Genomic DNA, 56,021 nt, shown 5'->3' on the forward strand with positions numbered 1-56,021 from the left:
GCGCATGACATGGGGCAGGGCGCCTGGACGGCACTCGCCCAGATCGCAGCCGACGGTCTCGGCCTCGATATCGATCGCGTCACGTTCAAGGCCGGAACGTCCGACCTACCCGACGCCGGCATTGCCGGCGGCTCGGCGCACACGGCGACCGCGGGCGCCGCGATCCACAGCGCCGGCGCGGCCGTGATTGCAAAGCTCGCCGCTCTTGCCACCGGCGACGAGCGCTCGCCGCTGTTCGGAGCAGGCAATGCCGGCGTGGTCGCGCGCGATGGAAAGCTGTTCCGGCGTGACGACGGGAATCGCGGCGAGAGCTACGCCGAGATCCTCGCGCGTGCCGGCGTCGCGGAGGTCGAGGCGCGTGGCACCGGCGCGCCAAATCCTGCGGCGATGGAGGAGTATGCCATGCACGCCCATGGCGCGGTGTTCGCGGAGGTGAAGGTCGATCCCGAACTCGGCCAGGTCCGCGTCACGCGCATGGTCGGCGCCTTCGCCGCGGGGCGCATCGTCAATCCGCATCTGGTGAAGAGCCAGCTGTTCGGCGGCATGATCTGGGGCATGTCCTTCGCGCTGCACGAGGAGGCCATCACCGACCGCCGCAGCGGCCGGATCATGAATGCCAATCTCGGGGAGTACCACATCCCCGTGAATGCCGACGTGCCGCCGCTCGACGTGATCACGGTCGAGGAGCACGACCCGCATGTGAATGCGCTCGGGATCAAGGGCGTCGGCGAGATCGGCATCACCGGCAGTGCGGGCGCGGTCGCCAACGCCGTCTGGCACGCGACCGGGGTGCGCGTGCGCCGCTTTCCGATCCGCATCGAGGAATTGCTGACGCAGCCTTGAGCGCTGCGGCGATGTCAACGAGAGCCGCGCGGAGATCGCCGCACGGCTGGCGCCCCGCGTCGAAGCGTCAGTTCATCTTCCGCCGGAGGGCCTTGATCGCCTCTCTCTGCGTCTCGATGTATGCGGCGATGGCCTCGCGCAGCTCGCGCGAGTGGAGCTTGTCGGCATCGCGCCGAACTTCGTCGAGCGCGGCTTCTGCATTGGCGAGCGTGATCTTCATCGGCGAGCCCTGTTACGAAGCGGCCCCGGAGTGCCTAGGAGTCCGGGGCCATAACCTCAGCACCTCTGCGCCAGGCTGCTCGGCTACGGCTCGTAATATATAGAGGTTCGGCTCGCGGAAATTGAGATGGCTCAAGCTCCGTAGGAAACCGGTGGCTCCGTAATATCCCGGAGGATTTTGATCCGCGTCAAAACGTCGGCGGCGTGCAGGCCGAGATCACTTCGCACGGCTTGCCGCCGACGCAGCGGAAGCGATGCGGGCGGCGGCTCTCGAAATAATAGGCATCGCCGGGATTGAGGATGCGGCGCTCGTCCTCGACGGTGACTTCGAGCTTGCCTGAAATCACGATGCCGCCTTCCTCGCCGTCATGGACGAGATGCACGCGCCCGGTGTCGCTGCCGGGCTCGTAGCGCTCTTTCAGAATCTGCAGGCTGCGGCCGAACAGATTGTCGCCGACTTGCCGATACGAGATCGGCTTCTTGCCGACCTCGGTCAGCTCTTCGGCGCGATAGAAGATCTTGCGCCGGCTCTCCGGCTCCAGTGCGAAGAACTCGGCGAGCCCCATCGGGATGCCGTCGAGGATGCGCTTGAGCGCGCCGACCGACGGGTTCATCTGGTTGGATTCGATCAGCGAAATCGTCGAATTGGTGACGCCGGCGCGCTTGGCAAGCTCGCGCTGCGACAGCTTCTGGCGCGCCCGGATGAATCGCAGCCGTCCACCGATGTCGACGCTCATGCCCCTGGTCCCTGTTGCAGGTGTTGCGGATCGCGCAAATATGGACCAGCGGCCCCAGTGAAATCAATGGCTTGCAGGTCACCAGAAAAGGACTTGTTGCGCCTTGGAAGCCGTGCCTCTGCTATCTCGTCAGCAAAGGAGCGCGGCCGTGACCCTTCATCAGATTCCGAACACTATCAAGACCGACTCGTTCTGGATGCCGTTCACGGCCAACCGTCAGTTCAAGAAGGCGCCGCGCCTGTTCTCCTCGGCCGAGGGCATGCACTACACCACCGTCGACGGCCGCAAGGTGATCGACGGCTCCGCCGGCCTCTGGTGCGTTAATGCCGGCCACGGCCGCAAGCAGATCGCCGCCGCGGTCGAGCGGCAGCTGATGACGCTGGACTTCGCGCCCACGTTCCAGATGGGCCATCCGCTGGCGTTCGATTTCGCCGAGCGGCTCGCCGAGATCGCGCCGAAGGGCCTCGACCGGATCTTCTTCACCAATTCCGGCTCCGAGTCGGTGGACACCGCGCTCAAGATCGCGCTCGCCTATCATCGCGCCACCGGCCAGTCGAGCCGCACCCGCCTGATCGGACGTGAGCGCGGCTATCACGGCGTCGGCTTCGGCGGCACGTCGGTCGGCGGCATGGTCGCCAACCGCCGCGCCTTCGCGACCCTGCTGCCGGGCGTCGACCACATCCGCCACACCCACGATCTCAGCCGCAACGCCTTCGCCAAGGATCAGCCGGAGCATGGTGCCGAGCTCGCCGACGATCTCGAGCGCCTGGTTGGCCTGCACGGCGCCGAGACGATCGCCGCCGTCATCGTCGAGCCGGTGCCGGGTTCGACCGCGGTGCTGCCGCCGCCGAAGGGCTATCTCCAGCGCCTGCGCGAGATCTGCGACAAGCACGGCATCCTCCTGATCTTCGACGAGGTCATCACCGGCTTCGGTCGCCTCGGCACGCCGTTCGCCGCCAACTTCTTCGGCGTCACGCCGGACCTGATGACGACGGCCAAGGGCATCACCAACGGCACCATTCCCTGCGGCGCGGTGTTCGCGAGCCGCAAGGTGCACGACGGGATGATGGTCGGCCCCGAGAACCAGATGGAGCTGTTCCACGGCTACACCTATTCGGCGCATCCGACGGCCTGCGCCGCCGGCATCGCGACGCTCGACATCTACAAGGACGAAGGCCTGCTCACGCGCGGTGCGTCGATCGCCGAATACTGGCGCGATGCGCTGCATTCGCTGAAGGGCCTGCCGAACGTCGTCGACATCCGCAATTGCGGCCTGATGGGCGCGGTCGAGCTGGCGCCGCGCGCCGGTGTGGTCGGTGCGCGCGGTTACGACGTGATGGTCGACTGCTTCAACACCGGCCTCTACCTGCGCATGAGCGGCGATAGCTTCGCGATGTCGCCTCCGCTCATCGTCGAGAAGAGCCACATCGACCAGATGGTCTCGATCCTCGGCGACGCCATCAAGAAGGTGGCCTGATAATTGCTCTCGCCGTTGCGAAAGTTCTTCTTGGCAGCGGCGAGCGTGATGCCGCGGGAGTTTGACGAAGCGTGAAAGTTCTGATCCTCGGCAGTGGTGTCATCGGTGTCACCTCTGCCTACTACCTTGCGCGTGCCGGCCATGACGTGACGGTCGTCGACCGTCAACCTGAGCCGGCACTGGAGACCTCTTTCGCCAATGCCGGCGAGGTGTCGCCCGGCTATTCCTCGCCCTGGGCGGGCCCCGGCGTGCCGGTGAAGGCGGTCAAGTGGCTCTTGATGAAGCACGGCCCGCTGGTGATCCGGCCGAAGCTCGATCCGGTGATGTGGGTCTGGCTGCTCAAGATGCTGCGCAACTGCACCAGCGCGCGCTACGCGGTCAACAAGAGCCGGATGATCCCGATCGCGGAATACAGCCGCGACTGCCTGCGCGACCTGCGCCGCGACATCGGCATTCAATATGACGAGCGCTCGCAGGGCACGCTGCAGCTGTTCCGCCACCAGGCGCAGCTCGACGGCACCGGCGAAGACATCGCCGTGCTCAAGCAATATGGCGTGCCCTTCGAGGTGCTGGGCCGCGAAGGCTGCATCGCGGTCGAGCCGGCGCTCGCCGGCGTGAAGGAGAAGTTCGCCGGCGGACTTCGCCTGCCGCAGGACGAGACCGGCGACTGCCACATGTTTACGCAGGCGCTTGCCAAGCATGCCCAGGCGCTCGGCGTGCGCTTCATGTTCAACACCGGCATCGACCGCATCGTCACCGACGGCGCACGCGTCAGCGGCGTCGCGACCAGCGCCGGCCTGTTGCAGGCCGAGGCCTACGTCCTCGCGCTCGGAAGCTGGTCGTCGCGACTCGTTGCGCCGCTCGGTATTTCGCTGCCGGTCTATCCGGTGAAGGGCTATTCGATCACTGTGCCGATCAAGGACGCTTCCGGCGCGCCGGAATCGACCGTGATGGACGAGAGCTACAAGGTCGCGATCACGCGCCTCGGCAATCGCATCCGTGTCGGCGGCACTGCCGAAATCTCGGGCTTCTCGAGCAAGCTCTATGACGCCCGCCGCGCCACGCTGGATCACTCCTTGACTGATCTGTTCCCGCGCGGCGGCGATCTGTCCAAGGCGACGTTCTGGAGCGGCCTGCGTCCGATGACGCCGGACGGCCCGCCCGTGATCGGCCCGACGCAATACGCCAATCTCCACCTCAACACCGGACACGGCACGCTCGGCTGGACCATGTCCTGCGGTTCGGGACGGGTGCTCGCGGACATGCTGTCAGGCAAGAAGCCGGAGGTCGACGTCAGCGCGATGACGGTGGATCGGTATACGCACCGGTTCGGGTGATTGACGCTGTCATTCCGGGTCGATGCGAAGCATCGAATCCGGAATCTCGAGATTCCGGGTTCGCCTCTTCGAGGCGCCCCGGAATGACGGCAATTGACTACCCCGCCCCCGTCACGCAATTCACCCACAGCACCACGGCTCTGGCATCCTGCGCCGGATTGGAAAACCGGTGCGGCCGGCGGCTGGCGAAGCGAAAGCTGTCGCCCGTCTTCAGCGACCACGTCTCGCTGTCCACCGTCAGCATCATCTCGCCTTCAAGCACGAGGCCGGCTTCCTCGCCGTCGTGGGTGTAGAGCTTGTCGCCCGCGGAGCCGCCGGGATCGATGTGCACCAGGAACAGGTTGAGCCGGTTGTCGCTGCCCGCGGCGCTCAGCAATTGCTTCGAAATTCCGGTGCGCCAGAGTTTCAGTTCCGGCCGCTGAAGCCCGCGCGTCACCACCTGGTCGGAGGCACCGTCGGCACTTGGGTTCGAACCGAACAAAGCCGCCATGCCGACGCCGAGCACGTCGGAGAGCGTTGCCAGCGCGCGCAGCGACGGCGACGACAGGCCGCGCTCGATCTGGCTGAGGAAGCCGATCGACAGGCCGGTGCGCGCGGCGACCGTTTCCAGCGAGAATTGCCTGACGCGCCTGATATCGCGGATGCGACGGCCGACCGCGACGTCCATCGCGGGCTCGGCCGGCTTGGTCATCGCCTTGGCCGGCGCCGTCTTGGCCTTCAGCTTCCTGGCCGGCTTTGCGGCGGCCGGTTTGCGCATTCTTTTGCCACCGCTCACGTCAAACCGCTTCCTTCATGTGCATGAAAACCGCTTGCATCACCTGCGAAAGTGTGACCAAATTTTCATATTGGTGAAAATAGGCCGAAACGGCTTGGCCCGCAATGTCTGCGATCAAGACATCTGCGAGCGCCGCCAGCGGCCGGACCCAAAGGGGGATGCGATGGCGTTGAAGCGTTTTGTCCAGGCCGCAGTCGCGGCGCTCGCGATTGCCGCGGTCGTGCCGGCCTCCGCGCAGCAGGTGCTGAAGGTCGGCTCGACGCCGACGGGCATTCCCTTCACCTTCCTCGACACCAAGACCAATACCATCCAGGGCATCATGGTCGATCTCATCACCGAGATCGGCAAGGACGCCGGCCTCAACGTGCAGATCGAGCCGATGTCGTTCTCCGCGCTGATCCCGTCGCTGACCTCGAGCAAGATCGACATCATTGCGGCCGCGATGTTCATCACGGCGCCGCGCAAGGAGGTCGTCGACTTCTCCGACCCGATCTACACTTATGGCGAAGGTCTGGTGGTGCCGAAGAACGACACCAAGGCCTACGCCACGCAGGACGACCTGAAGGGCGAGACGGTCGGCGCCCAGGTCGGCACCGCCTTCGTCGACGCGTTGAAGAAGTCGGGACTGTTCGCCGACGTCAAGGCCTACGACACCATTCCCGACATCCTGCGCGACGTGAACACCGGCCGCCTCAAGGCCGGCTACGCCGACTATCCGATCCTCGCCTACAATCTGAAGCAGGGCGGCTTCCCCGATGTGCGGCTCGTCGACAGCTACAAGCCGGTCACGGTCGGCTCGGTCGGCATCGGCGTGCGCAAGGGCGACAGCGCGCTGCTCGGCAAGATCAACGCCTCGCTGGCCAAGCTCAAGGCCAACGGCACCATCGACAAGATCCTCGAAAAATGGGGCCAGAAAGCCCAGGGCTGATGGTTAGAGGCTGATCGAAGGCTGCCCGATGAAAGGCTTTTGGCACGACGCTGCCGAGTTCTTCCCGATCCTGATGAGCGGCGTCGCGCTGACGATCGTCGTCACCATCGGCTCGCTGCTGCTCTCGACGGTGCTCGGCCTGATCTGGGCGATGATGCGGGTCTCCGGCATCAAGGTCCTGTCGATGCTCAGCGCCAGCCTGATCAACGTGATCCGCGGCATCCCGATCATCGTGCTCCTGTTCTACCTCTACTTCGTGATGCCCGATCTCGGTGTCACGCTGTCGGCCTTGCAGGCCGCCATCCTCGGGCTCGGCATCGCCTATTCGGCCTACCAGGCGGAAAACTTCCGCGCCGGCATCGAGGCGATCGACAAGGGCCAGATCGAGGCGGCGCAGTCGATCGGCATGGGCTGGTGGCTCACCATGCGCCGCGTGGTGCTGCCGCAGGCGGTGCGCATCGTGCTGCCTCCCTACGGCAACGTCATGATCATGATGCTGAAGGATTCGTCGCAGGCCTCGACCATCACGGTCGCCGAGCTTGCGCTGCAGGGCAAGCTGATCGCGTCCTCGACCTTCAAGAACACCAGCGTGTTCACGCTGGTGGCGCTGATGTACCTCACCATGAGCATTCCGCTGATCCTGCTGGTTCGCCACTTCGAAAAGCGGGCGGGCAAGAAATGATCGAGCTCACCGACGTTCACAAGAGTTTCGGCAAGGTCGAGGTGCTCAAGGGCATCACGGCGAAGGTCGAGAAGGGCGAGGTGGTCTGCATCGTCGGCCCGTCCGGCTCCGGCAAGTCGACCATCCTGCGCTGTATCAATGGGCTGGAAAGCTACGATCGCGGCGAGATCAATGTCGAAGGATTGAAGGTCGACCGCGATGCGCCGTCGATCGTGAACGTCCGCACCCAGGTCTCGATGGTGTTCCAGCGCTTCAACCTGTTTCCGCATCGCACGGTGCTGGAGAACGTGGTCGAGGGCCCGCTCTACGTGAAGAAGGAGGCGCGTGCGCAAGTGCTCGAGCGCGGCCGCGCGCTGCTCGCCCAGGTGGGCCTCGCCGAAAAGGCCGACGCGCACCCGCCGCAGCTTTCCGGCGGCCAGCAGCAGCGCGTCGCGATCGCGCGCGCGCTCGCGATGCAGCCCAAGGCGATCCTGTTCGACGAGCCGACCTCGGCGCTCGATCCCGAACTCGTCGGCGACGTTCTCGGCGTGATGCGCAAGCTCGCCGACGACGGCATGACCATGGTCGTCGTCACCCACGAGATGGGCTTCGCCCGCGACGTCGCCGATCGCGTGCTGTTCATCGACGGCGGCGTCATCGTCGAGCAGGGGCCGGCCAAATCGGTGCTCAACCAACCCCAGCACCCGCGCACGCAGGATTTCCTGCGCCGGGTGCTGCATCCGCTCTGATCGGTCTTCGCCATGACTGCGCGCCTGCCTCTGCCGCCCTCGATTTATGCCGACACCGCTGTGGCGCCGGTCGCCACGCCGCCGCTCGACGTCGACAAGACCGTCTCCGTCGCGATTATCGGCGGCGGCTACACCGGCCTGTCCACCGCGCTGCATCTGGCGGAGCAGGGCGTCGAGGCCCTGGTGCTGGAGGCGCAGGAACCGGGCTGGGGCGCGTCCGGCAACAATGGCGGCCACACCAATCCCGGCCTGAAGCACGATCCCGACCAGATCGAGGCCGATTTCGGCACTGAACTTGGCCTCCGCATGATCGAGTTCTCGTACGGCACGCCGAATTTCACGCACGAGCTGATCCGTCGCTACCAGATCCCGTGCGAGGCGCGGCAAAACGGAACGCTGCGTGCGGCCTATAACGAGGCCAGTGCCGCTGCGATCGAGAAGACGGCGCAGCAATGCATCCGCCGCGGCATGCCGGTGACATATCTGAACCGCGAGCAGCTGCGCGAGATGACCGGCACCGACCGTTATATCGGCGCCATGCTGGACGCGCGTGGCGGCGACCTGCATCCCCTCAGCTATGCCCGCGGTCTCGCGCGCGCCGCGATCTCGGCGGGCGCGAAGGTGCATGGCGAGACGCCGGCGCTGTCGCTGCGCCGCGACGGCGCGCATTGGCGCATCGAGACGCCGCGCGCGGTGGTTCGTGCGGAAAAGGTGCTGCTCGCCACCAATGGCTTCACCGATGATCTCTGGCCGGCGCTTCGCCGCACCATCGTGCCGGTGTTTTCCTCGATCGTCGCCTCCGCGCCGCTCTCCGAGGAGGTCGCCCGCTCGATCATGCCGACGCGTCCCGTGCTCTACGAGAGCGGCCACATCACGGTCTACTACCGCATCGATCAGCACAACCGCCTCTTGATGGGCGGCCGCGGCCCGATGCGCTGGATCAGCTCGCCGTCGGATGTCTCCTATCTCATCCGCTACGCCGAGCGGCTATGGCCGCAGCTGAAGGGCGTCGCCTGGACCCATGGCTGGAATAGCCGGCTCGCGATCACCAAGGACCACTATCCGCATGTGCACGAGCCCGCCGAAAGTATCCTGATCTCGCTCGGCTGTAACGGCCGCGGCGTCGCGCTCTCGACCGCGATGGGCGCGCAGCTCGCCCGCCGCCTGATCGGCGGCGCCAAGGCCGAGATCGACATGCCCGTCACCGGCATCAAGCCGATCCCGATGCATGCGTTCTGGCCGGTGGGGGTGACGACCGCGGTCATCACAGGGCGCGTGCGGGACCGGCTCGGCATATGAAGAAGGCGCCGCCTTGTCAGGGGCGGCGCCTTGCAGGAATTGCAGATCGCGTCAGCAGCGGCCCTGCTTCCACAGTCCGGGCGGGCACCCGTGACCGCGCCAGCCGACCTTGCGTCCATGCGACCATCCGGGCGGCGTGCCATGGTAATGATGGCCCATCGCGTGGCCGTAACCGTGGCCGTAACCGTGGCCGTGACCACCCTTTGCAAACGCAGGGTTGGTCAGTGTGAAACCCGCCGCAATGATCAGCGACGCGGCGAGCGCAAGTTTCTTCATCATGTTCTCCAGTGGGGCGAGCGCACTTGTCCGATCAATGAACGGACTGTGCGCAGCTAAGTTCCCTGCAAATGTGGAGGAGTCGTGACGCTCGCGGAGATGCGCGATCGCGCATCGGCTCAACGCGTGCTGGCACATCCGCGCTTGCGACGTGCCCGCGGTTCACCGCTGGCACGCTCTCTCGTAAACGGACTCAGGCCTCCGCCACCGCATCGGCCCACGGCTGGAAGATCTCGACCGCGCCGGAATTGACCTCGCCCTCGCGCATCACCACGCTCGGGCAGGCGAATTTCTGCGGCAGCGCCTGCACCCGGCTCTCTTCATAGTCGAAGCGTGCGGCCAGCGCCTTGCGTGTGTCTGCCGGCAGTCTGACATCGCCGATCACGACCGCGCCCTCGCTGGCGTCGATGCGCGGCTGGTGGATCGCCGCGTCGAGGTCCATGCCGAAATCCATTGCGAACGATGCGAGTTGCATCACCGCGGGCAGGATGCGGCGGCCGCCGGAGGCGCCGATGGCGAGACGCTTGCCGTCCCTGGTCTCGGCGATGACGGGCGTGTAGTTGGTGAGGCAGCGCTTGCCCGGAGCGAGCGAGTTGGTGGTGCCGGGCGTCGGATCGAACCACATGATGCCGTTGTTCATGGCGATGCCGGTGTGCGGCGTCACGTATTTCGAGCCGAAGGACGAAAGCAGTGTCTGCGTCACCGCGGCGACATTGCCGTGGCGGTCGACGACGGAGAAATGCGTGGTGCAGGCTGGTGCCAGATATTCGGCGCCGAGCGAGCGCTTGCCGTCGGCATCGCCCATGTCCTTGAGCCGTTCGCGATAGGCAGCTTGCAGGGCGAGCGCATATTCGGCGTAGGTGGCGGCATCGGGTGCACCTGCCGGTTTCAGATTCTGCTGCAACAGGCGCAGCGCGTGCGCCAGCGTCGGTCCGGCGGTGAGCTCCGGCGTCGCAAACACCTTGCCGCCGCGATAGGGGATCGCCAGCGGCTCGCGCAGATGGGCGCGGAATGCGGCGAGGTCCTCGACCGACAGCGAGCCGCCGTCGGCCTTGATGTCGGATGCGATGCTTTTGGCGAGATCGCCCTGGTAGAAATCACGCGGTCCGGCTTCGGCGAGGTGCGATAGCGTTGCCTTCAACTTGTCCTGCGGCAGCCGCGTCTCGGACTTGATGCCCCATGGCGCGGTCGGCGGCAGGCCGTCCTTCAGGAACGCCGCCGCGCTCGCGGGATAGCGCCGGAGGTCAGCCGCCGAGCTTGCGATCGTCAGTGTGGTCCACCAATCGGCCAGCAGGCCTTCGCCGGCGAGCGCGGCGGCCGGCGCGACCAGGTCTTTCCACGGCAGTTTGGCGTGGCGGCGATGCGCTTCCTCCATGCCGGCGACGACGCCGGGCACGGCGATCGCGCCGGGGCCGTGGATGTTGCGATCGTCCTTCACCCGCGGCCAGGGAAAGAGATCGGACGCTGCGCCTTCGCCGCTGAGCGGATAGTCCGCGACGCGCAGGCTCTGCGGGGCGCACATGCCGTAGTCGATCACCTCGGTGCGATTTTCCCCGGCACGGTAGAGCACCATCGCGCCGCCGCCGCCGATGCCGCTGTTCCAGGGCTCCAGCACGTTCAGCGCCATGGTGGTCGCGACGATCGCGTCGACGCAATCGCCGCCCGCGGCCAGCACTTGCGCGCCCACTTCGGCGGCCCGGCGCGATTGCGCGGCGACGATACCGCCCTTGGTCTTGACGGCAGGCTTGCGGACGGTTTGGGCGAGGCTGAACTGATGAGGCATGATGCGGTCTTGTGTCTGTCTTCGCTGGTCTTGGCTTGGTGGTGCCGACTTGAAAAGCTCCGCATTTGGCGAAGCGCGCGGACAATGGCACATTGCGGCCAACGAGAACATCCAAAGGGAGAAGCGGCATGGCTGGTGTGAAACAGGCGCGGGATGGCGCGGTCGGGATCCTGACGCTGGACGAGCCGGCGAGCCTGAACGCGATGACGCCGGACCTGCTCGGCGCGCTGGCTGTCGCCATCGGCGACATGACGCAGGACGAGGGCGTTCGCGCGCTGATCCTCACCGGCGCCGGGCGCGGCTTCTGCTCGGGACAGAATTTGAAGGCCTCCGAGGCGCTCGGCGAGGACATCGCCGCCGGCGTGATGGGCTTCTACTGGCCGGCCTTCAAGGCGCTCCGCGAATGCCGCGTGCCCGTCGTCGTCGCCGTCAACGGGGTGGCGGCCGGCGGCGGCTTCAGCCTCGCGATGGCCGGCGACATCATCGTCGCGGCGCGGTCGGCGAGCTTCATCCAGGTGTTCAGCCGCATTGCGCTGGTGCCCGATCTCGGCTCGACCTGGCTGCTGCCGCGCCTGGTCGGCCGGCAGCGGGCGCTCGAGCTGATGCTGCTCAACGAGCCGCTGACGGCGGAACGCGCCCAGGAGATCGGCCTGGTGCGGCAGGTCGTCGACGACGAGAAGCTGATGGGAGAGGCGCTGGTGCTGGCGCGCCGCCTGGCGGAGGGCCCGCCGCGCGCTTTGGTCGCAACCCGCGCGCTGGTCGAGGAGAGCGAGCACGCGACCTATGAGGCCCAGTTCCGCCGCGAGATCGAGCTTCAGGCCACGATCCGGAAAAGCGCCGACGCCATCGAAGGCCGCAATGCCTTCGTCGAGAAGCGTAAGGCGAAGTTCACCGGGCGGTGACGAGCCGAAGACGTCAATGCCCGGGAGCTGCCCGGGCATAGCGAGTTTGGAGAACCGGTTTGCGGCAAGCGGCGAGACGACAGCTTCAGAGCGCGCGGTTCAGACGGCTGGCCTGATACTTGGCGTGCCATTTCGGGCCGGGGCCGCGCATGTAGTGCAGCTCGGGGCGGTAGGGGTCGCCGGCGACCCTGACCAGCGTCAGCCATTTGGTGGCAACGAAGTTCAAGGGCTGGCGGAGCAGGCTCAAGGACGCGATCAGCATGGCATCACCTCAATGCGGCTTGCCGAGCATGGCGGTGAAGGGGAGGTCGAAAATCTCCTCGCCGTCGTCGCCGCTGACATGGATCACCCAGTCGCGCCAGTCTTCCGCACCGGGCGTCAGGATCATCGAACGCATGATCTGGGCGGCACGGTCACGTGCCTCGGTCAGATTGGCTACCGCCGTGCCGTACCGATCGATCAGCGTGCCTTCGGTATTCGAGCAGTGGAAATACATCTGAACCATACACGCCTCCTGTAGAAAGCGATTGGGACGGCAAACCGATACCATCGGAAACGGTCGAAAAATATTCGGGTCGAGCCCGGTAAGGGAATCTACGGAGGTTGGTCGGCACCAAGGTCGTTACAGGTTTAATCACAGGCGGGTGATCGGCAACTGGACGGCGCGCAGGCGGCATGGAACAACCCTGGACGATACGTCCGGGAGGCCGCTGTGAACGACTTCACATTCCGCTGTGAACGCCCGAGCCTGCGCTTGTTTGCGGCGGCCGTCGTCGCAGTGCTGCTCGGCCTGGCCCCGGCCTCGTCCGAGTCGCTCAGGAAAAGCGGCTATGCGATTGGCACGGAAAGCTGCGGCAGCGGCGATCTCGCCTTTCCCAGACTCCAGATCGACATGAAGGCCGGATTTTGCGCCGGCCTCGTCGCCAGCGAGGAGGATCACCTCAAGTTTCCGCGTTCAATCGTCCAGGTGCCCGGCCGCGACCTGTTCGTGGTGGCCGACATGGGCGGCTGGGGCCACACCGATGGACGGCTGCTGCTGCTCGATCCGCATGCGCCCTTGGGCCAGCGGTTCAAGGAACTGCTGACCGGCCTCGAATATCCGTTCGGCCTCGTGATCGGCCCGGACAGGAAGCTCTACGCCTCGACCGCGGAGGCGATCTTCCGGTTCGATCCGCTCGCGGACAATCCGCGCGGTACGGTCGAGACCGTCATCCGTCACATGCCGGGCCGCCGGATCACGCTGCCCGACGGCACCAGGCTCGACGAGAGTGCGCATCCGCTCAAGCAGTTCGTCTTTGACAGGAGCGGCCGGCTGTTCGTCAATGTCGGCTCGCACAGCGACGACTGCATCACGCGTCCGCCGATCACAAAACCCTGTGCGGCGGCCGAGGGTGCCTCCGCGATGGCCGCGATCTGGCTGTTTACGCCGCCGTCAGGCGGCGTCTTCCCGGCATTGAGGCCAAACGACCCTGACCAGCCGCACACCGTCTATGCGCGTGGCCTGCGCAACTCGATGGCGCTGGCGCTGCATCCGAATTTCCCCGATGCCGGCTACGCCTTCCTGCAAGGCGAGAACGGCCGCGACCTGCCCGACATCTTCAAGCCCAACGAGGAGATCAACGCGATCGAGCAGGGCAGGCACTATGGCTGGCCCTATTGCTACGACCTGTCGACGCCGAGCCCCGAGTTCAGGAGCGTGCTGCAATCCGGGACCTACAAGTCGCTCTGCACGGCCAATGCGCTCTACAAGCCGCCGTTCTCGCTGCTGCCGCCGCACGGCGCGCCGCTTGCGATGCTCTATTATCACGGCGCGAAATTCCCGGAGCTCGAGGGCAAGCTGCTGGTCGGCCTGCATGGCTATCGCCCGACCGGCAGCCGCGTGCTCGCCTACGATGTCGACGACCACGGTTTTCCCAGGCCGAGCCCGGCGCCAGTGCGCTACCATGTCAGCTGCGCGGCTGATCCGACCCACAGCTTCCAGACCGACGCCGGCGAGGTCGCTGCCGCGCCGTTCGAGGAGCTGATTGCAGGCTGGCACCGCGTCAACGGCGCGCGGCCGCAAGGCGCGCCGGTCGGCATGACGGTCGCCGAGGACGGCGCGATCTGGCTGGTCGAGGACAAGAACCAGACCGTGATCCGCATCGACCGTGCCGCGGGCGACGCGCCTCAGCCGCTGCCCTGCGACACGCGCAGCCAGGCGATGATCGACCAGCTCGCGGCCTTCATCGCCAGGGACGCGCAGAACAGCGTTCGCCTCACCACGCTGCGCAAGGGCCTCGTCGAGAAGCATTGCCTCGGCTGCCATTCGGATTTCGGCCTGAAGGCAGGACAGTCGGAAGCGGAGAAGGATGCGACGGTGCTCCGCTTCATGCTGTCGCAGGACGGCTGGATCTATCCGGGCGACCCCGATTCCGGCAGGCTGCGGACGCGCCTTCGCGGTCTCGGCGCCGAGAAGCTGATGCCGCCGGGCGGCGAAAGCCTGCCGAAGACCGAGCCCGGTTACGCACGCCTGCTCGATACCGCTGACCTGCTCGTTGCCAGAATGGTTCCGGGAACGCGGATGCGGATCAAGGCCGGTCCGCCGCAACGCAGGTTCTTTGGCAAAACCAACAAGGAATGCGGCGAAATACCGGCTGCCAAGGTCGTTGTCGTGACACAAAGGAGCGCTGTAGACAAAACCGGCTTCAGCCGATTCTTCCGGCCGGCCGATCCCTATCTGAATGGCGAGTGCACCGACGACGATGGCTATTACATCCGGCAGGAATTTCTGGTGCCTGTGCAGTAGCATCTTGCTCATCGCGACGCCGCCGGCCGCTGCCGAAACCAAGCTGTTCGACAGCGTGCAGGTCACGCCCGCGAGCGAATACACTTTCGGCATCGAAGGACCCGCCGCCGATCTCGACGGCAATTTGTTCGTCGTCAATCTCGGCAAGGCCGGCACCATCGGCAGGCTGCCTGCGGGCGCTGCGGCTTCGGAGCTGTTCACGACGCTCCCCGATGGCAGCGTCGGCAACGCGATCCGTTTCGATCGGAGCGGCGCGATGTTCATTGCCGATTACAAGAAGCACAACATCTTCACCATTGCGAAGGGAAGCACCGAACCTGCCATCTGGTTTCACTCCGACGAGATGAACCAGCCCAACGACATCACGGTCGCGCGCGACGGCACGGTCTATGCGACCGATCCGAACTGGAAGGGCCGCGAGGGCCACATCTGGCGCATCGCGAAAGCCGCCGACGGAACGGTGCAGGGGCAGGTGATGCCGGCGCCCCGCGCGATGGGCACCACCAACGGCATCGATCTCAGTCCGGATGGCAAGACGCTCTATGTCGGCGAATCCAGCAGCGGTCAGATCTGGTCCTACACGATCAGCGGCAAAGAGCTCACCGGCGCAAAGCTGGTGAAGTCGTTTCAGCCCGACACCGTCGACGGGCTGCGCACCGACGTTGCTGGTCGCCTCTACGTCGCGCGCATCCTCAAGGGCACGATCGCGCTGATGAAACCCAATGGCGCGGTCGAGCGCGAGATCGTGCTGAAGGGCAAGGAGCCGACCAACCTCGCCTTCGGCGGCAGCGACGGCAAGACCGTCTTCGTCACGCAGCGTCAGGGCGGCTTTGTCGAATCCTTCCGTACCGATCAGCCGGGCCGCGAGCACTGCCTCCAGCGCGGGCGCTGCTGAGCATCACAGGCGATCTGCTTGCGACGCAGAGCGGTGCGACAGAGGCGGCATTCTTCTCGCTTGCATCTGGCCGCCGCAGCGATCAAGAATCTGTGGCACCGTCAAAGCGACCACGGAGTGTTTGAGTGAAAGCCGTCCATACCGAACTGCACCGCAGCCATGATCCGCAATTCTTCCTGGTTCGCGGTGTCGTCAAGCGCACCACCGAGCAGCCCGAGCGCGCCGACCGCCTGCTCAAGGGGTTGAAGGACGGCAAGCATCAACTGGTCGAGCCGACGACATTCGGGCAGGGACCCCGCGCGCGCATCCACAGTCCGGAATATCTGTCGTTTCTGAGCGAGGCCTGGGACGCCTGGACCGCGCTCGGCGATTCCGGCCCCGAGATGATCGGCAACATCCATCCCGTGCGGCATGCCGCGACCTATCCGACCCACATCGTCGGCAAGCTCGGCTGGCACACGGCCGACACCGCAGCGCCGATCGGCCCGGGCACCTGGGCCGCGGCCTGTGCTGCGACGGATGTTGCGGTCACCGCCGCGCAGATGGTGATGGATGGCGAGGACGCGACCTACGCGCTCTGCCGTCCGCCCGGCCATCACGCCTATCGCGACATGGCCGGCGGCTTCTGCTTTCTCAACAACAGCGCGATTGCAGCCGCGCATCTGCGGCTCAAGCACGAGCGCGTCGTGATCCTCGACGTCGACGTCCACCACGGCAACGGCACGCAAGGCATCTTTTATGCGCGGCCGGACGTGTACACGGTGTCGATCCATGCCGATCCTGTCGCATATTATCCTTATGTCTGGGGCTATGCGCACGAGCGCGGCGAAGGCCCGGGCCTCGGCACCAATCTCAACATCCCGCTGGCGATCGGCACCGGCGACGACGGCTACATCCAGGCGATGGATGTCGCGCGCAAGGCGATCGAGTCCTTTGCTCCCGGCGCCCTCGTCATCGCGCTCGGCCTCGATGCCTCCGAGCACGATCCACTGAAGGGCCTTGCCGTTACCACGCCGGGTTTCCGCCGTATCGGCCAGGCCATCGCCAGGATGGGCCTGCCGACCGTGTTCGTGCAGGAGGGCGGCTATCTCTCGGAGATCCTGGGTGCGAACCTGACCTCGGTGCTGGCAGGGTTTGAAGAAGCGCGGTGATATCTTCGCCTCTCCCCGCGTGCGGGGAGAGGCCGGAATTTGCGACAGCAAATTCCGGGTGAGGGGGGACTCTCCCCGCAAGCGGGGAGAGGGGGAAAACTCAGAACATCCCGCTCGCCGCAAGTGCCTTGCAGACGTGCTGCATCTCGGCCTCGTCCGCGACCATGTCGAGCATGATCGTGGTCAGGCCCTTCGCCGCGAAATCCTTCAGCTTCGCGCCGATCTCGGCATAGCTGCCGACGAGATAGGGGCAGTCGGCCTGGAAGGTCAGGAACGGCAACAGCCAATAGCCATTGTCCGCGAGCTCGCCGCTTTGCCCCTCGTACAGCCGCCGCTTCCACACGGAGTCGCTGTTCTCCACGGTGAGCGCGAGCAGCTCGCGATCATCGGGATTGTCGCGAAAGCGCGCCCTGGCCGCCTGCCGCGCCTCGTCGCGGCTCTCGCGCGCGAAAATGCCGAAATTCATGCCTGATACATCGAGCCCGCGATCGAGGTCCGGCGGCAACATCTGCATCTTGATGCAGCCGGTCTCCTTCGCCACGCGCTGTGCCGCCTCGGACTGGCCCGCGATCAGAAATTCCGGCATCAGCTCCGCGGGCAGGCGGGGGCGCAGTTGCAGGTTGCTCGCACGGTAGTACCGGCCCGCGACATTCACCGGCCGCGGGCTTGAGAGCAACTGGCGCATCAGCGCGACGAATTCGCCAAGACGGACGTAGCGGTTCGCATGGGACTGGTCGTCGCCGAGGCCCTGCAAGTCGCTGACCGCGGTGCCCGTGATCATGTTGAGATAGACCTTGCGGCCGTAGAACTGCGCGAAGGAGGAGACGAATTTGGCTGCCGTGAACGGGTGCATGTAGATGGGGTTGACGGCGATCAGCGGCGAAGATCGCGTCGTCCCTGCCATGATGTGCTGGGCCATTGCCCAGGGCTCGACGAACACGTCGTTGCCTTCGAACAGCAGAATGCCTTCGAAGCCGTTGCTGTCGGCGAACTGCGCCACCCGCATCAGCTCGCCGACATATGTCCTGGGGTCGCGGTTGCGCGAGATCGCGGGGAAGACGCGCAGCCGCGAGGTCGTCATTCAGCCGCTTCCTGGAGCGGCCAGGCGTTGCGGCTGATGGGAAGGCCGCCGTCCGCACGGGAGCCGTCGGCAATCGCGAGGCGATGCGAGGGGGAGGGCGAGCACAGCGAGAAGCGCCATCCCGACGGATCGTCGGCGATGTCGGGTTTGAAGCTGATCTCGATGGCCTCGCGCGACACCTGCATCGCGAAGGCGTCGAGCGGCAAATTGAGGCCAAAGCCCCTGGCCTTCAGATAGGCCTCCTTGAGCGTCCAATAGTCGAAGAAGCGCTCGATCGCCGCCGGCTCCGGCAGGCTGCGCAGCGTTTCGACCTCCTCCGGCGCAAAGAAACGATTCGCGGTGGAGAGCGGGGCGACACGCCGCGACACGGTTTCGACGTCGACGCCGACGGCCTCATGCCCGGACACGACGCAGGCGACGCAGCCATCGGCATGCGACAGGCTGAAATGCAGCGCGATCGAGGTCGCGGGCGCAGCGACAAACGGTCGCCCGTAGCGGCCGGCCCCAAAAGACCAGTCGGAGGGAGCGACGTTGGGCGCGACCCGCGACAGTGCCAGGCGCAGCATGGCATGCGCGAAAATATATTGCCGCCGATGCCGCTCGAACACGAAGCGGTCGGCGCGGACTCGTTCGTCGACCGAGAGCAGGCGCCGGCACGCATCGGCCGCGCCCGGCGCGTCAATAGTCTCGATCAGTCCGACAAACAGTTCAATTCTGTCGTCTGCCATCAATCAGGCCCATGGCGTCAGGCGGAGGCCAAATCCCCCGGTCCTGACGGAAGAATCAATTGAGCAAGAACCAACTGAGCGGAGCGTTGTTATCGGTCCACCCGGGCGAATTCTTGTCGATTTGCAGGCCGGTTTACGAGCTCAAGCTTGTGCGAGACCCCAACTCGCAGGCGAGCGGCCCGTTTTCCGAAAGATTCGTGCGGCGTCCCGGCCGACGAGTCTTACTTTTTCTTCTTGGCCTTCTTCGAGCCGCCCAGCATGGAAAGGCTGGCGTCGACGTCCTTCAGCGCGGACTGGAGCTTCTTCTTCTCGTCGGTCAGCAGCTTTTGCAGGGCCTTGCGGTCCTTGTCGCTCAACGAGGTGCCCTTGGTAAATTTGATGAAACCCATAACACTCCCCCGGATCAAAATAATCGTCCAAATCGAAACGCGAGAATAATCTTGCGCGCTGGCGCCAAATAATCAAGATGCAACTTGGTCATTCACAGCTTTGACGAGTGAATCTGTATTCGCCCGTGCTGTACAGGCGGTCAAGCAGCCCTGCGATCGAGCAATCGGTCGAGCGGCGTGTTGGGTTGGGCGGCGGCGGCCCCCAGCAGCGCGACGAAATCCTCCATCCACTCGCCGACCATACGGGCCTCGAGCAGTTCGCCCTTGTAATTGCATGAACCGGTGATTCCGGTCGGGCGCTCCTTGAGCATCAGCGACAGCCAGGTCTGGTCGATCGGCAGCACCGGCTGCCCCTCGCGCGCGATGTTTCCGATCGATTGCACCGCAATCTCCGGCAGATCGAGCGGCTGGCGCAGGGGATTTTGCAGCGTGAAATACACCTGGAGCAGCGCGGCCGGGTCGATCCCCTGCTGCTCCAGATGGTCGGCCAGCATGTTGAACGGCAACTCCTGCCGCGCATGCGCATCGAGCACGCTCTGGCGCACCTGCACCAAGGCTTGTGCGAACGACAGATCCGGCGTGATTTTCGTGCGGACGATCCCGGTATTCTCGAACGGGCCGACGATTCGGTCGGTGTCCGGCTGGGCGCGATTGGCCATCGCGGTGGCGACCGAGATGTCGGTACGGCCGGTCCGTGCCAGCAGCAGGGCCTTCAGGCCGGTGAGCAGGCACATGAACAGCGTGGCGTTATGCTGACCGGCGAACGCCGTGAGCCGCGCGATCAGGTCGGGTTCGAGCCTGAGCGGATGGTGACCGGTGGATGCGCCCGGGCTCGCGTTGCCGTCGAAGATTGGAGCCGCACCGCGCAGATTCTCCGTCCAGTCGGCGGCCTGGCGGCGTGCGGCGTCGGTGCCGCACCACCAGCGCTGCCAGCGTGCGACGTCCGAAAAGGCCGGCGGCAGCTTCGGCAGCGGCGCTGAGGGACGTCCGGCCAGCGCCGCATAGCGGCTCGACAATTCCTCGAACAGCACGCCGATCGACCAGCCGTCGGCAACGGCATGATGCAGCGTCAGCAGCAGCACGTGATCGTCGGCATGGAGCCGCAACAGCCGTGCCCGCAACAGCGGCGGCCGCGCGGCGTCGAACGGGGTGTAGGTCTCCTGCTCGATCATGAGATCGATCTTCCTGAGTTCGAGGGCCTGGCGCCGCTTGTTGTTGTGCGGCCGCCCGTCGCCAATGACCTCGACGGTGAGGACCGGCCCGAGTTCGCTGGGTGTGGCGATGCGGCTGATCGGCTCCCCGCCGCTCCAGCCGAACGCGGTCCGCAGCGATTCGTGGCGACGCACGATGTCGCCGAACGCCTGGGCGAGGGTGGCCGGATCGAGCGGGCCCTGGAGGCGGAAGGCGAAGGGCAGGTTGAACAGCGGCAGCCCCGGCAGGCTCTGCTCGATGCGAATCATCTGGTCCTGCGCGATCGAGAGCGTTGGAGGGCCGTTTTCAGCCAGCCTTGTTTCAGTGAGTCTTGGCAGGCTTGCAGCAGGCTTGTGCGGCTTCGCCGCCACGGCCTCGTCGACCCGCCGGGCAAGTTCCTCGATCGTCGGCGCCTCGAAGATGGTCTTGATCGGCAGCGAGACGCCGAGCGCGCGGGCGACGCGCGCCATCGCCTGGCCCGCCAGCAGCGAATGGCCGCCGAGATCGAAGAAATTGTCGGTGACACTGAGGTTCTCGACCTTCAGCAGATCGATCCAGATATCCGAGAGCACCTTTTCGGTGAAACGCCGCGCCGGCACGGCCGCATCCGGCTCGGATGCCTCTTGCTGTGCGGGTGCCAGCAGCATGGACCGGTCGATCTTACCATGGGCGTTGAGCGGCACCTGATCCATGAATAGGAATGCGGACGGGATGGCATGGCCGGGCAGTCGGCTCTTCAGGAAGTCGCGCAACTCGCTGGCGCTGACCCGGCTGCCGGGCCTTGCGACGATATGGGCGATCAGCCTGACGTCGCCGCTGGCCTCGCGGCGCGGCTCGACGATGCCGGCGCGCACACTCGGATGGTCAGCCAGCGCATTCTCGATCTCCTTGAGCTCGATGCGGTAGCCGCGGACCTTGACCTGATGGTCGGCGCGGCCGAGGCACTCGATCGTCCCGTCGGCGCGGCGGCGGGCGAGGTCGCCGGTCCGGTACAGCCGGCTAGCAGCCTGGCGCAAGAACGGATCGGGCAGGAAACGTTGCTTGTTCTGCGCGGGATCGTTGATATAGCCGCGGCCGACGCCCGCGCCGCCGATGCAGAGCTCGCCGGTCACGCCGACCGGCTGCGGCTCAAGGTTTGCGTCGAGCACGTAGAGCTGGGTGTTCGGCAGCGGCGCGCCGACCGGAACGTTGCTCGTCGCGGTCGCGGGCGGCTTGGTCAGGCGATGCAGGGAGACGTCGTCGGAACATTCCGATGCGCCATAAGCATTGATCAGCGGCACTTTCGGGCAGCGGGCGAACCAGGCGCGGCAGAGGTCGACCGGCAGCGGCTCGCCGGTCGAGATCAGGAGGCGGAGCCTCGCGAAGGCGCGCAGGATCGGCGCTTCGTCCATGCGATCGACGATCACGCGCAGCAGCGACGGGACGATCTCGAGCACGGTGATGCCTTCGCGCTCGATCTCCCGCGCGAGCAGGGTCGGGTCCTGCACGATCGCGTTGCCGCAGACATGCACGCGCGCGCCGACCATCGGCGCGGCGAGGAACTGCCAGACCGAGATGACGAAGCTTTGCGGCGCGGTTTGCGCGATCACGTCCCTGGCCGACAGCTTCAGCTCGGAAATCAGCGACGCCAGATGGTTCGACAGCCCGCGCTGTTCGATCATGACGCCTTTCGGCGCGCCGGAGGAGCCCGATGTATAGATGAGATAGGCGAGGCTGGATGCCGCGCGCCGCGCGGCGCGGGCCGGCTTGGTCGCCCCCGGCGCGATCGCGTCGTCGAGCTCGGCCACCTGGATGCGCTCGACCAGCGGCTCGAGCAGAGCCTCGACCATGGCCGATTGGGCACGCCCGATCAGCAGCACGCGGGCGCAGCTCGATCCAAGGATGGTCGCAAGCCGCGCCGGCGGCTGGTCGGGATCGAGGTTCAGGAAGGCCGCGCCCACGCGTTGCACCGCGATCATTGCGGCGAGCAGATCGGGTCCGCGCTCCGCGAGCAAGGCGACCACGCTCTCGGCACCGACGCCTTCGCGGGCCAGCCAGCGCGCGGCCGCCTGGCTGCGCCGGGCCAGCTCGCGATAGCTCAGCGATGTGTGTCCGTCCGACACCGCAACAGCGTTCGGCGTTGTCCTGGCCTGACGGTCGAAGCGTTCGCTCAAATTGCCGCGCGTGGTGAAATTGGCCGGTACGCCGTGGCCCTTCGCCAGCAGTTGCCGGCGTTCGGCTTCGGTCAGCAGCGGCAGGCGCGAGATGCGCTGTTCCGGATTGGCGATGACGGCCTTGAGCAGGGTCTTGAATTGAGCAGCCATGTCTTCGATCGTGGCCGCATCGAACAGATCGGTGGCGTACTCGAAGAACCCGGTGAATCGGCCGTCGGCCTCGACCAGCTCGAGCGTGATGTCGAAGCGCGCCACTTTTGGATCGACCTCCAGCCGCCGCGTCGACAGACCCGGAAAGCTTGCCGCCTCGATCGAGGCGTTCTGGAGGATGAACATGATCCGGAACAGCGGATTGCCGTCGCTCCGGCGTGCGATCTGTAACGCACGCAGCACCTCCTCGATCGGGAGATCCTGATTGCGGTAGGCATCCAGCGTGACCTGGCGCACCCGCCGCAACATCTCTCCGAAGCTGGGATCGCCGCCGAAATCGTTGCGCAGGATCAGGGTGTTGGCGAACAGCCCGATCAGACGCTCGCTCTCGATCTGGTTGCGGTTGGCGATCAGCGATCCGGTCGCGACATCCTCATGCGAGGTGTGACGGAATAGCAGGCACTGAAACACCGCGAGCAGGATCATGAAGGGCGTGACGCCCTGGTCCTGGCTCAGCGCGCGGACGTCGCCCGAGAGGGCCCTGGAGAATTCGAAATAGTGACGGGCGCCGTGACCGCTCCAGATCTCAGGCCGTGGCCGGTCGGTCCGCAGCGGCAGCGTGGTGACGCCGTCGAGCTGCGTCCGCCAGTAATCGAGCTGTTCTTTTGCCGCCGGCGTTCGCGCCCAGCTCTGCTGCCACAGTGCGAAGTCGCGATACTGGAAAGTGGGCGAGGGCAGCGCTGCCACGCCCTTCTTGCGTGCCGCGGCATAATGGGCGGCGAGCTCCTCCCAGAACAGCCGCTGCGACCAGCCATCGGTGACGAGGTGATGCAAATTGACCACCAGCGCGTGGCTGGATTTGTCGAACGACAGCAGCGTGACCTTCAGTGGCGGCTCGTGCGCCAGGTCGAACGGATATTGCGCGAGCTTGAGCGTCTCGCGCCGGACGACCGCGACCTGGTTGTCCGCAGGGCAGGGCTTGAGCTTGATCCGCTCGAATTTTGGCAGCGATTGCAGCACAAGCTGCGCCGGCTCGCCCTGCCGTTCGACGAAGACCGAACGCAGCGCCTCATGGCGGGCGCAGATCGCGGTGAGGCTCGCAGAAAGCGCGGCGACGTCGACCAGGCCTTTGAGGAGCGCGACTTCGACGACATTATAGTTGTAGCGGGTCGGATCGAGCCGCGAGAGCAGGTACATCCGCTGCTGCTGGTGCGACAGCGGCGCGTCCGCTGTCGCAGCTCCGGCCCGGCGCCAGGCCGGCAGCGCCGCTTCGCGATGGGTTGCGGCGGTCTCCAGCCGGGTCGCAAGCGCGGCGACCGTAGCGCAGTCGAAGATGTCCTCGAACGAGAAGTCGACGTTGAAGCGTTCGCGCAGGCGCGAGCGCATCTGCGTCACCGCGAGCGAGTCCGCGCCGAGCGCGAAGACGTCCTGATCGATGCCGACCTGCGGCAGCTCCAGCAGACCGGCCCAGATCTCCGCGAGCTGCGTCTCCAGCGTGGTGCGCGGCAGGCGCGCCGCATCGGCGTCCTCCGCCGTCGCGATCAGATCAGCCAGTGCGTTGCGCTTGACCTTGCCGCTGGCGCCCTTCGGCAGCGCCGCCACGCTGCGGATCAGGCTCGGCACCTTGTAGGCCGCGAGACGCTTTCGCGCGAACTTGCGCAACTGGTCCGAGGTCGCCTCGGAATTCGCTCGCAACACCACGACGGCGGCGACGTTCTCGCCGAGCTTTGGGTGCGGAACGGCAAAGACGCCGGCCTCCAGCACTGCCGGATGGCTGAGCAGGACCTCTTCCACCTCGAGCGGCGAGATCTTCTGCCCGCCGCGATTGATGACGTCCTTGATGCGGCCGACGATGAAGAGATAGCCGTCGGTATCGAGATAGCCGAGATCGCCGGTCCGGAACCAGCTGTCGCGGAAGGCGGCCTGCGTCGCCGCCTCGTCATTATAATAGCCACGGCTCATGTTCGCGCCGCGCAGCACGATCTCGCCGTGTGCGCCGCTCGCAAGCGCGCGGCCCGTCTCGTCCATGATCGCGATCTCGGGCCCCGCGGCTCGGCCGACCGATCCGAGCTTGCGCAGCTCGAACGGGTTGGCCGCGATCTGCGAGGCCGCCTCCGTCATGCCGTAGGTTTCGAGCACGGGAACGCCGAACGTCGCCTCCAGTCCGCCAAGGATCGCGGGCGCGAGCGAGGCCGAGGCCGAGCGGATCACGCGTAGCGACGAGGCCCGGGCGCGGCCCGGATCGGCTTCCGCCGCCGTCAGCAGCGCGCGATGGATGGTCGGCACCGCCGTGTACCAGGTCGGTTGCAGCTCCCGCATCCAGCCGAAGAAGGACGATGCGTCGAAACCCTCGGTGCAGATCACGCTGGAGCCTGCGGCTAGCGCCGTCAGCAGACCCGAGATCAAACCATGGGCGTGAAACAGCGGCAGAACGTTGAGCAGGCGATCGTGGGACGTGAGCGACAGCACGCGGCCGGCATTGGTGGCGGACAGGCACACGTTGCGATGCGTGAGTGGCACCATTTTCGGCCGCGCCGCCGTGCCCGAGGTCAGGAGGATGAACGCATCGTCGTCGCCGCGCGAGGCGCCGCTCGTGCTCGCCGGACCGACCGCCGGGCCCACGAACGCGCAGCCTCCGAGATCGTCGTTCGGCCCCGGCACGAAATCGATCATCGCGATATCGAGCGCCCTGGCGACGTCGCGACTGGCCGAGTTCATGTCGGCCCGGGTGACGAGCGCCGTCAGCTTCAATTCGCTGAAATTGCGTTGCAGCTCGTCCGCGGTCAGATCGGGATTGACGGGGATGCAGGCGCAGCTTGATGCGACCGCGATCAGTGCCAGCGCGCTGTCCGCGCCGCGCGGCAGCGCAACGGCAATCCGGTCAGCCGGCGCAATGCCGAGCCCGCGTAGCGTGCGGACCAGATCCTGCGTCCGCTCGCCGAGCGCGCCGTAGGTGAGGGCCGGCCTGCCAGGGGCGAGGAGGGCGGGCGCCGCCGGCGTCCTGCGGGCGTAGAAGTCGAGAAGGCCGCCGATATGGGAAAAGATCTTCGTTTCGCCGCTCGCGCCGACCGATCCCGCTCCGGATGCAATGTCCGACAATGCCATTCCTTTTTGATCTGATTGAGCTATTCTTCCTATGAGTTAGGGAACGCGTCCAGTCTGAGGTGAAGTTCGGGCCCCAAAATCTGTGGTTGAGGGGCCTAAAGCCCTTCGACGGAGTGATGGTCGGGCAGAATCACCATGCTGGAGAATGAGCCGAGCACGGGAGCGGAAGGCGGGCTGAAGCGCTGGCTCGAAGGCATCGGCCTTGCGCACTACTCCGATCTCTTCGCGCAGCACCGCCTCGATCTCGATGTCATGGCGGATCTCACCGAATCCGACCTGGTCGAGCTCGGATTGCCGCTTGGTGATCGCAAGCGGCTCCAGCGAGCGATGGCGGCGCTGTTCCAGGCTGAAACCGCGGAGGCGCCGGCCGCCGCGGCGCCCCCGCAGGCCCGGGCGGAGGTCGGGGCCGAACGACGTCAACTCACCACCATGTTCTGCGACATGGTGGATTCCACCTCGCTCTCGGTGCAGTTCGATCCGGAAGACGTGCGTGACTTGATCGCGAGCTTCCGCGAGACCTGCGTCCGCGTGGTCAAGCACTACGAGGGCTTTGCCGCCCGGTTTGTCGGCGACGGAATTTTAGTCTATTTCGGCTATCCGACTGCACATGAGGACGACGCCGAGCGCGCGGTGCGTGCGGGGCTCGAGATCGTGCGGGTGCTGTCGACCGCACGCGCGATCGAGCCGCGTGGCGCGCTCAGCCACTCGCCCGCCGTCCGTATCGGGATCGCGACCGGTCTCGTCGTGGTCGGCGACCTCGTGGGGCAGGGCACCGAAGAGCGCGACTCCGCGGTCGGAGAAACCGTCAATCTCGCCGCGCGCCTGCAAGCGCTGGCGCCGCCCAATGGCGTGGTGATTTCGGCCTCGACGCAGTCGCTGCTGAAGGGGAAGTTCGACTACCGCAATCTCGGCGTCCATGCGCTGAAGGGCATCTCGGAGAAAACGCAGGCCTGGCATGTGGTGCGTGCCTCGCGCGTGGAGACCAGGTTTGCCGCCGCGATGGGCACGCGGCTGACGCCGCTCGTCAACCGCGAGGAGGAGATCGCGCTGCTGATGGGGCGCTGGCAGCAGGTCAAGGATGGCGACGGCCAGGTCGTGGTCAAGTTCGGCGAGCCCGGCATCGGCAAGTCGCGCATCATTCAGGAGATATTCGAGCGGATCGCAGGCGACCGCCACGGACAGGTCTCGTTCCAGTGCTCGCCCTACTACACGTCCACCGCGTTCTATCCGTTCGCCGAGCAGCTCAAATTCTCCCTCGGCCTCGACCGGGAGGATGCGTCCGCGCACTCGCTGGCGAGCCTGGAGACCGCTATCGCCGCCGCCCATGGCGACATCGAGCAGGTCACGCCGCTGTTTGCCGCGCTGTTGTCGATACCGACCGGCGACCGCTATCCGCCGCTCGAGCTGTCGCCGCAGCAGCAGAAGGACGCGACGGTCGTGGCGCTGGTCAATCATTTCCTCGGCCTCGCACGCGAGATGCCGCTCGTGATGGCCTTCGAGGACCTGCACTGGATCGATCCGACCTCCCGCGAGGTCATCGATCTCTTCGTCGACAAGGTGCAGAACGAGCCGATCCTCGTCATCATCACGGCGCGCTCCGAGTTCCAGCCCAGCTGGAATGCGCATTCGCACATCACCACCCTGGTGCTGAACCGCCTCAGCCGGCAGTTGCGCACGACGATGGTCGAGCGCGTCGCCGGGAGAGAGCTTCCCAAGGAGGTCGTCGAGGAGATCATCGTCAAGACCGACGGCGTGCCGTTGTTCCTGGAGGAGCTGACCAAGACCGTTCTCGAATCCAACCTGCTGACCGAGCGGCATGGGCGCTACGTGCTGTCGGGCCCGTGGCGGCAACTCGCGATCCCGGCAACCCTGACGGACTCGCTGATGGCGCGTCTCGACCGGATGGGGCCGTTCAAGCGGATCGCGCAGATCGGTGCCACCATCGGCCGCGAGTTCTCCTATGAGACGCTGCACGCAGTCGCCAATACGCCTTCGGAGCAGATCGAGGCGGCGCTCAATCACCTGGAGGAGGCGGGGCTGATCATGCGCCGCGGCCATCCGCCGGACGCGCTCTACTCCTTCAAGCATGTGATGATCCAGAACGCCGCGCATGCGAGCCTGCTGCACAGCGAGCGGCGCAAGCTGCATGCCCGCATCGTCCAGGTGCTCGCCGAGATGTATCCGGAGAAGACCGAGCGCGAGCCGGAGCTGCTCGCCCATCATCTGACCGAATCCGGCCAGAGCGAGGGTGCGGCGAGCTTCTGGCTCAAGGCCGGCAAGCAGGCGGCCAAGAGCGGCGCCAATCTCGAGGCGATCGGCCATCTGCACCGAGGCCTCAGCGTCGTGCAGGCCAATGCGCGCATGCAGGGCGCCGACGAGATGGAGCTCGAGCTGCGCATCGCGCTCGGCAACGCGCTGATCGCCGCCAAAGGCTATGCGGTGCAGGAGGTCGAGGAGAACTACGTCCGTGCGCTCGAGCTCGGCCGGCAGCTCGACGATGAGGAGAATACCTTTGCTGCCACGCGCGGGCTCTGGGTGTGCCACTTCATCCGGGCGGATCTGACGCGCGCGCACGATCTCAGCGTCGAACTTTTGAAATTCGCCAAGCGCGAGCGGACGCAGCCGGCGCAGCAGACCGGCTATCTGATCGAGGCGCATCGCGCGATCGCGATGACCATGCTCTATCGCGGGCGCTTTGCCGCCTCGCAGCATCATTTGCACCGCTGCATCAATCTCTACAGCCCCGATCTGCATTCCGACCTGATGGTGCGCCACGGCACCGATCCCGGCGTGGTCTCGCTGTCCTATCTCGGCTATCTCCTGTGGTTCCTCGGCCGGCCCGACGCGGCGCGCCAGCACAGCGAACAGGCGATCGCGAACGCCGAAAAGATCCGCCATCCCTTCACGCTCGCTTTCGCGCTGGTGTTCGGCGCCTATCTCTGCCAGCATTTGCGCGACGTCGAAGGCACGCGCGATCACGCCAACCGTGCCATGATCATCGCCACCGAGCACAATTTCCTGCACTGGAAGCAGCAGGCCGCGATCCTGCGCGGCTGGGCGCTGACCCAGCTCGGCGAGGCCGACGAGGGCCTCAGCCAGATGCGCTTCGGCCTCGACGAATATGAGGCGATGGATTCCTGGCTCGCCGGCTGCTGGTTCCGATGCCTGCTCGCGGAAGCCTACGCCAAGGTCGGCCTGCGCGACGCCGCCCTTCGCGCGCTGGACGGAGCGCTGGCGACCGCAAGGCGGACCGGCGATCACTCCTACCTTGCCGAGGTCTATCGGCTGCAAGGCGAGATCACCCTGTCGGACGGCAATCCGGCGTCGGTGCAGGAAGCGGAAGATCTGTTCGTGCTGTCGCTGGAGACCGCGCGCAAGCAGGGCGCGCTGTCCTGGGAGCTCCGAACCGCCGTCAGTCTCGCGCGCCTGTCGCATGATGCCGGCAAGGGCGAGCAAGCGACGCTCCTGCTGACGCCGATCGTCGGCAAGTTCAGCGAGGGCTTCCTCACGCCGGACCTGAAGCAGGCGATGCAGCTCGTCAACGACCTTCGCGCGGACGCGCCCGTTCGGGAACGGATCGATCCCTGACATGAGCGATCTCACCGCCGCGCGTGCGCGCTACGTGGAAAGAATCGCAAAGCGCGAGCGGATTTCCTCAAAGCGCCTGCTCGAAGCGCTCGCCGCCGTGCCGCGCGAGGATTTTCTGGCGAGAGGGCCCTGGCGCATCAAGAGCGAGGCGGCGCGGAGCTATCGACTGACACCCGACGCCGATCCCGTTCATCTCTACGACAATGTGCTGGTCGCGATCGACGCGCGCCGCAAGCTCGACTCCGGCCTGCCGAGTCTGTGGGCGCATTTCATCGATTTGCTCGACGTCGGGGACAAGGACCGCGTGGTCCAGATCGGCTGCGGGCTTGGCTATTTCTCGGCGGTGCTGTCGAAGATCGTCGGTCCGAAGGGCAGCGTGCGTGCGATCGAATGCGACGAGCGGCTTGCAGCCCGTGCCGCGAACTATCTTCGCGCCTATCGCAATGTCGAGGTCGTCCACGGCGACGGGTGTGAGGACATCGGCGCGCCCGCCGACGTCATCATCGTGCATGCCGGCTTCTCGCATCCGCATCCGCTCTGGCTCCAGTCGCTCCGCCCGCGCGGCCGCCTTCTGGTGCCGCTGACCCAGCGGGACCGCGAAGGTGCCGTCATCAGGATCACGCGCAAGGGCAGGGGGTTCGAGGCCGAGCCGGTCCAGCAGATCCGGATCTTTCCCGGCCAGGGTCGCGGCACGACCGCGCTCGACGACCGCGTCGCCGACTGGTGGCAGCGCGCCTCCGCGCTGGCGCCGCTGCGGTTTCGCGGCATCGAGCAGGGACTGCCGTCGGATGGCTGATGCTTCGTTTCATTTTACCTTGATTGCGAATGTGAGTATCCAGCGCCCCCCGGTGCGGTTATGACTGTGGCTTGATGGCCATTCGAGCACGCTCCATGCATTCCGTTGCACTGCTGACTGCCAGCTATGCCAAGGATATCGAACGCTTTTCGCTGCTCAGCGAGAGCATCGACACCTGGCTGACGGGATATACGCGGCATTATGTTCTCGTTAACGATGAGGACGTGCCGCTGTTCGAGCGGTTCGCTTCCGACAAGCGCGTCATCGTTCCGGCCTCGCGGTACCTGCCGAAATGGCTCTGGGCGCTGCCGCCGGCGCTCCAGTTCGTCAGCAAACGACGCGTCTGGCTGTCGCTGCTGTCGTCACCCGTGCACGGCTGGCACATCCAGCAGATGCTGAAGATCGCCGGCGTCCTCAATGCGCCCGAGCAGCGCGTCTGCATTCTGGATTCAGACAATCTGTTCTTCCGCGAATTCGATGTCGGCCAATATGCCGGCGGTGAGAAGACGCCGCTGTTTGTCACGCGCAAAGGGATCGACGCCGACCACCCGTTACATGTGCTGTGGCTCCGCACCGTCGATCAGCTTCTCGGTATCAAGGAGCGCTCGTTTCCAGCGGACGACTATGTCGGCAACGCGCTGGTCTGGGACAAGGATACCGCGCGCGCGATGACCGACGCCATCAAGTCGGCGACTGGCCTCGGCTGGGCTCTCGCACTGTGCCGGAAGAAGAAGTTTTCCGAGTACCTGCTCTACGGCCACTTCGTCGCCAATTCGCCGGAGCATCTGGCAGCACATCGGGTGACGGAAGACAGCATCGCGGTCTCGCATTGGGATGACACGGGTCTCGACCGCCCGGCCATCGAGGCGATGATGCGCGCCGCCTCGCCCGAGCAGGTCGCGCTCTGCATCCAGTCCTATTCGTCGACCTCGATCGACGACATCCGCGACGTGTTCCGTCTCAGCTCGCGCGACCGTCGCGGACCGAGCCTGTCTCCCGATCATATGGGAGACGAAGCCGAGTTCGAGACGCCGAAGACGCGCTAGAACAAGCTGCCCTCAAACCTCCTTCGTGAACCTGCTGATGACGTCCATGAACGGCTTCGGCCTGAATTCGCCGTCGAGCGGCAGGGGACGGTTCGGCTGCTTGTCCGCGCGGGCGAAGGTGCCGTTGATCCAGCTGTAGCGATCCGAGAGGCCCCAGGTCAGGATCGAGCGCACCGGGCCGCTGGTCGAGATCGCGGTCAGGAGATCATCGACACGCTTGGCGACGATGGCGTCGCGCTCGGCCGGGTTGCCCGTCAGCTTCTGATCGTCCACGTCGAGCTCGGTGACGAGAACTTCCAGCCCCCACGAGCGCAGCTCGGTGACGAATTCGGCGAGCCCATGCGTGTCGATCTCGAGCTCGGCATGCAGATGCGATTGCAATCCCACGGCGTGGAGCGGGACACCTTGGTCGAGCAGCTCCATGATCAGGTTGCGGTAGGCAGCGCGCTTGGCGATGAAGGAGTCCTTGGCCGACTCGATGTCGTATTCGTTGATCGCGAGCTTGACGAAGGGATCGGCCGCGGCCGCCGTGCGGAAGGCGAGCGGGATCCAGTTGTTACCGAGATGCTGCGTCCAGAACGTGTCGCGCCGGTCTTTCGGACTGCGGGGATTGTCCGGGATCGGCTCGTTGACGACGTCCCACGACGTCAGCTTGTCCCTGTAGTAGGAGACGACGGCGCCGATGTGGTCGAGATACGCACGCTCGACGCCTTTGGCGTCCTTGATCTGCTTGGTCCAGTCTGGAATGTCGTGATACCAGGCCAGCGCATGCCCGCGCATCGTCAGATCGTTCGCCCGCGCGAAATCCAGGATCGCGTCGGCGCGCTCGAAGGCAAACGTGTGCGCGTCCGGGCGCAGCATGGGCCATTTCAGCTCGAGCACCGGCACGACCTGCGTGCAATAGGTGCTGATGGCTTCGCCAAGCCGCGGATCGGCCTGCAGGTCCCAGAGCGTTGCCGCTGCACCAAATCCCGGACGGCGCTGGGCAAGTTTCGACGCCGGCAAGGCTGACGCGGATCCGCCCGCCGCAAGCGTTGCGGCCGTGCCGAGAAGGAATTCGCGTCTGTCGAGCCTGGCCACGGCATTCCCTCGGGAACCAATGCGCCATCGTACCAAGCTGCGCCGTGCAATGCCGGGGTTTCGTCGTGTTGGGTTAACCTTTGCCGGATGTCAGGTGCGTCAACCCATGGGCCGCTGCATCGCTGTTCCAGCGCGTTCACGCGCTGGAAAGCGTCTTAAGGCGCCTGAATGATGGTCTCTTATCAGTGATCTGTGGCTCCGGTTCGAGGAAAGGGCAAATTTAACGCTAACGCGCGAAATCCGCCGTGCTGCTCCATTCGCGGCCCGATCTGCAGACTTATGTGACACTCTTCGGGGATGCTGCGGCGCAGTCCGATCGTCACCCCAAGGTCCAACTGATCAACGGCCGCAAAACTCGCATGACCGCTTCCGGTCCCGTGCCCGCATGCTGAACCGCCATTTCTCCATCTACCTGGTCGCCTATATCCTGCCTGCGGCGGTGGGCTTCTTCGCGGTCACCGCCTACACGCGGCTGCTGACGCCCGCAGAGTACGGCGTCTATGTCGTCGGCATCAGCCTTGCCGGCATTCTGGGTGCGATCTTCTTCGCCTGGATCAAGCTGTCGGTGTCCCGCTATCAGGCGATGTCGGCGGAGGTGGATTTTCGCGCCACGGCGATGGTCGCCTTTGGGCTCACGGCCGCGGTGCTCTGTGCCACGACCCCGCTGGTCTTCCTGTTCCGCAGCGACGTCAGCGTCGAGCTGCTGCTCGCCAGCATGTTCGTCGCGATCATGGCCAATGCGGTCGATGTCGGCCAGGAGTTCGAGCGCGCCAAATTGCGCCCTTACCGGTTCGCGGCGATCTCGATCGTGCGCAGCGTATCGAGCGTGGGCTTCGGCCTGCTCGGGATCTGGCTCGGCTGGGGCGGCATGGGCCTGCTCGCGGCGTTCGGGCTGGGCTCGCTGACCGGCATCATCCTCAATCTCGTCGGCGACCGCACCAGGATCGCGCCTTTCCAGCGCAGCCAGTTCATGCAGCTGGCGCGCTACGGCCTGCCGCTGACGCTGGCCGGTCTCTCGGTCGCGCTGTACTCGACCTGCGACCGCCTGATCGTCGCTTATCTCCTCGGCAAGGACGCCGCCGGCATCTTTGGCGTCGCCGCCGATCTGCCGCGCCAGTTCATGGTGATGATCGCCTCCAGCGTCGCCGCGGCGACCGTGCCGCTCGTGTTCCGATCGCTGTCGGAGAAGAACAATGAGACCACGCGCGAGCGGTTGACCGAAAGTCTCGAGCTGCTGCTCGTCGTCGTCGCGCCCGTCGCGATCTGGCTGGCGCTCGCGGCGGACCAGGTCGCAGGCACGCTGGTCGGCGTCGACTTCCGCGCCGGCGTGTCGGCGCTGCTGCCGACCCTGGTGCTCGCCCGCTTCTTCGGCATCGCCAATCAGTTCTACGTCCAGATCAGCTTTCAGCTCGCCGAGCGGCCGTTCATGCTGGCGGCGCAGTCCTTCCTCACGCTCGTGGTGAGCGTCGCGCTGATGTTCGCACTGGTCGCAGGCTACGGCCTCAACGGCGCGGCGCTGGCGACGCTTGCGACCGAGGCGATCGGCTTCGTCGTCGCACTCGTCCTGATGCACCGTGCCCATCCCGTGCCGTTCGACGTCAATCGTCTCGCCGGCGTTGCCGCCTCCGCCGCAGCCATGGCGGCTGCGATCCTCGTCGCGCGGTCGCAGGTCGACGGCACCGGGCTCGTCGCGCTGGTCATCGTGAGCCTTGCGGGCGGTTTCGCTTACGCCGCCGCGGCGTGGCTTCTCAATGTCGCGAACGTGCGAACGCTGTCGCTGCGTGTTCTGCGAACCTTCAATCGGAAGGCGCTGGGCGTCTAGCCGCGGTGTCTGCCGAGGCAACCGGGCCGGGCTCCAGGCGGCGGGAACTTTGCTCTAGCGAGCAATATTGACCAGTAACTTCGGCCCCGGCGGCTCATGCTGGCTGTATCACCGCCCCTTATCGGCATCTATCGGTGACTGAGAGTGCTGTAACGCTCCCGCCTGATCTCGAGGGTGCATCGCATGCATTTGCAACATTCCCACTCATTCGGTTCGTCACTTGCATCAGACCGGCGGCCGCGCTGTCCCAGGTGCGGCGAACCCATGAGCTTGGTGAGGATCCCCGGCTCATCCGCCTTTGACATCGGAACGTTCGCGTGCGCCTGCCATCACATTCGTGCTGCCGCAGTCGAAACCCATCCGATGAGATCGGCCGCGGCCCTCTGGCTCGCCAGTCACGATTTGAGGCCACCGACCTGAGCGGGTGCCCCCGAATGGAGGACCTGGAAGACTTCATCCACCTCGAAAACCTCAAAATCCTCAGACGGCAGATCGATCTGGCCAAAGACGACGTCCGGCGGCAATGGCTCATGATACGTCTGGCCGAGGAGGAGGCGAAAGGCCGGGTTGCGACCCGATAGGCGGTCGCCGGCGTACCGCCAAAGGGCCGTCGATGGGAGATGTGTGGTGAGCGGATACATATTCAACAACAGGGGAATCCGCGCCGGGGTTCTGAACGGCACATCGATCTTCGACCTCACCGGCAAGAAAGTCTACGATCTCCGGGGGAACAATATCTATCGTCTCTCGGGCGAGTTGGTCGGCCATACGCTCGACGCGTCGGGTGCTGACAAGCGTCTGGACCGCGACAGCGAAGCGCTGCTCTCCGTCCTGCGAGCACCGGAGCCTGACGAGCCCGAGAACCGTCCCGCTCCGCAAAGGCAGCCATCTGACAGCTTTGCGGAAGCAATACGTCTGCGCCGGCAGGTCTCGGACACCCCGTCCGATCGTCCCAAGAAAGGATGATCCTGCATTCCGAGAGCTTCACGAACACTTCGCACAGGCCCGCAACGACACCCGATGCGGGCCCGGTCACGCCGAAAATCTATTGCAGCGGCGACCGCATCCCGGTCGCAGCATCGTAGACCAGGATTTGCAGCATTGGGAATCTGCCGAGCAACTCGGCGCCGGCTTCTCGGGCAGCAGTTTCGCTGTCGTAACGGGTCTTGAAGTGGCCATCGACCACAAGCGTGAAGCCATCGGCCGGTGCGACGTCAGCCCTTTGAATGATTCTCGGCGCGATCTCGTCGACGTGCGCGGTCGGCTTTTTCATGGGGTACCTTCATATCGTTGCAGGAGGCGGCTCGAGGCGTTCTTGCCCCCAACTGTCTCAGTCGTCCCTCACGATCTCAGGCTTGTCATACAAGACCGCGTTCAGGAGGGAACTGTGAACCTCGATCTTGCCGTTGTAGGTGATAAAGCCGAGCTTGCGAAATTTGTTCATGAAAAAGCTGACGCGTGAGCGGGTCGTCCCGATCATCTCTGCGAGCGTCTCCTGACTGACCTGCGCCGTGATGGGCTGCGTGGCGCCATCCTTGCCAAAATTCGCCAGGAGCAGGAGAAGACGCGCAAGCCGCTTCTCGCTCGAATTGAACAACTGGTCGATCAGGTCTTCTTCGATGCGGCTGTTTCGACTGAGCAGATACTCCATGAACAACTCGGAGAACTTTGGCTCGCCCTTGAGTATCGCAAGCATAGCCGATTTCGCGATCGACGTGACCAGGCATTGCTCCATCGCCACCGTTGTCGAAATCCGCAAGGGATGGCCGTTCAGGCAACCTTCGCCGAAGAATTGTCCGGGCTCCATGATTCCGACCACGGCTTCCTTGCCCTGCTCGGAGACGACGAGAACCTTGATCCTGCCCTTCTGGATGTAGAAAACCGTGTCCGCGGCGTCGCCCTGCGAGAACACGACCTGGTTCTTGTCGAATTTCAGTATGGCTTTGCCCTCGCCGACCTTGGCGAGAAAGAGTTTTGGATCGAACGAGCTTTTCGCCGCTTTTAGCATAACGTCGTCAAGAACCTGATGGAGGGGGCTTCAGTTTAGCAGGGCCGGGGCCGGGCGCGTTAGGCAAATCTTGCGTCCGCCTTCGGGCCCCCCGGTGATCCCGGCCAGGCAATTGTGGCGGCGGCCTCGGCCGGCTCGCCATACGGCTCGCCTGCGCTCTCAATGCCGTACGACCGTCTGATGCCGGTCCTTCATGAGTGCGGCATCCAGCTCCGTTTGGCTGACCGAGTAGAACTGGATCAGTAATTGGGGGGCAGACCTCGCGGGCGTCTGAAGCAGCGTCGCCACGCGCCGATAGGCGATCCTCGACAACCCTTCGATCTGCTCGTCGTCAGTGACGACGACATATTCACCGGCGGGCTGAGTGCCCTCCAGGCCCTGAAGGACGAAGGGATTGGCGAACGAAACGGTGGTCCGTGTTGTTCTGATAGTCAAGGTGAGATCTCCTGGACGAACTGCAGAGGCGTCAGCCGCGCCACTTGTCGACCCCTCTTCGTGCCGGTCGAGGGACGGCCATCAGAGAGCCTATCGGTTGGCTCGCTCTGCTGCAGAGCAAAATTGCTCAGCTTTGAAGGAATGGTCCGCAACTGATCCTGAGCCGCGCGCCGATCATACGATCGGCATCTGAGCAGTTTTGCACATCATCCGCCCTTGCCCGGGTCTAGTCTGACGGGTGACGGAACACTGCTTGGTCGTCCGTTGGTGAGGTGAAAATGAACATATCTGGTGAAAGCCTTCTCGTCATATTGGCTGTGGGCATCGCGGCCGGTTGGCTTGCGGGCCAGATCGTCATGGGTACGGGCTTGGGCCTGGTCGGCGATCTCGTCGTGGGAATAGCGGGCGCCTTCATCGCGAGCTGGTTATTTCCGCAGCTGGGAATCCATCTCGGTTCGGGGATCGTCTCGCAGATCATCGACGCCGCGGTCGGCGCGGTCTTGCTGCTCATGATCATCGGGCTCGTCCGCGGACGAAGCCGATGGGGCGGAAGCTGGGGCGGCGTTTGGCGCAAACGCTGGTAGGCGGGCATCGTGAGAGTCTGCCTGGAACGAACGTCGCCGGGACTACTTGGTGATGGCGACCGGATATGATGCCCACTCATCATACCCGATGAATGGCGGCCCCGGTTCGCACCCCCGTGCTGGGGCCGCTTCCTTGAGCGTTCCCCTTCAGCTGCTATTTGGCTGATCTCATCGGGTCGTCCATGGATATCTTGTGGACGTTCCCGCATTTGGCACATTCGAAGATTCGAAGATTGGGACCGTCGCAGCTTGCCCCGACGTGGATCAGCATCATGCGGCTCTGGCAGGCCGGGCAGAGTGGCCGGGGTATCGGAATCAGCGTCGGTTCTGGACGAGCATAGACCTCGGACATATGAAGCTCCTGCCCATATGGCGGGGTACGCTGTACCCGAAGCCGCCGCCGATGACAGCCGATTCGCCGGCTGCGTCATGGCCAGCATGCCGCGCTCGCGTGTCAGCTTCAGTTCAATATTGCTCACATTGCCGGAAAATCGCCGGCCGGTCGGTGAACATCTCCGACCTGCGTCCCTTCCCATCTCAGTCGCGGTGTGTCATGGGGGGCAGGCCAATTCGGCGGGACGCCGGCTCCCGGCGTGAGCAATATTGCTCAGCAGGACATCCAGGCTCGGATCAATATGAGTGCGTGCGGGGCAGGACCTCAGAACTGCTGCCGGAGGCGTCCGTGGGCGATAACGATACTTCTTCGGCGGACATCGGGAACAGACCAGAAATGACTGAGAGAACGCCGGAGATCCGCGCGACGGCGCGGATGCTCGCCCGCTACCGCGAGCCCGACAGTGCGCGCGGTGTCCTCGAGCTGGCGATCACGGCGGTGCCGCTCGTCATCATCTGGGTTCTGATCTGGGCCGCTCTTGACCACGGCTATTGGTTTGCGCTGCTGCTCGAGGTGCCCGCGGCGGGTTTGCTGGTCCGTCTCTTCATGATCCAGCACGATTGCGGACATGGCTCGTTCTTCCGCGGCCGCGTTGCGAACGATTGGGTCGGCCGCGCCATCGGCGTGATGACACTGACGCCATACGATTACTGGCGACATAACCATGCACGCCACCATGCGAACTCCGGCAATCTCGATCACAGGGGCTCGGGCGACATCGATACGTTGACCGTGCGCGAGTTTCGCGACCAGCCCCTATGGGGTCGGATGCTGTACCGTTTGTATCGCCATCCCCTCGTGATGTTTGGCGTCGGTCCCTCGTATTTGTTCATCTTGAAGCATCGCTTGCCGGTCGGGCTGATGCGCGGTGGCTGGAAGCCCTGGCTGAGCACAATGGGCACGAACGTCGCGATCGCGGTTCTCGTCGGCGCGATGATCCGGCTGGTCGGCTATGGGCCGTTCCTGCTGGTACACCTGCCGATCATCGTTCTGGCGGCGTCGATCGGTGTCTGGCTGTTCTACGTCCAGCACCAATTCGAGCACACCCACTGGTCCCACGACGACAACTGGAATTTTCACGACGCTGCGCTGTACGGCAGCTCGCACTACCAATTGCCGGGTGTCTTGCGATGGTTCACGGCGAATATCGGCGTCCACCACATCCATCATTTGTGCAGTCGAATTCCCTGCTATCGCCTGCCGGACGTGTTGCGGGACCATCCGCAGCTCGCCGGCGTCGGACGGATTACGCTGCTGCAGAGCTTGCGGACCGTGCGGCTGACCTTGTGGGACGAGGAGCGCTTGCGGCTCGTCTCCTTTGGAGAGGCAGCCTTGACCTCAACCGCCTCGCCGACGCCGGCGGCCACCTCGCGGCGAGGCCGCTGAGGGTCGTGAAGGTGCGCGCCCCGCAGTGGTGTTTACTGCCGAGGTTCGGCCGGAAGGTGCCGGGCGTTTAGCCACCATTCTCAACCAAAGCCTGCCGGTTCAAAGAATATAGGCCGGTTTGCGCCGCACCGTTGTGATCCGGGTCGTGATCGCCGCGGCGCTCCACCGCAACGGGGGGAAAACCGGCGGATCCGCCCCCTCCAAGGCGGACATTCTGCCGCAGCGATCGCCGCCAGCCTCGGACCAGCCTTGGCCGGGAGCCACCCTTCCGCCCGCGCGAGCCGTCGTATATGAGAGATTTGTCGCCGGAACGTGCCGAATATCGCCACAGACGGAACGTATGGCGGCTGCGATTTCTTAATCCAAAGATCGCAATCTGAGACCTAATCGACATGAGCGCGGACTGGCATTTCGACCGGGGCATGGCATGAAAAACCGACTGACGACGGCGCAATCCACCCTGGCGATGCGGCGTTGGGCCCCTCCCGGCAGGATCGCGCTTGCGGCGTTGGCCGTGCTTGCCGTGGTGAACCCGGCGGCCGCGGCCAAGCAGGCGCGCCAGCCGGCCGAGGCGGTGGCGCCGCGCGAGGCCGGCGAGCCGATCATGGCGATCGTGTCGATCAAGAGCCAGCAGGTCACCTTCTACGACGCCGACGGCTGGATCCTGCGTGCGCCGGTGTCCACCGGCACCACCGGGCGCGAGACGCCGGCCGGCGTCTTCGCCGTCGTCGAGAAGGACAAGGACCACCACTCGACCATGTATGACGATGCCTGGATGCCCAACATGCAGCGCATCACCTGGAACGGTATCGCGCTGCATGGCGGGCCGCTGCCGGGCTATGCCGCTTCGCATGGCTGCGTGCGGATGCCCTTCGGCTTTGCGGAGGGGCTGTTCGACAAGACCAACATCGGCATGCGCGTGATCATCTCGCCGAACGACGCGGCCCCGGTCGATTTCAACCATCCCTCGCTGTTCGTGCCGAAGCGCGAAGCCATTGCGGCGGTGCCGAGCCGGGCCGACAAGCTCTCCGCCGAAGCCGAGGAGGCGACCCGGGCCGCCGACGAGGCCAAGAAGGCCGCGGCGATCGCCGCGAAGGAGGCCGCCTCGCTTCCCGCCTCGCTGCGCAAGCTGGAACAGCAGAAGGCCCGCGCCGATGCCGAGCTTGCTTTTGCCGACAAGTCGCTCGCGGCGGCAAAGACCGATCAGGGCCGCGCCAAGGCCGAGGAGCTGAAGCAGAAGGCCGCCACCAAGGCTGCCGATGCGGCGAGCCAGCTCGACACCGCCAAGGCGGCCGCGCAACCGAAGCGCGACGCCGTCGCCGCCACGAAGGAGGCCGCGAAGGCGGCTGCGACCAAGAAGGCCGAGATCGTGAAGGCTGCGACCGACGCAAAGCTCGCGCTCGAGCCGGTCTCGGTCTACATCAGCCGCGCGACGCAGAAGCTCTATGTGCGGCGGAACACGCACAAGCCGGCGCCGGATGGCGGCGGCGAGGTGTTCGACACCAGCATCGAGGTCCCGGTCACGATCCGCAATCCCGACCAGCCGCTCGGCACGCATATCTTCACGGCGATGGCGAAGAACGATACCGGCCTGCGCTGGAGCGTGGTCACGATCGAAAACGGCGACGATGCCAAGGACGCGCTCGATCGCATCACCATTCCGCAGGACGTTTGGGATCGCATCGCGCCGACCGCATTGCCGCGTTCGTCGATCATCATCTCGGACGAGCCACTGAGCAGCGAGACCAACTACCGCACCGAATTCGTCGCGGTGCTGAGCAACCATCCCCAGGGCGGCTTCATCACGCGCAAGCCGACCGCGCCTCCGATGGACATTGCGAGCGACGACAGCTGGGACAATGGTGGCAACGGCTTCGGCTTCTTCTTCCAGCGCGATCCGAACCCGCAACCGGTCAATCCGCGCCGGCAGCGCGGCGGCCAGTACCCGTATTATCAGCCGACGCAGCCGATGCCGCGGAGCTTCTGGTAAGGTGCGCAGCCGTCGGGGAGCGAGCTCTCATTCGACTAAGGCCGCGCCGTGATCACCAGGGCCTGAATCCTGGCTTCGACGGGGCCGGGCCCATGGCGCATTCGGATCGCCTCGGCAACGGCGTCCGTCGCAGCCTCAAGCTTGCTCGCGTCCCTTGCCTCGATCTCGTTTCGCAGCGGCGTCCCCTGGCAGTATGCGAACGCCACATATTCGGGTGTCGGCGCGCGGCTCACGGCAGGAAGCGTTTCGATTGAGATGTGGCGGAAGCCCGCTTGCTCCAGATCGGCGTTGATGACGGCCTTGTCGTGATAGCCGTGCGGCGTCCGCGCCATGAAACGCGGCGGATCGTCGGGAAAGATCTTTCCGAGCACGGCCGTCGCCTCGTCGGCGAACACGTTCTCCTCGATGCGGTCCCAGACGTTGAACACGAACGTGCCTTCCGGCCGTAAGACCCGCTTCGCCTCGGCGTAACCCTTGATGCGATCCGGAAAGAACATGGCGCCGAACTGGCAGCAGACCACGTCAAACGCGGCGTCGTCGAACGGCAGCGCGATGGCATCCGCCGGGCGCCAGGTAATGCGATCGTCATCGGCCTGGCGCTGCGCCGCGACCGCGAGCATCGGCTCGTTGAGATCGGTCGCGACGTAACGGATGCCGGGAGGCAGCGCTGCCGTCACGGCCCGCGTCACGGCGCCGGTGCCTGCGGCGGTTTCCAGCAGCGTTGACGGGGAGAGCGCGGCGACACGCCTGGCGATGTCGGCGGCGTAGTGGGCGAAGATCAGCGGGACGAGATACTCGTCGTAGATTTTCGGGATCGAGCCGGCGAAGACCTTGTCGGTAGAGGACATGTTTGCCTCGCTGAAGGTTCGGACACGGGATCAAGCTACCATGGATCGCCATCTACCGCGCGAGCAGCGATGTGAACCCCGCCGGTTCCTGCATCGCCTTGCGCGCTTCGAGAAGGTCCGCGTCGTTGGTGGCATTCGCGAGCTTGGGTGCGCGTTGATAGGCCGAATTGCCCATCACCAGCGCCATGCGCTGGTCGGCCAATGCTCCGGTCGGCTGCAAGGCGAGCGCCAGGGCGCTGAGAAGAAATAGACAAAAGAACTTCATCACGGCCCCCGAGCCGGGATTGCAATGTCGGCGAGAATATCCGACCGCGGCCGCAATACAATTTCTATTTGATTTCGTCCGGCGCTCCTGTTGCCGCAAGCCGGCGACAGGTCCTAGGACTTACCTCCGCCGACCTCCCGGATCGGCCGCGATCCGTCCCAGTTCATCGCCGCCTGCCGGACCTTCTCGAAGAACGGCCCCTTGGTGCCGCTGGTGTCGGAGATCTCGATCACTGTTCCCGGATGCGCCTGGGTGTCGAAATAGGCAAAGCGTCCCTTGTCGCCGCCGATCTGGCCCTCGTGGCCGATCCTGTAGCCGAGCGCGAGCGCCTTGTCGTAGAGCGCCTGATAGTCGTGGCTCCAGTACGACATGTGCTGGAGTCCTTCGTGGCCGGCGTCGAGGAATTCCTTGTACAGCGAGGGCGCATCGTTGCGCTGCTGGATCAGCTCGATCTGGAGGTCGCCGGAATTGGCCAGCGCAATGCTCATCTCGACGGCGGAGTCCTGGCCGCGATGGCGGAACCAGTCGGTCCTGACGCGATCCATGTAGTACCAGGGACCGACGCCCATCACCTCGATCCAGTGCTTCATCGCGGCGTGGATGTCCCGCACCACATATCCGTTCTGGCGCACCGCGCCGAAGATGCGGCTCATGCCCGCGCTCCTCTTGCCTTGTTCGCTTGACCTGGATTCACTTGACCTCGATGCCGGCGTCCTTGGCAACCTGCTTCCAGGCCGCGATGTCGCGCGCGTTGATGTCGCGCTGCTCCTCGCCGGGGACGAATTGCGGCGTGATTCCGAGCGCCAGCAGCTTCTCCTTCACCTCGGCATCGCCGAGCGCGTCCTTCAGGGCCGCCGAGAGCTTCTTGGCGACCGGCTCGGCAAGGCCCGCCGGCGCATACATCGCCCAGGACAGGCTGCGGTCGAACGCCACGCCCTGTTCCTTGTAGCTCGCGACGTCGGGCAGGCTCGGCGAGCGCTCGCCGCAGGCGGCCAGCGCCTTGATCGAGCCGTCCTTCACCAGCGGCGTCGCGGTTGCCATGTCGAGTGTCGCAAGCGAGATGTGGCCGCCGAGCAGGTCGCCGGCGAGTTTCGCGATGCCGTTGAAGGGCACGTGATCCATCTTGATGCCGCTCTGCTGCATCAAGATCTCCGCGCAGAATTGCCCGGTCGAGCCGACGCCCCAGCTGCCATACTGGATCGGCTCGCCCTTCTTGGCGAGCGCAATCAGGCCCTTGATGTCATTGGCGGCAAAGTCCTTGGTCGCCACCAGCATGATCGAGGAGGTGCCGACGCGGCCGATCGTCGTGAAATCCTTGATCGGATCGTAAGCCAGCTTTGGATAGATCGCGGGCGCCAGCACATGCGTGGTCATGCCGCCGACGGTGATGGTGTAGCCGTCGTTCGGCGACGCCGCGACCATTTGCGTGCCGAGCGTACCGGCCGCACCCGTGTGGTTCTCGATATAGATGCTCTGCCCGAGCGTCTTGCCCATCCTGTCCGCGAGCAACCGGCCGACCACATCGCCGCCGCCGCCAGCCGCGTAAGGAAGCAGCATCCTGATCTTGTGGGTGGGGTAGGCGGCGGGATCCTCGGCCCGGACGGGCAACGCCGCCGACAGCAATGCGAGAAACGAAAGCGTGACGGTGCGCAGCATCATGATGGCTTCCCCTAATCCTCGAAACGAAATCTGTAAGTGTCGCCGTGCCGGATCACGCGTCCGGCGGTCGGCGCGGGAAAATGGCCGGTGAGCAGATAGCTCGGCGTATCCGCGAGCTCTTCCAGCAGCGCCATCCGCGTCGCGACCGCCGCGGCCGGATCGACATCGGCGGCATTGGACAGCCACGGTGCGGCGCACTGGATCGGGTGATGGATGACGTCGCCCGACATGACGGCGTGATCGTGGCCGCCGTTGAGGTGGATCTGCATGTTGCCGGCGGTGTGGCCCGGCGCCGGCGCGAAGCGCAAGGCCGCGTCGCGATCCTCGAACAGGCGATGGTCTGTCTCGACGAATTCGGCGAGGCCGGCCGCGACCACCGGCAGCACGGAGTCTTCGAATGAGCCGTGGTTCACCGGGCTCTTCGGCGCCGCATTGTGCGCGGCCTCGAAATGCCGGTACTCCTCGCGTCCCATCAAATAGCGCGCGTTGGGGAAGGTCGGCACCCAGCGGCCGTCGAGGAGCCGCGTGTTCCAGCCGACGTGATCGACATGCAGATGCGTGCACATCACGAAGTCGACCTCTTCAGGCGCAACGCCAAGCGCCCGCATGTTTTCGAGATAAGGCTGGTTGAGGTCGTTCCAGACCGGGACCCGCGGCCGTTTCTTGTGATTGCCGCAGCAGGTATCGACGATGGCGGTCCAGCGCGGCGCGCGCACGAGATAGGAGTGATGGCTGAGGATGAAACGGCCGGTCGCCGGCTCGATATAGCGGTGATCGAGCCAGCTCCGGTTCTCCGCGATGACGGCGTCGGTGACGTTGGCGAACAGCCAGCTCTTGTCGAAGGCAAGCGAAGCGATCTCGCTGACGAGATCGACCCGCATGCCGCCGACCGTGACCTGCCGCATCGCTCAGTTCTTCAGGAGTTCGCCGAACGGCACCCAGCGCGTGCCGTCGAAGCGGATCAGCTGGAGGCTCGTCATCGGCGTATAGCGCTCCGGCGAGTTGTTCACCGTGGTGCCGTTAATCAGCATCGGCAGCTTGACGTCCTTGAGCGTCGTCGCCTGCTTCATCACATTGGCGCGGGTGAGGTCGTTGCCGGATGCCTTCAGCACGGTGACCAGCGTCTGCGCGATGGTATAGCCATAGACGTTGAGCCAATCGCTCTTGTTGGCTTCAGGCAGGTACTTGTCCATAAAGGCGAGCCACTCCTTGTAGCCGGCATCGTCCTTCAGCGCGGGGTCGGTCGCATCCTTCAGGTACTGGCTGGAGATGATTCCGGTGGAATTGTCCCTGCCGGCCGGCTCCAGCACGCCGCTGATCGAGGCCGAGACGTTGGAGATGATGGTCACGGGCTTCCACCCGATCTCGCCGATCTTGCGGATCGCCTGCGCCGCAAACTTCGGTGTCGCCGCAACCAGCACCACATCGGCGCCAGCAGTCTTCAGTTGCAGGATCTGCGTGTCCACGGTCGGCGCCGTGGTCTCGTAAGCGGCGCGCGCCACGATCGCCTCACCACCGCCGAGCCCTTCCTCCAGCGCCTTCAGATAGTCCTTGCCGAGATCGTCGTTCTGGTAGAGCACGCCGATCTTCGCATTGGCATGGCTTGCCTTGATGTACTTGGCATAGGCGATCGCCTCGTCGCGATAGGTCGGCTGCCAGCCCACGGTCCACGGAAAGTTCTTCGGGTCATCCCACTTCGCGGCGCCCGAGCCCAGGAAGAGCTGCGGTACCTTGCGGTCGTTGAGGTATTTGTGCACGGCGCTGTTGGTCGGTGTGCCGACGCCGCCGAAGATCAAGAGCACTTCCTCGCTCTCGACCAGCCGCCGCGTCTGCTCCACCGTCTTCGGCGGGCTGTAGGCATCGTCGGCGATGATCATCTGGATGCGCCGCCCGTTGACGCCGCCGTCATCGTTCACCTTGCGGAAATAGGCCTCGGCGGATTTCGCGATCTGCGCGAAAGCCGAGACCGGGCCGCTCAGCGGCGCGGTGGTGCCGATCTTGATGGTCTTGTCGTCGGCGCCGGGATCGTATTTTGCGCTTTGCGCCTGGGCGATGCTTGCCGCGAGCATCGGCAACAGGATGCAGGCCGCGGCCAGGCGAAGGCGGGCAAAGCGCGCCATGAGGTCGTCTCCCCAGATTTGCTCTCCGCCTCTCAAGGGAGCGGAGTTGAAACGCGAGAACAGGGCCTGCAACCGGATTTGCGGGCCGCGACCGTAGCCGCCAGACTGGCAAACGAACGATCGTTCGTACGGTTGACTAGCGAACGATCGTTCGTTAGTCAAGTCGCATGGCTGTCCACACCTCCAGCGCGGCGGCAGCGGCTGCGCCCACCACCCGCGAGCGCATCCTCTCTGAAGCGCTCAACCTGTTCGCGCAGAGCGGCTATGGCGGCGCCTCGATGCGCGAGCTCGCGCGCCGTGTCGGCATTCGCGAGAGCAGCCTCTACAATCATTTCGCCGGCAAGGCCGCGATCCTGGAAGCGATCGTTGCCGAACACGGCCCTGCCAGCTCGGCGAGCCGGCTGGAGGAGCCGCGCTACAAGCAGCTTGCGCGCCAGCCCGCCGCGTTCTGCCGGCAGTTTGCCTTGGACCTCGTCGAGCAATGGTCCGATCCGCGCGAGCATCAGTTCCAGAAGGTGATCACCGCCGAGCGAAATCGCGTCCCCGGCATCCGTGCCAAGTTCGCCGACCATTTTTACGCGCGCGAGCAGAGCCTGATGACGGATTACTTCCGCGGCTTTGCGCTCGCGGGCCTCGTCTCGACGCCGGATCCGCGCGAGACCGCGCGGCTGTTCGCGGCGGGCCTCATCTATATCCGCCTCGAACATTACGTGATGGGCGCGACGCCGTCGTCGCGGCCGAACGTGATCGAGGCGATCGACCGCTACCTCGCCTTCTTCCTGTCGCTGATCGCGGCAGGCAATGACGACAACAAGAAACGAAAACCCAAGGGAGAAACGCGTGGCAAGGCTGCCCCTGATTGATCCGGAGACGACGAGCGGCGACATCCGCGCCTCGTTCGACCGCATGCCGGTCAAGCTCAACATCTTTCGCATGATGGCTCATGCCGAGGCCAACATGATCCCGGCGATGCGGCTCGGCAATTCGATCCTGCACAAGCAGAAGCTCAGCGCCGTCAACCGCGAGCTCTTGATCCTCCAGGCCGCCCAGCTCGAAGGCGGCGCCTATGAGTGGCGCCAGCATGTTCCGATCGCGCTCGGGGTCGGCTGTACGCAAGCGCAGATCGATGCGGTCGAGCGCAGTGACTACGATGCAGCCGGCTTAAGCGAGGCTGAGCGCGCGCTGCTCAAATTCGGCCGCGAGGTCGTCGAGAACGTCCGCGTTCCCGAGGCGACCTTTGCCGCCATGCGCCGCCACTTCAGCGACCAGGAGGTCGTGGAATCCATCGTTGCGCTCGGTTTCTACATGATGATGGCGCGCGTCACCGAGGCAACGGAAACCGATCTCGATCCCGCGGCGGGCATGAAGGTCTATGACGGCGGTAAGAAGCAGGGCGGCTGAGATGACGGAAACCGAGACCAAGCCGGAGCGTTACGTCCGTCCGCCGAGCGCGGAATCGCTGGGCGAAGCGCCGGGCAGGGGGCGCCTGAGCGGCCGCCGCATCCTGATCGTCGGCGGCGGCCAGCGCGTGTTCGATGCCTTAACCGATCCGATCGGAAACGGCCGCGCCATGAGCATCCTTTGCGCGCGCGAGGGTGCGAAGGTCGCGGTCGCCGATCTCAACCGCACCTCGGCCGAACAGACGGTGAAGCGCATCACCGCCGCAGGCGGCGAGGCATTCGCCATCGCGGCGGACGTCACGTCCGAGCCCGACGTCGTCCGCATGATCGACGAAGCGCACCGCGCGATGGGTGGGCTCGACGGCATGGTGCTCAACATCGGCACCTTCGGCAAGGTCGGTCTCGATGCCGTCAGCCCCGAGGAGTGGAACAGGATCTACGACGTCAACGTCCGCGGTCCGATGCTGTGCTGCCGCGCCGCCATGCCGAGATTCGACGATGGCGGCGCCATCGTCTTCATTTCCTCGATCGCCGCGCTGAAAGCCGGCTCGCAGATGGCGGTGTACGATTCCTCCAAGGCCGCGCTCGGCGGCCTCATGCGCAACATCGCCCATCTCGGCGCGCGCCGCGGCATCCGCGCCAACCTCGTCTATCCCGGCCTCGTCGACACTCCCAACGGCCGCGAAGCCGGCGCCGGCCGCCCCTCGCGCGGCAAGGGCCATGTCCCCTTCGGCCGCCAGGCGACCGCGTGGGAGATCGCCTATGCGGTGCTGTTCTTCCTGTCGGACGAAAGCGTCTATGTCACCGCGCAGACGCTCGCGGTGGATAGCGGGTTGAGCGGGATGTGATCGGAGCGGTCACTGCGTGGCGAGGCTACGACCGCGACGAGTGCTTGGAAGCACGATGCCCCTTCAGCGTCGCCCCGGCGAAAGCCAGGACCCATAACCACCGTCGGGTGTGGCTACGGGAACTCGCAGTTGCCCCTTCGCACCACAACCTCTCCCTGGGCTAATAGGTCCTGGCCTTCGCCAGGACGGCGGCGCTTCCCCAGATTCAGATTGCACGCGCTAGCCATTCCCTCTAATTACTTTGTACAACTGACCAAATAAGATGGTCGCGCGCCGAATGGCGCGATCGAGGATGGAAGCGCAGCATGTCGCAGGACGGATTTGGACTGGCGGGTGTCATGGGCATGCCGGTCGCGCATTCGCGCTCGCCCATCATTCATAATTATTGGCTGAAGGCGCACGGCATCCGCGGCAGCTATGTCCCGCTGGCGGTGAAGCCGGAGCGGCTGGAGGATGCGCTTGACGGGCTGATTGCGCTCGGGTTCCGCGGCTGCAATGTCACCATGCCGCACAAGCAGACGGCGATGCCGCTGCTGACCCGCGTCAACGAGACCGCGAAGCGCATCGGCGCCGTCAACACCATCGTCGTCGAGGCGGACGGCACGCTCTCCGGCTTCAACAATGACGGCAACGGTTTTGTGCAGAGCCTGCGCGACGCCAAGGCTGACTGGCGCGGCGATGCCGGGCCGATCCTGCTGCTCGGGGCAGGCGGCGCCTCGCGCGCCGTTGTGGTGGCGCTGCTCGAAAATGGCGCGCGCGAGATCCGCATCGCCAACCGCACGGCCGAGAAGGCGCAGGCGCTCGCCAGGGATTTCGGCTCCGCCGTCAGCACCATTGCGTGGGACGACCGCGGCGCTGCGCTCGGCGATGTCGCCCTGCTCGTCAACTGCACCGATCGCGGCATGGTCGGCAAGGCCGCGCTGGAGATCGACCTGTCGCGCCTGCGGCCGGAAACGCTCACCGCCGATCTCATCTACACGCCGCTGGAAACGCCGTTCCTCGCCGAAGCCCGCGCGCGCGGCTGCGTCACGGTCAACGGGCTGGGCCTGCTGCTGAACCAGGCTAGGCTCGCCTTCAAGGCTTGGTTCGGTGTCATGCCCGACGTGACGCCCGAGCTGATCAAGGCCATCGAAGCGACGTTCTGAACCGCCGGGGAGCTTTGCGCCATGACGCTGCCGGTGTCCCCCAGGATCGACTGCCACATCCACGCTATCGATCCCGCCCGCTTTCCCTATTCCGCCGATACGCCGTACCGGCCGAGCGGGCAGGAGATCGCGCCCGCGGCGCAGCTCATCCGCGTGTTCGACGCGTTCGATATCAGGCACGCGCTCGTGGTGGCCACCAACACCGGCTACGGCAGCGACAGCCGCATCCTGCTCGATACGTTGCAGCAGGGCGGCGGCCGCTTTCGCGGTGTCGCCGTCGTCGAGAACGACGTCGACATCAGCGAGCTCGAACGGCTGAAGGCGGCCGGCGTGATCGGCGTCGCCTTCAACGTGCCGTTCCACGGTGCCGCTTACTACCAAGAGACCGCATCACTGCTGGAGAAGCTGACCAGCCTCGGCCTGTTTCTCCAGATCCAGGTCGAGCAGGACCAATTGCTCGACCTGTTACCGCTGATCGACAAATCAAATGTGCGTCTGGTGTTCGATCATTGCGGCCGGCCCTCCGTTGGGCAGGGATTGCAGGGCAAGGCCTTCCAGGCGCTGCTCGCGATCGGCCGCGAGCGAGACGCACACGTCAAGCTCTCCGGCTATTACAAGTTCTCGCAGCAGCCGCATCCGTATCAAGACGCCTGGCCGTTCATCACGGCGCTGGTCGAGGCCTTCACGCTCGACCGTTGCGTCTGGGGCTCGGACTATCCGTTCCTGCGCGCCCCAGAGCGGCTCGATTACGGTCCGCTGCTCGCGGTGCTGACACAACTGTTTCCCGACCCCGGCGATCAGCATCGCCTGTTGTGGCGGACGCCGGCACGGCTGCTCGGCTTCGACGGCGGGACGGATCAAGCGAGATAACAACAGAGCAAAATGGGAGGGAGGACGTCATGAGGCACTTTGCAGGGCCGGTTGGCATCGCGGTTGCGGCATCGCTGTGGGCGAGCGCGGCCTGCGCGCAGAGCACGGTCTACATCCCCGACGTCATCGAGCTGTCCGGGCCCGGCGCGGTCTCCGGCACCAACTGGCGCGACGGCGTCGCGCTCGCGGTCGACGAGATCAACAATGCCGGCGGCATTCTGGGCCGGAAAATCCAGACCGAGCATCTCGACACCCAGAGCAATCCCGGCATCTCGCGCGCGCAGGTGCAGAAGGTTTTGGACAAGGACCCTTATGTCGTGCTCGGGCCGATCTATTCAGGCTCGGTCAAGGTCAACATGGCGCTGACGCAGGCAGCCGAGATTCCGCAGATCGTCGGCGCCGAGGCCGCCGACATCACCACGCAAGGTAACCCCTGGATAATCCGCACGGCCTTCGGTCAGCAATTCTCGATGCCGAAGATCGCCAACTATCTGCACGACAAGCTCAAGGTGAAGACGGTCGCGCTGGTCTGGGTCAACAATGATTTCGGCAAGGGCGGCCACGACAACTTTCTGAAGGAGATGAAGGCGCGCAATATCGAGATCGCGGCCGATATCTCCACCGAGCAGGGCCAGGTCGATTTCGGCTCCGACGTCATCAAGCTCAAGGGCGCCAAGGCGGATGCCGTGTTCGTCTATACCAATGAAGAGGAGTGCGCCCGCTTCCTGATCGAGGCGAAGCGGCAGGGCTTGTCGACGCCATTGTTCGGCGAGACCACGCTGCTGAGCCAGAAGGTGGTCGAGCTCGCCGGCCCCGCCGCCAACGGCGTGCGCGGCCATGTCGGCCTTTCCGCCGACGCTCCGATTCCCGCCATCGAGGACTTCACGAAGAAATTCAGCGAGCGCTACAAGTACCGGCCCGACCACAACGGCATCAAGGGCTACACCGCGGTCTATCTGGTCAAATACGTCACCGAAAAGATCGGCAAGTTCGACAGCAAGGTTTTTGGCGCCGCGATGAAAGGCCTGACCCTGAGGCCCGACAAGGCGCCGGGCATGCTGATGGAAGCGAGCTGGGACCAGAACGGCGACATCGACCGCGCCAGCTTCCTCGCCGAGATCGTCGACGGCAAGCAGAAGATCGTCGAGACATTGCCGAAGCTGAAGGCGGGCAAGGGCGAGTGAGGGGCGGCTCGCCCGCGCGATCGCTCCGCCCTCAGAGTTCGTCGAGCGCAGCCCAGTGCGGGACGTGCGCGGCGAGCTTGTCGAGCAGGCGCTCGAATTCGTTGCGCTCGGCCCGCGTAAGGCACGCGAGCATGGCGCGCTCTCGCTCGCGCAGGGCCGGGATGTATCGCGCGTAGAGCGCGCGGCCGGCCGCCGTCATGAACAATTGCTGACGGCGGCTGTCGGTCTTGTCGGCGGCGCGCCGTATCAGCTTCTTCTTCTCCAGCGCGATGATGCCGCGGCTGATATTGGCCTTGAGATGGCCGGAGAATTCGCAGATCTCGCTCGCGGTCACGCCTTCGCGGAAGTTCAGGAAGATCAGGGTGACGATCTCCGGTCGCGTCAGACCGAGCTCCATCTCGATCCGCCGGAACGACGGCTCGCGGTAGAAGTTCAGCACGTAGCCCATCCTGTAGGCGATCTGGAGTTCGGTGCCGCCTATCACCGCCGCGAGCGGTTTTCGCTCGGGTGAATGGCTCCCGGTGGCGCCGTTCGTCGATTTTCGAGATGGTCTCATATGAGACTTTCTGGTTGCTTTTCGATCCGGCTTGATCTTAACATCGCTGCGAGGCCCGCAAGAACGGCCGTCGACGATAGTTGTGGAGGATCGCAGGAGCATGCCGCTGGCCGGGCAGAGGGTGATGGACCTGTCGTGCGACGGCGAGGTCCGGTGCTTCCATGCGGGAACGCCGGAGCATCCAGTCTATGTCGACCAGGTGCGATCGTCCCACGTGGCCTTGCGCAAAATGCCTGTTGTCATGGTCCATGGCGCCGGTCACACCGGGACCTGCTATCTCGCCACGCCGGATCGGAGACCGGGTTGGGCGCCGCGCTTTGCTGCGGCTGGCCGGGACGTGTTCGTGCCGGACTGGCCCGGTCACGGCCGTTCGCCGTCAGGTCCGGACTTTTCGCGGCTTGGAACGCGGGATGTGGCGACGTCGCTGCTGGCGCTGATCGAGGAGATCGGGCCGGCCGTGCTGCTGGTGCATTCGGCGAGCGGTCCGATGGCCTGGTGGATGGCCGAGCGGCGTCCCGATCTGGTCCGCGCCGTGGTCGGCATCGCCCCCGGTCCACCGGCCAATCTGTTGCGCGATCTGCCCGACGATCCGGCAGCGATCCGCGCGCTGCGCGATGACGCCAGCGCCGGTCATCCCGTTTACTCGAGCGAGGATGCGCCGGTATGGCTGACGGCGGACTTTGCCGCCGCCTATTGGGCCAACGGACCGCGCTTTCCGCACCACGCGTTCGAAAACTACTGCCGCTCGTTTGCGCCGGAGAGCGCGCGAATCCTGAACGAGCGCTTCAACATCGGCGGGCGGGGACTCAGGATCGCTGATCCCGAGCGTCTGCGGGAAAGGCCGATCATGATCGTGACCGGGGACCGCGACCCGCGCCATCCGCGCGAGGTGGATGCGGCGACGGCGAGCTATCTCGGCGCCGAGTTCGTCTGGCTTCCCGATCGCGGCATCGAGGGGAACGGCCACATGATGATGATCGAGGACAACAGCGATGATCTCGCCGCCATGATCCTGGCCTGGCTCGATACGGTCGGATGCTGAGATCCCGCGCCCTGCAGGCATATTGGAGGATACCAAGGATGAGACGGATTGCGTGTGTCCTTCTGCTGCTAGCGCAGCCCGTCGCGGCACGGGCGCAAGTCAGTGGTGAAGTCGTCAAGATCGGCGTCCTCACCGACATGGCCGGCGTGACCGCCGACATCACCGGCAAAGGTTCGGTCGTCGCCGCCGAGATGGCGGTGAGCGAGATCGGTGGCGCGGTTCTCGGCAAGCCGATCCAGATCGTCTCGGCCGATCACCAGCACAAGGCCGATGTCGGCACGGCGATCGCCCGGCGCTGGTTCGATGTCGAGGATGTCGATGCGATCGTCGATGTGCCGAATTCCGGCGTTGCGCTCGCGGTCCAGAGCCTCGCACGCGAGAAGAAGCGGATCGTTCTCTATTCGGGGCCGGGGACGACGGCGTTGACCAACGAGCAGTGCTCGCCCTACGGCTTCCACTGGACCTACGATACCTATGCGGTCTCGCACGGGACCGCGTCCGCGGTCGTCAAGGCCGGAGGCGGCACCTGGTTCATCCTGGCGTCGGACTATGCCTTCGGCCATCAGCTCCAGCAGGACGCGACCAGCGTGATTGCGGCCTTGGGCGGCAAGGTGCTGGGCAGCGCGCGCCATCCGCTCAATACGCCGGACTTCTCCTCGTTCCTGCTGAGCGCGCAATCCTCCGGCGCCAAGGTCATCGGCCTCGCCAATGCCGGCAATGACACCGTCAACGCGATGCGGCAGGCCGGCGAGTTCGGGCTGGTGCAGGGTGGCCAAAGCCTCGCCGCGCTGATCCTCTTCCTCCAGGACGTGCACGCGCTCGGCCTTAGGGATGCGCAGGGCACCTACCTGACGACGGCCTCCTACTGGGACATGAACGAGGCGACGCGCGCGTGGTCGAAGGCGTTTTTTGCGAAGACCGGCATGATGCCGTCGATGCTGCATGCCGGCGTCTACGGCGCGGTGCGTCACTATCTCAAGGCCGTCGCCAGCGCCGGCACCGACGATGCCGGCCGGGTTGCGGCCGCTATGAGGACGATACCGGTCGAGGACGTCTTCTCGGAGGACGCAAGCATCCGTGAGGACGGCCGCGTCACGCGCACCATGTACCTCGTTCGCGTCAAGAAGCCGTCCGATTCGAAATATCCCTGGGACTACTTCGACATCGTGCGCAAGATCCCGCCTGAAGAGACTGTCTGGCCGCTCGCGGAGAGCAAATGTCCGCTGGTAAAGGCCTCCAGCCGCTAGATCGGAAACGGCCGTCGAACGGGTTGGCAAAGCGGGTTCGCCACGCGCATGATGCGTGCGTGATATCTCGCCCTCTTGCGATCCCGGACGACCCAGGAACATGAAAACCACGCTGCTGAAATCCGAAGACTACACCCGCTCGCCCTGGAAGAACGGCGGCGGCATCTTCACCGATATTGCGGATGCGCATCGTGCAGGCAGCCCGACGAAGGATTGGGACAGCCTGCTCTGGCGATTTGCGTCCACGCCGATCGTCGCGCCCGGACCGTTCTCCTACATGCCCGGCATCGACCGCTTGCAGATGGTCGTCAGCGGGCGCGGGCTGGTGCTGAAAGCACCGGGGCAGGAATTCGACGAGCGCGAGCCGTTCACGACCGTGCGCTTCACCGGCGAGCTCGAGATCGTGACCGAGCTCGAGGCGGGTCCGGTCGAGGTCGTGAACCTGATGGCCCGGCGCGGTGCGGCGGAGATCGAGCTCCTGGCGCTCCGGGAGCCCGGCGATCGGCCATTGTCCGCCGGCACGCATCTGGTTTACGCGGTTTCCGGCAATTGCAGCATTCGTCTCAATAGCGCGGAGTTTGCGGTTCCCCACGGCAGCACGCTGAAGGTCGAGCTGACCGAGCCGTCCAGGCTGGCGCTCGTCTCGGGGCTGGGGGTGCTGGGTTCAATCCAGCTCGTCGGCTAGATCGCAACTGTTGCTGATGCGCACGAACCGTGCAACTGGCTAGGTTGACGCGGCCCCGCCAGCGCACGATATCTGCCTTGATGCAAGCCGCCGCGAAGGGGCAGGATATGAGCGCACCAGACAAGAATCCCCCCGCGACGCTGTCCGACGGCGTCGTCGACTGGCTGACCAACGGCACCCGCGACGAGCGCTTCATCGACAATATCTTTGCGCAGATGTGCATCCGCCTCCAGCAGGCCGGCATTCCGCTGAAGCGCTCGACGCTTCATGTCCTGATCCATCACCCGCAATGGCTGGGGGCCCGCTTCATGTGGTCCGACGGCATGCGCGAGGCCGAGATCGCGCGGGTCGATTATGACGTGCGCGAGCGGTCCGAATTCATCGGCAGTCCCGCCAACGAAATGTTCGACGGGGCGACCGAGGTGCGCGAGAACCTCGAACGCGATCCGGCGCTCGGCCGCAAGCACGCCCTCTATGACGAGATGCGGACGAAGGGCCTGACCGACTATGTGGCCTGGCCGCTCTACCACACCCTCGGCAAGCGTCATCTCATCACCTTCGCGACCGACCGGCCCGGCGGCTTCGAGGAGGCGCATATCGCTGCGCTGAAGAAGCTGTTGCCGGTGCTGGCGCTGGTCAGCGAGATCCGCATCAAGAACCGCCTGGCGCGGACCCTGCTGGAGACCTATGTCGGCGCACACGCCGGCGAGCTGATTCTCGCCGGCGCTACCCGGCGCGGCACCGGCACCACGGTTCGCGCCGCGATCATGATCTGCGACCTCAGGGATTTCACGAAAATCTCCGACAACTGGCCGCGCGACGACGTCATCGACCTCCTCAACGACTATTTCGACGCGATGTCCGAGCCGATCGCGCGGCACGGCGGCGAGATCCTGAAATTCATCGGCGACGGCCTCCTTGCCATCTTCCCGCTCAGCCAGCCCAACGCCTGCGCAAACCTGCTGCATGCCGTGACCGAGGCTCGAGCGGCCATGGCCGCGCTCAACGAGCGGAATAACGGCAGCGGCCGCGCGCCGCTGAACTACGGCATCGGCGTCCATGTCGGCGACGTCATGTACGGCAATATCGGCTCGACCACCCGGCTCGACTTCACCGTGATCGGCCCCGCCGTCAACATGGCCTCGCGTCTCGAAGCGCTCACCAAGCAGGTGGGACGACCGGTGCTGCTGTCGCGCGACTTCGCCGAGCTGGTGGAGCGGAAGTCCGAGCTGGAGCGGGTGGGCGAGTACGAGGTGCGCGGCTTCAGCGATCCGATCGAGCTGTTCGCGTTTCACGGCTGAAAGCGCCGGGCGAAAGGCCTAGTAGAATCCGGCGAAGAACCGGATTGCGAGATATGCCCCTGCGACGACAGCCGCGGTGGCGCCGATTGCAAAGACGACTCTCAGGCT

The 56,021-nt window shown here is 65.3% G+C and carries 52 protein-coding genes (1 of these 52 running past the window's edge); 30 read left to right on the forward strand and 22 right to left on the reverse strand.

Features of this window, described 5'->3' with window-relative positions; translation table 11 throughout:
- Window positions 1-843, forward strand: the end of a protein-coding gene (locus ACE10W_RS07745) for a xanthine dehydrogenase family protein molybdopterin-binding subunit (protein ID WP_304550902.1). It extends 1,419 nt beyond the left edge of the window; only the last 843 of its 2,262 coding nucleotides appear in the window; its start codon lies off the left edge, out of view; the stop codon is at window positions 841-843.
- Window positions 844-910: 67 nt separating this feature from the next.
- Here the strand turns inward: ACE10W_RS07745 and ACE10W_RS07750 are convergent, their stop codons facing one another.
- Together ACE10W_RS07750 and ACE10W_RS07755 are read right to left on the reverse strand one after the other, a co-directional pair.
- Window positions 911-1,063, reverse strand: a complete 153-nt coding sequence (locus tag ACE10W_RS07750) for a hypothetical protein (protein WP_165448138.1) — start codon at window positions 1,061-1,063, stop codon at window positions 911-913.
- Between the two features lie 187 nt (window positions 1,064-1,250).
- The gene (locus ACE10W_RS07755; RefSeq protein ID WP_011085008.1) at window positions 1,251-1,799 is read right to left on the reverse strand and encodes a cupin domain-containing protein; all 549 of its coding nucleotides are present in this window, start codon (window positions 1,797-1,799) and stop codon (window positions 1,251-1,253) included.
- Window positions 1,800-1,947: 148 nt separating this feature from the next.
- Here ACE10W_RS07755 and ACE10W_RS07760 point away from each other — a divergent pair, with 148 nt between their 5' ends.
- On the forward strand, window positions 1,948-3,276 hold the full coding sequence (locus ACE10W_RS07760) for an aspartate aminotransferase family protein (protein WP_039185890.1): 1,329 nt from the start codon (window positions 1,948-1,950) through the stop codon (window positions 3,274-3,276).
- A gap of 71 nt (window positions 3,277-3,347) precedes the next feature.
- Entirely contained in the window at window positions 3,348-4,613 is a 1,266-nt protein-coding gene (locus ACE10W_RS07765; RefSeq protein ID WP_304550905.1) for a D-amino acid dehydrogenase, read from the forward strand.
- A 97-nt stretch (window positions 4,614-4,710) separates the two neighbouring features.
- Here ACE10W_RS07765 and ACE10W_RS07770 read toward each other — a convergent pair whose 3' ends face one another.
- Window positions 4,711-5,370, reverse strand: coding sequence for a helix-turn-helix domain-containing protein (locus ACE10W_RS07770; protein WP_304550907.1), 660 nt, complete (start codon window positions 5,368-5,370; stop codon window positions 4,711-4,713).
- A gap of 181 nt (window positions 5,371-5,551) precedes the next feature.
- On the opposite strand from ACE10W_RS07770, the gene ACE10W_RS07775 reads away from it, so the two are divergent.
- The 4 genes from ACE10W_RS07775 to ACE10W_RS07790 are packed head-to-tail and all read left to right on the forward strand — an operon-like array spanning window position 5,552 to window position 9,025.
- Window positions 5,552-6,316, forward strand: coding sequence for an ABC transporter substrate-binding protein (locus ACE10W_RS07775; RefSeq protein ID WP_161536221.1), 765 nt, complete (start codon window positions 5,552-5,554; stop codon window positions 6,314-6,316).
- A 28-nt stretch (window positions 6,317-6,344) separates the two neighbouring features.
- A complete protein-coding gene (locus tag ACE10W_RS07780; RefSeq protein ID WP_011085013.1) occupies window positions 6,345-6,998 on the forward strand; it encodes an amino acid ABC transporter permease in 654 nt (217 codons plus the stop codon).
- A complete protein-coding gene (locus ACE10W_RS07785) occupies window positions 6,995-7,726 on the forward strand; it encodes an amino acid ABC transporter ATP-binding protein (RefSeq protein WP_011085014.1) in 732 nt (243 codons plus the stop codon). Before ACE10W_RS07780 ends, ACE10W_RS07785 begins: the two co-directional genes overlap by 4 nt.
- A gap of 12 nt (window positions 7,727-7,738) precedes the next feature.
- On the forward strand, window positions 7,739-9,025 hold the full coding sequence (locus ACE10W_RS07790) for an FAD-binding oxidoreductase (protein ID WP_304550909.1): 1,287 nt from the start codon (window positions 7,739-7,741) through the stop codon (window positions 9,023-9,025).
- Window positions 9,026-9,076: 51 nt separating this feature from the next.
- Here the strand turns inward: ACE10W_RS07790 and ACE10W_RS07795 are convergent, their stop codons facing one another.
- Together ACE10W_RS07795 and ACE10W_RS07800 are read right to left on the reverse strand one after the other, a co-directional pair.
- Window positions 9,077-9,301, reverse strand: coding sequence for a hypothetical protein (locus ACE10W_RS07795; RefSeq protein WP_304550910.1), 225 nt, complete (start codon window positions 9,299-9,301; stop codon window positions 9,077-9,079).
- A 193-nt stretch (window positions 9,302-9,494) separates the two neighbouring features.
- Window positions 9,495-11,084, reverse strand: a complete 1,590-nt coding sequence (locus ACE10W_RS07800) for a gamma-glutamyltransferase family protein (RefSeq protein WP_304550912.1) — start codon at window positions 11,082-11,084, stop codon at window positions 9,495-9,497.
- Window positions 11,085-11,212: 128 nt separating this feature from the next.
- On the opposite strand from ACE10W_RS07800, the gene ACE10W_RS07805 reads away from it, so the two are divergent.
- A complete protein-coding gene (locus ACE10W_RS07805) occupies window positions 11,213-11,986 on the forward strand; it encodes an enoyl-CoA hydratase-related protein (RefSeq protein ID WP_304550913.1) in 774 nt (257 codons plus the stop codon).
- Window positions 11,987-12,071: 85 nt separating this feature from the next.
- On the opposite strand, the gene ACE10W_RS07810 is transcribed toward ACE10W_RS07805, so the two are convergent.
- The gene (locus ACE10W_RS07810; RefSeq protein ID WP_166466030.1) at window positions 12,072-12,248 is read right to left on the reverse strand and encodes a hypothetical protein; all 177 of its coding nucleotides are present in this window, start codon (window positions 12,246-12,248) and stop codon (window positions 12,072-12,074) included.
- Window positions 12,249-12,257: 9 nt separating this feature from the next.
- Complete coding sequence (locus ACE10W_RS07815) at window positions 12,258-12,491, reverse strand: DUF6894 family protein (RefSeq protein WP_028175186.1); 234 nt, start codon at window positions 12,489-12,491, stop codon at window positions 12,258-12,260.
- Between the two features lie 207 nt (window positions 12,492-12,698).
- Between ACE10W_RS07815 and ACE10W_RS07820 the strand changes: the two genes are divergently transcribed.
- From ACE10W_RS07820 to ACE10W_RS07830, 3 genes are all read left to right on the forward strand, one after another.
- Window positions 12,699-14,771 carry a sorbosone dehydrogenase family protein gene (locus ACE10W_RS07820; protein WP_304550916.1) on the forward strand — a complete coding sequence of 691 codons (2,073 nt, stop codon included), beginning with the start codon at window positions 12,699-12,701 and terminating at the stop codon, window positions 14,769-14,771.
- Entirely contained in the window at window positions 14,728-15,666 is a 939-nt protein-coding gene (locus ACE10W_RS07825; protein ID WP_161536215.1) for an SMP-30/gluconolactonase/LRE family protein, read from the forward strand. Before ACE10W_RS07820 ends, ACE10W_RS07825 begins: the two co-directional genes overlap by 44 nt.
- A gap of 125 nt (window positions 15,667-15,791) precedes the next feature.
- On the forward strand, window positions 15,792-16,817 hold the full coding sequence (locus ACE10W_RS07830; protein ID WP_011085022.1) for a histone deacetylase family protein: 1,026 nt from the start codon (window positions 15,792-15,794) through the stop codon (window positions 16,815-16,817).
- 100 nt (window positions 16,818-16,917) lie between these two features.
- On the opposite strand, the gene ACE10W_RS07835 is transcribed toward ACE10W_RS07830, so the two are convergent.
- From ACE10W_RS07835 to ACE10W_RS07850, 4 genes are all read right to left on the reverse strand, one after another.
- Window positions 16,918-17,898 (reverse strand): LLM class flavin-dependent oxidoreductase, encoded by a 981-nt coding sequence (locus tag ACE10W_RS07835; RefSeq protein WP_304550919.1) that lies wholly within the window; start codon window positions 17,896-17,898, stop codon window positions 16,918-16,920.
- Window positions 17,895-18,626, reverse strand: a complete 732-nt coding sequence (locus tag ACE10W_RS07840) for a 4'-phosphopantetheinyl transferase superfamily protein (protein ID WP_011085024.1) — start codon at window positions 18,624-18,626, stop codon at window positions 17,895-17,897. The genes ACE10W_RS07835 and ACE10W_RS07840 overlap by 4 nt, the downstream gene beginning before the upstream one ends.
- Window positions 18,627-18,847: 221 nt before the next feature.
- Window positions 18,848-19,015, reverse strand: coding sequence for a hypothetical protein (locus tag ACE10W_RS07845; protein WP_166466031.1), 168 nt, complete (start codon window positions 19,013-19,015; stop codon window positions 18,848-18,850).
- Between the two features lie 140 nt (window positions 19,016-19,155).
- Complete coding sequence (locus ACE10W_RS07850; protein ID WP_304550922.1) at window positions 19,156-25,614, reverse strand: non-ribosomal peptide synthetase; 6,459 nt, start codon at window positions 25,612-25,614, stop codon at window positions 19,156-19,158.
- Between the two features lie 135 nt (window positions 25,615-25,749).
- Between ACE10W_RS07850 and ACE10W_RS07855 the strand changes: the two genes are divergently transcribed.
- The 3 genes from ACE10W_RS07855 to ACE10W_RS07865 all read left to right on the forward strand — a co-directional run bounded on the left by ACE10W_RS07855 (window position 25,750) and on the right by ACE10W_RS07865 (window position 31,044).
- Window positions 25,750-29,202 carry an AAA family ATPase gene (locus tag ACE10W_RS07855; RefSeq protein WP_304550923.1) on the forward strand — a complete coding sequence of 1,151 codons (3,453 nt, stop codon included), beginning with the start codon at window positions 25,750-25,752 and terminating at the stop codon, window positions 29,200-29,202.
- Between the two features lies 1 nt (window position 29,203).
- Window positions 29,204-29,998 (forward strand): protein-L-isoaspartate O-methyltransferase, encoded by a 795-nt coding sequence (locus tag ACE10W_RS07860; protein ID WP_304550925.1) that lies wholly within the window; start codon window positions 29,204-29,206, stop codon window positions 29,996-29,998.
- A gap of 95 nt (window positions 29,999-30,093) precedes the next feature.
- A complete protein-coding gene (locus tag ACE10W_RS07865) occupies window positions 30,094-31,044 on the forward strand; it encodes a DUF6492 family protein (protein WP_304550927.1) in 951 nt (316 codons plus the stop codon).
- 12 nt (window positions 31,045-31,056) lie between these two features.
- On the opposite strand, the gene ACE10W_RS07870 is transcribed toward ACE10W_RS07865, so the two are convergent.
- Window positions 31,057-32,124, reverse strand: coding sequence for an endo-1,4-beta-xylanase (locus ACE10W_RS07870; protein WP_304550929.1), 1,068 nt, complete (start codon window positions 32,122-32,124; stop codon window positions 31,057-31,059).
- 385 nt (window positions 32,125-32,509) lie between these two features.
- Between ACE10W_RS07870 and ACE10W_RS07875 the strand changes: the two genes are divergently transcribed.
- The 3 genes from ACE10W_RS07875 (at window position 32,510) to ACE10W_RS07885 (ending at window position 34,912) form a co-directional block, all read left to right on the forward strand.
- Window positions 32,510-33,946, forward strand: coding sequence for a lipopolysaccharide biosynthesis protein (locus ACE10W_RS07875; RefSeq protein WP_304550931.1), 1,437 nt, complete (start codon window positions 32,510-32,512; stop codon window positions 33,944-33,946).
- 434 nt (window positions 33,947-34,380) lie between these two features.
- Window positions 34,381-34,527 (forward strand): hypothetical protein, encoded by a 147-nt coding sequence (locus tag ACE10W_RS07880; protein ID WP_156149857.1) that lies wholly within the window; start codon window positions 34,381-34,383, stop codon window positions 34,525-34,527.
- Window positions 34,528-34,573: 46 nt separating this feature from the next.
- Entirely contained in the window at window positions 34,574-34,912 is a 339-nt protein-coding gene (locus ACE10W_RS07885; RefSeq protein ID WP_049832558.1) for a hypothetical protein, read from the forward strand.
- 79 nt (window positions 34,913-34,991) lie between these two features.
- Here ACE10W_RS07885 and ACE10W_RS07890 read toward each other — a convergent pair whose 3' ends face one another.
- The 3 genes from ACE10W_RS07890 to ACE10W_RS07900 all read right to left on the reverse strand — a co-directional run bounded on the left by ACE10W_RS07890 (window position 34,992) and on the right by ACE10W_RS07900 (window position 36,389).
- On the reverse strand, window positions 34,992-35,219 hold the full coding sequence (locus tag ACE10W_RS07890; protein WP_028175197.1) for a hypothetical protein: 228 nt from the start codon (window positions 35,217-35,219) through the stop codon (window positions 34,992-34,994).
- Between the two features lie 57 nt (window positions 35,220-35,276).
- On the reverse strand, window positions 35,277-35,954 hold the full coding sequence (locus ACE10W_RS07895) for a Crp/Fnr family transcriptional regulator (RefSeq protein WP_011085032.1): 678 nt from the start codon (window positions 35,952-35,954) through the stop codon (window positions 35,277-35,279).
- A 159-nt stretch (window positions 35,955-36,113) separates the two neighbouring features.
- Window positions 36,114-36,389 carry a hypothetical protein gene (locus ACE10W_RS07900; RefSeq protein ID WP_011085033.1) on the reverse strand — a complete coding sequence of 92 codons (276 nt, stop codon included), beginning with the start codon at window positions 36,387-36,389 and terminating at the stop codon, window positions 36,114-36,116.
- Between the two features lie 278 nt (window positions 36,390-36,667).
- On the opposite strand from ACE10W_RS07900, the gene ACE10W_RS07905 reads away from it, so the two are divergent.
- From ACE10W_RS07905 to ACE10W_RS07915, 3 genes are all read left to right on the forward strand, one after another.
- Window positions 36,668-36,973: a GlsB/YeaQ/YmgE family stress response membrane protein gene (locus tag ACE10W_RS07905; protein WP_038966522.1), complete on the forward strand. Its 306-nt coding sequence runs from the start codon at window positions 36,668-36,670 to the stop codon at window positions 36,971-36,973.
- Window positions 36,974-37,703: 730 nt separating this feature from the next.
- On the forward strand, window positions 37,704-38,753 hold the full coding sequence (locus ACE10W_RS07910; RefSeq protein WP_304550935.1) for a fatty acid desaturase: 1,050 nt from the start codon (window positions 37,704-37,706) through the stop codon (window positions 38,751-38,753).
- A gap of 427 nt (window positions 38,754-39,180) precedes the next feature.
- On the forward strand, window positions 39,181-40,743 hold the full coding sequence (locus ACE10W_RS07915) for a L,D-transpeptidase (protein WP_304550937.1): 1,563 nt from the start codon (window positions 39,181-39,183) through the stop codon (window positions 40,741-40,743).
- 35 nt (window positions 40,744-40,778) lie between these two features.
- Here ACE10W_RS07915 and ACE10W_RS07920 read toward each other — a convergent pair whose 3' ends face one another.
- The 6 genes from ACE10W_RS07920 to ACE10W_RS07945 form a co-directional block, all read right to left on the reverse strand.
- Window positions 40,779-41,591, reverse strand: coding sequence for a class I SAM-dependent methyltransferase (locus ACE10W_RS07920; protein WP_060910728.1), 813 nt, complete (start codon window positions 41,589-41,591; stop codon window positions 40,779-40,781).
- A 52-nt stretch (window positions 41,592-41,643) separates the two neighbouring features.
- Window positions 41,644-41,856 carry a hypothetical protein gene (locus ACE10W_RS07925; RefSeq protein WP_304550941.1) on the reverse strand — a complete coding sequence of 71 codons (213 nt, stop codon included), beginning with the start codon at window positions 41,854-41,856 and terminating at the stop codon, window positions 41,644-41,646.
- A 113-nt stretch (window positions 41,857-41,969) separates the two neighbouring features.
- On the reverse strand, window positions 41,970-42,509 hold the full coding sequence (locus ACE10W_RS07930) for a VOC family protein (RefSeq protein ID WP_271555355.1): 540 nt from the start codon (window positions 42,507-42,509) through the stop codon (window positions 41,970-41,972).
- Between the two features lie 37 nt (window positions 42,510-42,546).
- Window positions 42,547-43,515 (reverse strand): tripartite tricarboxylate transporter substrate binding protein, encoded by a 969-nt coding sequence (locus ACE10W_RS07935; RefSeq protein ID WP_161536205.1) that lies wholly within the window; start codon window positions 43,513-43,515, stop codon window positions 42,547-42,549.
- 11 nt (window positions 43,516-43,526) lie between these two features.
- On the reverse strand, window positions 43,527-44,420 hold the full coding sequence (locus tag ACE10W_RS07940; RefSeq protein ID WP_011085040.1) for an MBL fold metallo-hydrolase: 894 nt from the start codon (window positions 44,418-44,420) through the stop codon (window positions 43,527-43,529).
- 3 nt (window positions 44,421-44,423) lie between these two features.
- Window positions 44,424-45,635: an ABC transporter substrate-binding protein gene (locus ACE10W_RS07945; RefSeq protein WP_011085041.1), complete on the reverse strand. Its 1,212-nt coding sequence runs from the start codon at window positions 45,633-45,635 to the stop codon at window positions 44,424-44,426.
- Window positions 45,636-45,802: 167 nt separating this feature from the next.
- Between ACE10W_RS07945 and ACE10W_RS07950 the strand changes: the two genes are divergently transcribed.
- The 6 genes from ACE10W_RS07950 to ACE10W_RS07975 all read left to right on the forward strand — a co-directional run bounded on the left by ACE10W_RS07950 (window position 45,803) and on the right by ACE10W_RS07975 (window position 51,082).
- The gene (locus ACE10W_RS07950) at window positions 45,803-46,498 is read left to right on the forward strand and encodes a TetR/AcrR family transcriptional regulator (RefSeq protein WP_304550944.1); all 696 of its coding nucleotides are present in this window, start codon (window positions 45,803-45,805) and stop codon (window positions 46,496-46,498) included.
- On the forward strand, window positions 46,476-47,036 hold the full coding sequence (locus ACE10W_RS07955) for a carboxymuconolactone decarboxylase family protein (protein ID WP_038966526.1): 561 nt from the start codon (window positions 46,476-46,478) through the stop codon (window positions 47,034-47,036). Before ACE10W_RS07950 ends, ACE10W_RS07955 begins: the two co-directional genes overlap by 23 nt.
- Window position 47,037: 1 nt before the next feature.
- Window positions 47,038-47,883: an SDR family NAD(P)-dependent oxidoreductase gene (locus ACE10W_RS07960; RefSeq protein WP_038966527.1), complete on the forward strand. Its 846-nt coding sequence runs from the start codon at window positions 47,038-47,040 to the stop codon at window positions 47,881-47,883.
- 305 nt (window positions 47,884-48,188) lie between these two features.
- Window positions 48,189-49,028 (forward strand): shikimate dehydrogenase, encoded by an 840-nt coding sequence (locus ACE10W_RS07965; RefSeq protein ID WP_011085045.1) that lies wholly within the window; start codon window positions 48,189-48,191, stop codon window positions 49,026-49,028.
- A 21-nt stretch (window positions 49,029-49,049) separates the two neighbouring features.
- Entirely contained in the window at window positions 49,050-49,898 is an 849-nt protein-coding gene (locus tag ACE10W_RS07970) for an amidohydrolase (protein ID WP_304550947.1), read from the forward strand.
- 29 nt (window positions 49,899-49,927) lie between these two features.
- Window positions 49,928-51,082, forward strand: a complete 1,155-nt coding sequence (locus ACE10W_RS07975; RefSeq protein ID WP_304550949.1) for an ABC transporter substrate-binding protein — start codon at window positions 49,928-49,930, stop codon at window positions 51,080-51,082.
- 31 nt (window positions 51,083-51,113) lie between these two features.
- Here the strand turns inward: ACE10W_RS07975 and ACE10W_RS07980 are convergent, their stop codons facing one another.
- Window positions 51,114-51,638 (reverse strand): MarR family winged helix-turn-helix transcriptional regulator, encoded by a 525-nt coding sequence (locus tag ACE10W_RS07980; protein ID WP_304550951.1) that lies wholly within the window; start codon window positions 51,636-51,638, stop codon window positions 51,114-51,116.
- 100 nt (window positions 51,639-51,738) lie between these two features.
- Between ACE10W_RS07980 and ACE10W_RS07985 the strand changes: the two genes are divergently transcribed.
- The 4 genes from ACE10W_RS07985 to ACE10W_RS08000 all read left to right on the forward strand — a co-directional run bounded on the left by ACE10W_RS07985 (window position 51,739) and on the right by ACE10W_RS08000 (window position 55,913).
- The gene (locus ACE10W_RS07985; protein ID WP_246740340.1) at window positions 51,739-52,680 is read left to right on the forward strand and encodes an alpha/beta fold hydrolase; all 942 of its coding nucleotides are present in this window, start codon (window positions 51,739-51,741) and stop codon (window positions 52,678-52,680) included.
- Between the two features lie 38 nt (window positions 52,681-52,718).
- A complete protein-coding gene (locus ACE10W_RS07990; protein ID WP_304550954.1) occupies window positions 52,719-53,927 on the forward strand; it encodes an ABC transporter substrate-binding protein in 1,209 nt (402 codons plus the stop codon).
- Window positions 53,928-54,027: 100 nt separating this feature from the next.
- Window positions 54,028-54,612 (forward strand): HutD family protein, encoded by a 585-nt coding sequence (locus tag ACE10W_RS07995; protein WP_304550956.1) that lies wholly within the window; start codon window positions 54,028-54,030, stop codon window positions 54,610-54,612.
- 107 nt (window positions 54,613-54,719) lie between these two features.
- Window positions 54,720-55,913: an adenylate/guanylate cyclase domain-containing protein gene (locus ACE10W_RS08000; protein WP_028174238.1), complete on the forward strand. Its 1,194-nt coding sequence runs from the start codon at window positions 54,720-54,722 to the stop codon at window positions 55,911-55,913.
- Window positions 55,914-56,021 lie beyond the last annotated feature (108 nt).

This window comes from Bradyrhizobium sp. B025 (genome assembly GCF_042257955.1).
In the GTDB taxonomy this organism is placed as follows: domain Bacteria; phylum Pseudomonadota; class Alphaproteobacteria; order Rhizobiales; family Xanthobacteraceae; genus Bradyrhizobium; species Bradyrhizobium diazoefficiens.

Excerpts from the sequence above, each read along its gene's own strand:
- ACE10W_RS07750 (WP_165448138.1), bottom strand. The coding sequence starts at position 1,063 with ATGAAGATCACGCTCGCCAATGCAGAAGCCGCGCTCGACGAAGTTCGG.
- ACE10W_RS07755 (WP_011085008.1), bottom strand. The coding sequence starts at position 1,799 with ATGAGCGTCGACATCGGTGGACGGCTGCGATTCATCCGGGCGCGCCAG.
- ACE10W_RS07770 (WP_304550907.1), bottom strand. The coding sequence starts at position 5,370 with ATGCGCAAACCGGCCGCCGCAAAGCCGGCCAGGAAGCTGAAGGCCAAG.
- ACE10W_RS07775 (WP_161536221.1), top strand. The coding sequence starts at position 5,552 with ATGGCGTTGAAGCGTTTTGTCCAGGCCGCAGTCGCGGCGCTCGCGATT.
- ACE10W_RS07780 (WP_011085013.1), top strand. The coding sequence starts at position 6,345 with ATGAAAGGCTTTTGGCACGACGCTGCCGAGTTCTTCCCGATCCTGATG.
- ACE10W_RS07785 (WP_011085014.1), top strand. The coding sequence starts at position 6,995 with ATGATCGAGCTCACCGACGTTCACAAGAGTTTCGGCAAGGTCGAGGTG.
- ACE10W_RS07790 (WP_304550909.1), top strand. The coding sequence starts at position 7,739 with ATGACTGCGCGCCTGCCTCTGCCGCCCTCGATTTATGCCGACACCGCT.
- ACE10W_RS07795 (WP_304550910.1), bottom strand. The coding sequence starts at position 9,301 with ATGAAGAAACTTGCGCTCGCCGCGTCGCTGATCATTGCGGCGGGTTTC.
- ACE10W_RS07800 (WP_304550912.1), bottom strand. The coding sequence starts at position 11,084 with ATGCCTCATCAGTTCAGCCTCGCCCAAACCGTCCGCAAGCCTGCCGTC.
- ACE10W_RS07805 (WP_304550913.1), top strand. The coding sequence starts at position 11,213 with ATGGCTGGTGTGAAACAGGCGCGGGATGGCGCGGTCGGGATCCTGACG.
- ACE10W_RS07810 (WP_166466030.1), bottom strand. The coding sequence starts at position 12,248 with ATGCTGATCGCGTCCTTGAGCCTGCTCCGCCAGCCCTTGAACTTCGTT.
- ACE10W_RS07815 (WP_028175186.1), bottom strand. The coding sequence starts at position 12,491 with ATGGTTCAGATGTATTTCCACTGCTCGAATACCGAAGGCACGCTGATC.
- ACE10W_RS07825 (WP_161536215.1), top strand. The coding sequence starts at position 14,728 with ATGGCTATTACATCCGGCAGGAATTTCTGGTGCCTGTGCAGTAGCATC.
- ACE10W_RS07835 (WP_304550919.1), bottom strand. The coding sequence starts at position 17,898 with ATGACGACCTCGCGGCTGCGCGTCTTCCCCGCGATCTCGCGCAACCGC.
- ACE10W_RS07840 (WP_011085024.1), bottom strand. The coding sequence starts at position 18,626 with ATGGCAGACGACAGAATTGAACTGTTTGTCGGACTGATCGAGACTATT.
- ACE10W_RS07845 (WP_166466031.1), bottom strand. The coding sequence starts at position 19,015 with ATGGGTTTCATCAAATTTACCAAGGGCACCTCGTTGAGCGACAAGGAC.
- ACE10W_RS07850 (WP_304550922.1), bottom strand. The coding sequence starts at position 25,614 with ATGGCATTGTCGGACATTGCATCCGGAGCGGGATCGGTCGGCGCGAGC.
- ACE10W_RS07855 (WP_304550923.1), top strand. The coding sequence starts at position 25,750 with ATGCTGGAGAATGAGCCGAGCACGGGAGCGGAAGGCGGGCTGAAGCGC.
- ACE10W_RS07860 (WP_304550925.1), top strand. The coding sequence starts at position 29,204 with ATGAGCGATCTCACCGCCGCGCGTGCGCGCTACGTGGAAAGAATCGCA.
- ACE10W_RS07865 (WP_304550927.1), top strand. The coding sequence starts at position 30,094 with ATGCATTCCGTTGCACTGCTGACTGCCAGCTATGCCAAGGATATCGAA.
- ACE10W_RS07875 (WP_304550931.1), top strand. The coding sequence starts at position 32,510 with ATGCTGAACCGCCATTTCTCCATCTACCTGGTCGCCTATATCCTGCCT.
- ACE10W_RS07880 (WP_156149857.1), top strand. The coding sequence starts at position 34,381 with ATGGAGGACCTGGAAGACTTCATCCACCTCGAAAACCTCAAAATCCTC.
- ACE10W_RS07890 (WP_028175197.1), bottom strand. The coding sequence starts at position 35,219 with ATGAAAAAGCCGACCGCGCACGTCGACGAGATCGCGCCGAGAATCATT.
- ACE10W_RS07895 (WP_011085032.1), bottom strand. The coding sequence starts at position 35,954 with ATGCTAAAAGCGGCGAAAAGCTCGTTCGATCCAAAACTCTTTCTCGCC.
- ACE10W_RS07905 (WP_038966522.1), top strand. The coding sequence starts at position 36,668 with ATGAACATATCTGGTGAAAGCCTTCTCGTCATATTGGCTGTGGGCATC.
- ACE10W_RS07910 (WP_304550935.1), top strand. The coding sequence starts at position 37,704 with ATGACTGAGAGAACGCCGGAGATCCGCGCGACGGCGCGGATGCTCGCC.
- ACE10W_RS07915 (WP_304550937.1), top strand. The coding sequence starts at position 39,181 with ATGAAAAACCGACTGACGACGGCGCAATCCACCCTGGCGATGCGGCGT.
- ACE10W_RS07920 (WP_060910728.1), bottom strand. The coding sequence starts at position 41,591 with ATGTCCTCTACCGACAAGGTCTTCGCCGGCTCGATCCCGAAAATCTAC.
- ACE10W_RS07925 (WP_304550941.1), bottom strand. The coding sequence starts at position 41,856 with ATGAAGTTCTTTTGTCTATTTCTTCTCAGCGCCCTGGCGCTCGCCTTG.
- ACE10W_RS07930 (WP_271555355.1), bottom strand. The coding sequence starts at position 42,509 with ATGAGCCGCATCTTCGGCGCGGTGCGCCAGAACGGATATGTGGTGCGG.
- ACE10W_RS07935 (WP_161536205.1), bottom strand. The coding sequence starts at position 43,515 with ATGATGCTGCGCACCGTCACGCTTTCGTTTCTCGCATTGCTGTCGGCG.
- ACE10W_RS07940 (WP_011085040.1), bottom strand. The coding sequence starts at position 44,420 with ATGCGGCAGGTCACGGTCGGCGGCATGCGGGTCGATCTCGTCAGCGAG.
- ACE10W_RS07945 (WP_011085041.1), bottom strand. The coding sequence starts at position 45,635 with ATGGCGCGCTTTGCCCGCCTTCGCCTGGCCGCGGCCTGCATCCTGTTG.
- ACE10W_RS07950 (WP_304550944.1), top strand. The coding sequence starts at position 45,803 with ATGGCTGTCCACACCTCCAGCGCGGCGGCAGCGGCTGCGCCCACCACC.
- ACE10W_RS07960 (WP_038966527.1), top strand. The coding sequence starts at position 47,038 with ATGACGGAAACCGAGACCAAGCCGGAGCGTTACGTCCGTCCGCCGAGC.
- ACE10W_RS07965 (WP_011085045.1), top strand. The coding sequence starts at position 48,189 with ATGTCGCAGGACGGATTTGGACTGGCGGGTGTCATGGGCATGCCGGTC.
- ACE10W_RS07970 (WP_304550947.1), top strand. The coding sequence starts at position 49,050 with ATGACGCTGCCGGTGTCCCCCAGGATCGACTGCCACATCCACGCTATC.
- ACE10W_RS07975 (WP_304550949.1), top strand. The coding sequence starts at position 49,928 with ATGAGGCACTTTGCAGGGCCGGTTGGCATCGCGGTTGCGGCATCGCTG.
- ACE10W_RS07980 (WP_304550951.1), bottom strand. The coding sequence starts at position 51,638 with ATGAGACCATCTCGAAAATCGACGAACGGCGCCACCGGGAGCCATTCA.
- ACE10W_RS07985 (WP_246740340.1), top strand. The coding sequence starts at position 51,739 with ATGCCGCTGGCCGGGCAGAGGGTGATGGACCTGTCGTGCGACGGCGAG.
- ACE10W_RS07990 (WP_304550954.1), top strand. The coding sequence starts at position 52,719 with ATGAGACGGATTGCGTGTGTCCTTCTGCTGCTAGCGCAGCCCGTCGCG.
- ACE10W_RS07995 (WP_304550956.1), top strand. The coding sequence starts at position 54,028 with ATGAAAACCACGCTGCTGAAATCCGAAGACTACACCCGCTCGCCCTGG.
- ACE10W_RS08000 (WP_028174238.1), top strand. The coding sequence starts at position 54,720 with ATGAGCGCACCAGACAAGAATCCCCCCGCGACGCTGTCCGACGGCGTC.